Below are 51,974 nucleotides of genomic sequence, written 5' to 3' on the forward strand. Positions count from 1 at the left end.
TCAAAGAAGCTTCGCCTTTAATTGGAATTATGCATTCATTAAAAGAAGAATTGCATCAAATATTTGAAGAAAGTCAAAACCTGGGAGAGGGAACTTTAAAATTAATTGATTGGTTAGACAAGGCTCAAATTTACTATAAAAAAAGTGTATCAGCAATCAAACGATGGTTTGCCGAAGTCGTGGGTTATTTTGAAAGTAGAACAACAAATGGAGTGGTTGAAGGAGTTAACAATAAATTGAAACTATTAAAATGGTGTGGATTTGGCTTCATGAACTTTAATAATTTTACAATACGCGCTTTACTTCTGTGGCATTATCCTAACGGTTTAGCACACTAAGTACGGAAGAACCATTTTCCAGTGAATGACTTTTTTGCTCTGATCCGCTCCTACTATAACCAGCGCAGTATCAATCCAGAGTATCAACGTTTAACATGGATTCTTTTGGGAGTTGTCACCCCCTCAGATTTAATTACTGATTACTACAGAACCCCCTTTAATATTGGTCAGGCGATTCAACTGGAGGGCTTTAAAGAGCATGAAGCCCAACCTTTGCTGCAAGGATTGACTGACAAAGTGAGCAGTCCTCAAACCGTTCTCAAAGAGATTTTATCCTGGACAAGTGGTCAGCCTTTTTTGACACAGAAGCTCTGTAAACTGATCCGCAGTGCTTCAGTGGGTATCCCGACTAACAGAGAAGCTGAATGGATAGACAATTTAGTGCGATCGCGGGTTATCGAGAATTGGGAATCTCAGGACGAACCCGAACATTTGAGGACGATTCGCGATCGCCTCCTCAATAGTAAGCGATCGGTTCGGCTACTAGAACTCTATCGACAAATTTTGTGTCAAGCAGAAGTCGCCTCAGTGGATAGTCTAGAAGAAAGGGAGTTGCTTTTGTCGGGAATAGTTATTAAGGAACAGGGTTCTCTGAGAGTTCATAACCGTATTTATGAATTGATCTTTGACCAGAGTTGGATTGATCTGCACCTCAACCCAAACTCAAAGTGGGACTAGACGAATTTTGGGTAAGATCCCCGACTTCTTCAAGAAGTCGGGGAGCTCAAAGCAGGAACTAATCTGGGAAGGCGAATCCGGTTCTGGGATCGCGGATAAACAACCCTAGCACTAAAGAGTCCATCACCGTGTCCCATACAGGGTTCAAACGCTCTGCATCATCTACCCAGTAGTCAAATGTAATCAAACATTGAACGCCAGAACCTAACCCAATGCAGATGCGGGAATAGGCGTCGCGGTTTTCGTTAGGGTCAATAAATTTGAATTGAGTCCAAACGATGCGGGCGGTTTGGCGCTTTAGTTCAATAATTTCGCCCTTCTCCGTTATATTCCGCTCATCATCTCGAACCACTCGCTTTAATAAAGAAACCAGGGGAAATTCAGCCCAGTCGCCTGGGGGGAGTAGATTATAGGACGCTTCTAAGCGACAATCATCGTTGGGTGGCTTGTTGTCCAGAAACCGAAACGATTTGGTATCCGGTTCAAAATGCCAATCTTCGGGAACATCAAAGCGTAATGCTCCTCGCCCTGCTACGAAGATCCGATGTCCTGGCTTGGATGTCCAGTTGTGGTCTTCGTTTAGCTCTAGGGTTTCCTTGATCCATTGGAGATTGTGCTTTTTGCGCTTAGCCATAGCCGATCGCCTAGATGAAAACCACATTTAACTATTGATGGTAACACTATCTCTGGCTCCCAGAAAGGGTGGGCTAGGTTTCTACACCATTTCCGTCTATGGATGGAGGTGTGCAAAAACTGATACGGTTAAGCACTAGCCGAAAGACTCCGAAATCCTTATTCTGGATTAATGGCAGTGAGTGCGAATGATCAGTGCTGAGGACAAGTAACTAATGGGACGAATCTTTATTTCTGCCGGACACGGAGGAATTGAACAAGGGGGACGCGATCTAGGGGCGATCGCAGGCGGTACAACGGAAGCTCAACAGATGATTCTGCTACGGGATCAGATTGTCCCGGAGTTGCGATCGCGTGGCTTTGAGGTTCTCTCTGTCCCCGATGACTTGAGTTCAACTGAATCAATCCAATGGATTAATGCTCGTTCTCGCCCCGGCGATGTGGCGCTGGAAATTCATGCGGGTTCTTCCCCGAATCCCAGTGTCCGAGGAACGGCGGTTTACTACATCGCCAATAACACCGAACGCAAAAATCATGCGGAACTGATCCTCCTCGCACTGCTGCGACGCCTTCCCCAATTGCCAAACCGAGGCGCGAAGCAGGATACGGCGACAGGAATGGGGTTTCTGTCATTTACCCGCGATACGATTCTTCCGTCGCTGCTGATGGAGGTTGGCTATCTCACCAATCCAGAGGATCGCTTTATTATTCAAAATCGCCGCCGCGAAATGGCGTTAGGGATTGCGGATGGACTAGCGGCGTGGAGTCGAGCGGTTTCGGGAACGGAACCGGGAGGAAATGGAACGGATGTTACTTATCCTTCGATTAATATCAAGATTAATAATCAAACGTATGGAGAGCAAGGCATTATTGTCAATAACAATGCCTATATTCCGATTGACTTAGCCGATCGCTTGGGTGTGGATTTAACCACGATTCCCGGTATTCGTCGCCTCCAGTATCGGGGAGTGGTTTATGTCAAAGCCATTGAATTGCGAGATTATAATATTTCAGTGGGTTGGGATGCGGCGACACGGACGGTGATTTTGCGTTCAATTTTGCAAATTTGTCCGGGTCAAATTGACCGAATTATGGCACATGGGAATACATCAGAAGTGCAGTTAATGATGTTTCTCAAAGCTAATAATGAAGACGCCCTGGCTCAGTTTCCCGACTTACCCAAGCTTTACCGCGAAGAAGCCGCCATTGAGGGGGTGAATTATGATATTGCGTTTTCTCAAGCCATGGTGGAAACGAATTTCCTCCGTTTTGGCGGTGACTTAAAACCCAGTCAAAATAATTTTGGCGGCTTAGGATCAGTCGGGGGTGATCCGGAGGGGGCGACATTCCCCAGCGCCAGATTAGGAGTTCGCGCCCATATCCAACAATTAAAAGCCTACGCCAGTTTAGAACCTTTGGTACAAGAAGTAGTTAGTCCTCGGTTTCGCTTTGTCACTCGTGGGATTGCACCCCTCGTCCAGCAGTTGAGCGGACGGTGGTCGGCTGATTTGAATTATGGCGATCGGATTATGGCTGTTCTCCGCCGTCTCTATGAATCAGCCGGCTTTTTCTAAGGGTGAGTAGTCCTCAAACCTTTACGAATGACAAATGACGATCTCTACCGTTAACTTTTGTTGTGTCCACATACTTAGATTATGACCAGTCCAAAACTTTAGTTACCTCCTTAGTTAGCGTTATTGGGTCAAAGGGTTTAGCAATAACTCCAGCAATACCCAATTGATCAAATTGAGTGATGTCGTTGTTAAACACTTTTGCCGTGAGTAAAATCACGGGAATTTTTTTGGTGCTGGGAGACTTTCGTAACTCTTTCAATAGGGTTAACCCATCCATATCTGGCATCATCACATCCAAGAGAATCGCATCAGGTTGTTCAGTTTGGGCTAACTGTAGTCCTTTCTTGCCGGATTCAGCCGTGATTACTTGCCAGTTGCCAATCGTTTCCAGGCAAGCTTGGATCACTAAGCAAAGATTGGGTTCATCGTCAATGACTAGGATACATTTGGTAGACATAAAGGGAAATAGTTTTCAGGTTTGATTGTATAAAAGCAGGTTTAATGATTATCGTTATCCCAGTCCCAATACCCCATTGGTTTTATTGTTAATTTATCGGTGGGGAGGGCGGGTTTTGTTGTTCATTTATCGGTGACTATCTAATTGAAGCCCTAAACCCGCCCCTACAAATTTTTCCTAAACCCGCCCCTAGACCTACACAAGTATACAAGAATTATTGCTTATTACTGATTACTTGTTTCCTCCTGATTAATTTTCTCTATTTGACGGGCAAAATGGGTTTCTCGATACTGCAATGATCGCGCTAATTCTAGACCTTTTTGAAAAGCGTCTAAGGCTTGGGCATACTTGTTTTGGGTGAGATAAATCTGACCCATTTGATCGTAAGCCTGCATCAAGCCATAATAATTGTAGGACTGTTGTTCCACAATAATCAATGTTTCGTAAACCTGGAGTGCATAGTCGGGTTGGTCGTAAGATAAATAGAGTTGGGCTAATTTTTCGAGTGCATCACTGGCATAAGCAAACTGTTGCGATGACCAAGCGAGTGCATAAGCTTCTTGGTAGCTTTGAGAGGCTTGTTCGGGTTGATTCAGGGCTTCGTAGTCGGCACCAATCCCAATTTTTAGGGCGGGAATTTGAGTATAGTTTTCTTGGTTGAGATAACTTTCCACTAACCGTTCCTTGATCCGCAGGGCGTTTTCGGGTTCCTGGGATTGTTTATAAATGTTGAGCAATTCTTGTAGATAGTTAACCTCCGCCACGCGATCGCGCCTTGCTTGAGCTATTGCTAGTAATTCTTCATAAATGGCGGCGGCTTGGGGATAATCAAACCAAGCTAAGTGGAGTTGGGCGATTGTTTCTAAGGTTTCGGCTTGAGTTTCCAGATCACCTTGTTGACGAGCATCGGCTAAAATTTGCTCATAGATAGCTAGGGCGTTTCTGGGAACTCGTACCTGTTGATAAGCTTGACCTAATGCACCTAAAAGTTCGGGATCTAACTCTCCTTCTTCTTCAGCGTTTTGCTGAATCGTTTCTAAGCGTTTAGTAATTAACTGTACCTGGGATTTCGCATTCCGACTCCAAGCAATTTCACCCACGCGCCCTAGGGTTTTAACTTCTTCTAATCGTCCACCCAAGACTCGCCGTAACCGAATTTCTCGATACCAGATATCAAACGCCTCTTCTAGATTTCCCGCCCTCAATTCGGCGGCGGCTTGATTATTCAGTTGATTTAGATCTTCCCTCAGTCGGCGGCGTTCTAAGGGGCTTAAAGGGCGTTCTACGGGGGGATTGGGAAGCAGGGGATCACCAGTGGTATCCAGTTCTAGGGGATTGGGTGGATTTGTTTCAGCGGGTTGGGCTAATGTTCCACCACTTAACCCTAACCAGAGCGTCGCTATGCAAAAGATTAGTTTAACTTTTCTCATTAATTTAAGCTGTATAAGATGCAACACTGTTTTAAGGAGAGCCAGGAAATAAATTTCCGGCTGAAAGCTAAAGTAAGCTAAAGCTTACTACATTAAAGACTTTTAACCCGTTTGAACGGGACGTGAGCTTTTAGCCCATAGACGCAAAGTGGCTTCTCTTCGAGAACTTTAGTTCAGAGCTTAAGTCTGATTAATTATTATCTTATCTACCAACGTAATCACCATTGACGATTAAAATCAACTTAGAGTTTCTCAAGGAAACGCCTACCCTAAGACGTTTGACATTTTTTATGATTCAGCGATTAACACAAAAGCCATTAAAAGTCAATAGATTTCGCCCCCTATTATCTCGACTCTTCGTCGTGGCGATCGCGCTATTGACTCTGTTGACGACAAGCTGTAGTCCCTCTACCGCTAGAACCGCCGAACAGCGCACGTTTCTGGATTTATCTTTGGACTTTTTGGCGGAGTATCAACTGCCCAAACCGATGAGGTTTGAGGATACTCCCGTTGGCGGCTTATCCGCCCTCTCCTATGATCGGGATCGCGATCGCTTTTTGGCACTGTCCGATGATCGGTCAAATCTCGCACCCGCCCGATTTTACACCCTGGCGCTGACGATTAACCGCGACTCAGCCGGAGAAATTGGGATTGAATCCGTCACTGTGGAGGATGTAACCGTTCTCAAAGACGAAAACGGCAAACCCTATCCGGCGGGAACCATTGACCCCGAAGGCATCGCCCTATCCGGTAAAGGTGGCGTATTTATTTCCACTGAAGGGGTTCCTAGTCAGGGAATTGAACCCTTTATTCAAGAATTTGACCGCCAAACGGGGCAACCGTTGCAACGCTTGCGAATTCCTGACCGCTTTCTCCCGAATAATACTACAGAAGAGGAACAAGTTCCCCGTGGCGTACAAGAGAACCTAGGCTTTGAAGCATTAACCTTAGAACCAATTACGTTAGCGGCGGCGAGTGGCGATCCTTTTCGCCTATTTACAGCAACGGAATCCGCGTTAATTCAAGATAGTTTACCCCCAGATTCAGACGAGGTTCCCCGAATTCGGCTGCTGCATTATTTAATCAGCGATATTGCGCCACCCATGCTAGTAGCGGAACATTTGTATCCACTGGCTCCCGCCCCCAAAGGGACAATTGATTATGGCTTATCGGAATTAGTGGCATTAGATACAGAAGGTCACTTTCTGAGTTTAGAACGGAGTTATGGGTTGTTTGGACTCAGCGCCCAAATTTATCAACTAACCCTGGGTGGGGCAACCGATACATCTAATGTTGCCAGTCTCAAGGGGAATATTTCTCGCCTTGATCCGGTGAAGAAAAAATTGCTCCTTGATTTGAGTACTTTGGGAATTTATTTAGATAATCTGGAAGGGATGACCCTAGGTTCACGGTTGCCAGATGGGAGTCAGAGTTTGGTATTAGTCAGTGATGATAATTTTAATCAAACACAGATTACGCAGTTTCTTTTGTTTCGATTAAACCTGAATAAGTCGAATTGAGCTAAATTGTAGTGGCGTGACACAACTAATTAGCTCTCTTCCTCTCTCCCCTTCTCCTTGTCAACCTCAATTATAAAATTAAAGCCATAGCAGGTTGACAAGATGAAATAAATGTGCGTTATTTTCAGTTTCCCCCCCACTGCCGACAAACCCCTTAAAATGAAAAGACAGCTAATTGTTTAGATTTGTATAGCCAACTCAGGTATAGAACGATATATGGCTGCTGCCGTTTTAATCGAGAACCTAAAAAAATACTACGGGGATGTCGAAGCCGTGAAGGACATCTCCCTGAACGTCGAACCGGGCGAGATTTTTGGCTTACTCGGTCCAAATGGGGCGGGGAAAACCACAACGATTCGCTGTCTGTGTACCTTAAGTAAACCCGACGCGGGTAAGATTGAGGTATCGGGAATTTCTGCGATCGCAAATCCTAGAGCCGTCCGCCGTCGCATTGGTTATGTCGCCCAGGAAGTGGCATTAGACAAGGTGTTGACAGGGCGCGAGTTACTGCAACTACAAGCGGATTTATATCACCTACCTAGCAACATTGCCAAAGAGCGGGTCAATACCATGATAGAGGTGTTGGGCTTGCAGGAGTATGCCGATAAAAAGACAGGAACCTACTCCGGCGGAATCCGCAAGCGTCTGGATTTAGCCTCCGGCTTACTCCATAAACCCGATGTGTTAGTTCTCGATGAACCCACCGTGGGATTGGATATCGAGAGTCGGGTGGTGGTGTGGAATTTCCTGCGTCAATTGCAAAACGCTGGCACAACCATATTTATTACCAGCCACTATTTGGAAGAAGTAGATATTTTAGCCGATCGCGTGGCAATTATCGACAAAGGGGTAGTCATTGCTGAAGGTACGCCCTCTCAGTTAAAGGATAACGTAGGAGGCGATCGCATAACCCTCCGCATCCGGGAATTCTCGCCTATGGAAGAAGCCCAAAATGCCAAGGAAAAGCTGGAGGTGTTACCCTTTGTCCAAGAAGTGATTATTAATACGGCGCAAGGAAATTCCCTTAACTTAGTCGTCAAACCCCAAAGTGACGCATTGACAAACATTCAGCAATCCTTAAAAGATGCCGGATTACCCATCTTTGGCATTGCCCAATCCCGACCTAGTTTAGATGATGTCTACCTAGCCGCCACGGGTCAAACCTTAATGGATGCTGAACTCGCGGCGGCGGGAACGCGAGATGTGAAGGCAGAGAAAAAGCAACGGATGAAGGAATGATGAGATGAGAGGGAGATGGGGGAGATGGGGGAGATGGGGGAGATAGGGGAGATGGGGGAACACCTCGACTTCGCTCGGTGTGTCAGATGGGGGAAATTATGTAGGGGCGGGTTTCACTACTATCGTTTGAAATGGTGCGTTACGCTACGCTAACGCACCCTACACCCACCTGTTCCCTGTTCCCTGTTCCCTGTTCCCTGTTCCCTCTTCTTAGACCAATGACCAATAACCAATAACCAATAACATTATGAGTGGAACTGTAACACCATCAAAACCGGAAATTAATTGGCAACCCGACGTGGTAAGTCAAGTCCCCGTCAGCGACAAAGCAGGTGTCGGTGAATTTGTCCAAGAAACCTTGGCACTCACTAAACGCCTATTTATCCAATTACAACGACGCCCCTCTACCTTAATTGCTGGCGTGATTCAGCCGTTGATGTGGCTGATTCTGTTTGGGGCGTTATTTCAAAATGCGCCAAAAGGACTCTTTGGTGAAAGCTTATCATACGCCCAATTCCTGAGTGCGGGTGTCATTGTATTTACCGCCTTCGCGGGTGCGCTAAATGCTGGCTTACCCGTGATGTTTGACCGGGAATTTGGCTTCCTTAATCGCTTACTTGTTGCACCTCTGGCGTCTCGCTTCTCCATTGTCGCCGCATCCGCTATCTATATTGTCGCCCTCAGCTTTATCCAAGCCGTGGTGATTGTCGCCGCTAGTGCAGTTATGGGTGCGGGTGTTCCCAATATAGCCGGACTGGGTGCGATCGCGCTGATTGTTTTCTTGCTGGTAATCGGGATGACAGCATTAAGTTTAGGACTCGCCTTTGTGCTTCCGGGTCATATTGAACTCATTGCCGTCATTTTTGTCACCAACTTACCCCTGTTATTTGCCAGCACTGCTCTAGCGCCGCTATCCTTTATGCCAAAATGGTTACAGCTTGTCGCCAGTCTCAATCCCTTAAGTTATGCGATTGAACCGATTCGCTATCTCTACCTCCATGGGAATTGGTCGTTAGGCAGTGTGGTTATGGAAGCACCTTGGGCGTCAATTACATTTGGTGGGGCTATTTTAGTCCTGTTTGCCTTTGCCGCCGCCGCGTTAGTTCTGATTAGTCCATTGCTTCGGCGTCGATTTGCCTAATAGCATTAAAACTTGTAGGGTGGGCATTGCCCACCCACTTTAATAGGACTTACGCAAAGGCTCGATATGTAGGGTGCGTTAGCGAAGCGTAACGCACCGCAAGCCACCATCTGTGGTGTAGCTGCGTAAGTCCTGTTTAATTGAAATAGTCAACATACGTTTTCTAGAGGAATTAGCACCATCGTGGAACTTTGGACAGCGCTAGGCGTTTCTATCCTCAACGATTTACTTTTAAAGGATATTCTCCTGAAACTGGGGAAAGAAGCGTTAGAAGACTATGTAAAAGATTTTTTCAAAGACTGTATTAAAACTGGGGTACAATCTGCCCAACCCGATGTCCTGAAAAAAGCCCTCGGTGAGGCTTTACAGCAATTCCTCAAACTCATCGAATATGAATTACTTTTCTATGTAACTGAAGCCGAAGTTCGAGACAACTATCAAATAGTAATTGAACAGTTTATCAAAGACGATGACGTTAAACCCCTGTTAGGAAAAGCCTTTGAAAAAGATTGTCGCGCCATCGACGCCAATCAATTAAGTACAATTTGGGTGCAGCGCTATTCACCTGATATGCCAACTGGGTTTAACTGGGAGGAGATTACCAAACCCTATCTCAAAGAAGTTAAAAGCATTGTCCGCAATTCGCCAGAGTTAAAGGAACTGTTAAAATTAGAGATTCTGGAATCTATTGAACAACAAGGGCGAGAAAATGCCGGAATTCCTCCCGATTTTAATCCAACCAAATATCAAGAAGGCTTACGGGAACGCTACAGCAACTTAAACCTATCCAGTTTAGATACCACAGGCTGCGCCTATAACCAACTGAAACTCTGGCGACTCTTCATCCCGCAAAATGTGCGACAAGTTCATCAGGGATTACCCCAAGTCTATGAACTCCCCAAAGAACATCAACGGCGACTGCGAGAAAGTAATCAACTTGACGGGGATGTGTCTCTGGAAGAGTTAACCGAATATAAACAGGTTTATTCTCAACAGTCAATTCGTCCGATTGGGGAAATTATTAACGATAAAGATAACTATCCCTATCTGGTGATTCTCGGTGATCCGGGTTCTGGCAAGTCTACCTTGTTGCAATATTTGGCATTAGATTGGGCAAATTCTACACCCAATGACGCCAGTTTACAGCCGATTCCCCTGCTGATTGAATTACGCACCTATATGCGGAATCGCGATGCGGGACAATGTAAGAATTTCCTGGAATTTTTCCATGATAGCAGTGGGATTGTCTGTCATCTGAATCAGCATCAATTGGTGGAACAGTTAAAAGCTGGAAATGCTTTGGTGATGTTTGATGGCTTGGATGAAGTATTTGATCCGGGAAAACGGGAGGATGTAATTACCGATATTCATCGCTTTACCAATGATTATCCTGATGTGCGGGTAATTGTTACGTCTCGCGTGATTGGCTATAAACCGCAGCGGTTACGAGATGCCCAGTTTTATCATTTTATGTTACAAGATTTGGAGGCAGATCAGATTCAGGAATTTATTACCCGTTGGCATGATTTAACCTTTACTAATCAAGTAGATAAACAGAGGAAGCAGGAACGGCTGCAACGGGCAATTGATACCTCAAAAGCGATTCGCGAACTGGCTGGAAATCCGTTGCTATTGACAATGATGGCAATATTAAATCGCAATCAGGAATTGCCCAGAGATCGACCGGAATTATATAATCAAGCCTCGCGAGTATTGCTGCATCAATGGGATGTGGAACGGGCGTTAGTCGAACATCAGCAGTTAGAGATTCAAACCATTGATTATAAAGATAAGCAGGCGATGTTGCGTCAGGTAGCTTATCAGATGCAAGCAGCAGAGAAAGGGTTGGCGGGTAATCTGATTGCGGCGGATGAGTTAGAAGGAATTTTGACGGATTATCTGAAAACCCTCGATATCAATAATTCCAGGGCGGTGGCGAGGGTGATGATTAAGCAACTGCGGGAACGGAATTTTATCTTATGTTTCATGGGGGCGGATTATTATGCCTTTGTGCATCGGACATTTTTGGAGTATTTTTGTGCTTGGGAATATGTTTGGCAGTTTGAGAAGGAACGAACACTTTCTCTGGAGGAGTTGAAAACTGAGGTTTTTGGTAAGCATTGGCAGGATGAGTCTTGGCATGAAGTGTTACGGCTGATTGTGGGGATGCTTGAACCAAAGTTAGCTGGGGAGATTATAGATTATTTAAGGAATCAGTCGGGGGAAGCGGAAAAGTTTATTAATGTGTTTCTAGCGGCGGATTGTCTGTCTGAGGTGAGGAATCGTTTGGTTATCGTATCGACAGCGAATCAATTACTGAATCAGATTAAAGGGTTAATTCAGTATGACTTACCTTATTGTTACGAACATTATGGAGAGGATTTCAAATTAGTTCGGGAAATTCGCACCCAAGCGGTTGCTGCCATTGCGACAACCTGGCATGATTCTCCAGACACTTTAGCTTGGCTGAAACAAAAAGTCGAATCTGATGACGATGAAAATGTGCAACTTTCAGCCATGCAAGAATTAGCCAGAGGCTGGAAAGATGACCCCACTACCTTACACATTCTCAAGCAAAAAGCCCAATCTGATGAGAATTGGGTTGTGCGAGGTGCAGCAGTGCGACAACTAGCCAAAGGCTGGCATGATTCCCCAAAGACTTTACCTATCCTCAAACAAAAAGCCCAATCTGATGACGATTCGGCTGTTCGGCGTGCAGCGGTGCAAGAATTAGCCAAAGGCTGGAAAGATGACCCAGATACCTTACCTATCTTCAAGCAAAAAGCCCAATTTGATGACGATAGGTATGTGCGACGTGCCGCCGTGCAAGAATTAGCCAAAGGCTGGAAAGATGACCCAGATACCTTACCTTGGCTCAAAGAAAAAGCCCAATCTGATGACGATTGGTATGTGCGACGTGCAGCAGTGCAAGAATTAGCCAAAGGCTGGAAAGATGACCCAGACACCTTACCGATTCTCAAACAAAAAGCTCAATCTGATGACGATGGGGATGTGCGAGATGCCGCCGTGGAAGAAATAGCCAAAGGCTGGAAAGATGACCCAGATACCTTACCTTGGCTCAAACAAAAAGCCCAATCTAATGACGATAGGAATGTGCGATATGCCGCAGTGCAAGAAATAGCCCAAGGCTGGAAAGATGAGCCATGGCTATTTGAATTATTACGCGATCGCGCCCTTAATGATCCCTTTGTGCGTGAGAACGACTGGCAAGACAATCCTCGGCAATTAGCACTTGATATCATTATCAAACAATATCCTAACCATCCCCAGACTCTACCCTTGCTGCGCGACAGAGCCGAAAATGATCCTGATGATAAAGTTAGAGAGTTTGCCCAGAAAAAATTGGCACAATTAAAGTTAAGTCTGTAGGGGCGGGTTTCACGACTATCTTTTGGGTTACAAAGGTGCGTTACGCTACCCTACCCTTCGGGAACGCTACGCGAACGCTAACGCACCCTACACCCGCCCCGACTCAGGTGTCTAGACTTCCTGTTAAAAGAAAGGGCGATCCGATAAAATTAAATTGACACAGTTGTCAATTTGTGCAAGCGGGTCGCCCCTACCGGGAATTAAAAGAGCGATCGCTCTCGAAACGTGTTAAGAAAGAGATGGCTGATGATAGCGATCGGGAAAAATCCCAGATAAAAATAATTAGAGACGCTATAGTAGGGTCACGGCACTGCCCATTGGTATCAACTTAAGGTGCAAACTAATACTGACAAGGTTTTAAGCTGTGTCTGTCTACTCCTTGACATTTTCCCCCTCATCCCCTAACCCCTTCTCCACCCCCCTTCCCCCTACAAGAGGGGGGAGGACAGAGGATGCTTCGCTTTTGTTGCACGGGAGAAGGGGAACCGGATTCTCTTGCTCCCCTCTTGCTCCCCTCTCCCAAGCTTGGGAGAGGGGCTGGGGGTGAGGGGTTTAGCTTAAGTTGACACGGATGAGCACTGCCGTACCCTTATCGGTAGAACTACCGTATCCTGATGGAAATCTAATTATAATTTCTAAAAAAACAGGTTAATTGCCATGAAGATCAGCACCCTATTGACTCCGGCACTCACCTCAACCCTGTTCGCTTCCCTAGCGTTAGGTGTGGTTGTTAGCATATCAGCCATTATCCCGGAATCCGCGATCGCACAATCAACTGAGCGGGTGAATCCCCTAGAAGATATAAATAATCGCCAAAATGAGCGAGATTCACTCACGGGAACAACGGGTAACAGTGGCTTTAATGTCTTTGATTTTATCCATCGCTCCCGTTTAGGCGTTGATTCTGAGGCGTTTAACAGCGAACTGGATCAAAACTTAGACAATGCCACGCAAGAGTTCCGACAGCTACAACGAGAACGGTTAAGAAATCAACCCAATAACCCCTCGACTCCGGATGGGGGAGGCATTCGATAACTGGAAGTACAACCGTCCTGAAACCATTCCCAGGCAAAGCCTGGGAACAAGGTGGCTAGCTCATGCTAGCTAGGATATCCTTAGCATGAGAATCGGTTTTCACCTTCTCATCAACATAAGTGATCGTACCTTCACCGTTAATCACATAAGTGACGCGCTTGGAGTAACCACCGCCTTCAACATCAAAAGCTTTGGTCAGCGTGCCATCCGGATCAGCGAGCAATTGGAAAGGCAACCCATACTTCTCCTTAAATTGCTTATGGGATGTCTCATCATCCATGCTGACACCGAGAACAACCATATCTTTGCCTTGATATTCAGCGTAGTTGTCCCGGAAGCTTTGGGCTTCCTTGGTGCAACCTGGAGTATCGTCTTTGGGATAAAAATAGAGAACTACTGTTTTCCCCGCCAAGTCGGACAGGGAAACGGTATTCCCTGCATCATCTTTGGCGGTAAATGCCGGAGCTTTATCACCAACGCTTAAAGCCATAAGTCTTTTTCCCTGTGTTAACTACTTAACTATTCTTCATCCTACTACCTTCGGAACTTTGATTAAGTCTGGATGACGTGTAAGGGCAATCCGCATGGCATCCATTCACCACTCAAATCCACTCAAGTGACTCGATTTGCCCTCTCCGGTGAGGTTAAGATGAAAAGAAGCCTAAACCTAGGATTCACCAGCATTTCCACCAGCTAATCCAGTTGCGATGACATCCATTTCCTCTGAAAAAGCCCAGTCGGTTCACTATCCAGAGCGCACCATAAAACGCGCAGAACTTGCGTTGCGCTGTTTGCCCTTCCAGTTAACCTTGTACAAGGAGATGCGTTCAACCAGTGTTTCCCTGCTGGCGATCGCGACGCAAAAAGGGATAGAACAGGGCTATACTAAAAGTCCCTTATCCGAGTTAGCCGCCGAACGTGATTTACTGTGGTTGATTCAAGTCGGCGTTTTGCGGCGAGAAGTTGATGGTCAAGGTATTACCGACAGTTTTCGTCTCACACCCTTGGGTCGTCAACTGGTGGAAAAATGGGCAAGCCGAGGCGAGTCATTACCTCCGCCATCCCTATGGGATCGCATCGCTCACGCCTGGAACCGTTGGTTACGATTACCAATCTAAATTCATAGTCTGAGGGTTGCTTCTATTCGTTCTGATTACCCGATAACTCTTAACCCGCTTTATGAAATCGCTGATGGTGGTGGGAACAACCTCCCACGCAGGAAAATCCTTTATTACTACTGCCTTGTGCCGTATTCTTTCCCGGCGCGGTTGGCGTGTGGCTCCGTTTAAGGGACAAAATATGGCGCTCAACGCTTATGTCACCCCCAATGGAGGCGAAATTGGACATGCTCAAGCGGTTCAAGCTTGGGCGGCTGATGTGACGCCCTGTGTCGAAATGAACCCGATTTTACTTAAACCCCAGGGGGATATGACCTCTCAAGTCATTCTCATGGGTCAAGTGGCGGGTAAAGTCGGCGCTGCGGATTATTATGAACAGTACTTCGATCGGGGTTGGCAAGCGATTCAAGAGTCGCTGCGGCGTTTGAGTCATGAGTTTGATTTTGTGGTGTGTGAGGGTGCAGGGAGTCCAGCAGAAATTAATTTGAAGCACCGTGACTTAACCAATATGCGGGTAGCGAAGCATTTAAATGCACCAACGTTACTCGTAGTAGATATTGATCGGGGCGGCGCATTTGCTCATATTATTGGGACTCTAGAACTCTTAGAGCCGGATGAGCGAGCTTTAATTAAGGGTGTGGTGATTAATAAATTTAGAGGACAGCGATCGCTCTTAGAATCGGGAATTACTTGGCTCGAAGAACGCACCGGAATTCCTGTTATTGGCGTGATTCCCTGGATTAATGAGATCTTTCCCGCTGAAGACTCTTTGGCATTATTGGATCGCTACAATAAGAGAAAACGGGATAGTGAATTAACGGTGGCGGTAATTCGTTTTCCCCGCATCTCTAATTTTACTGACTTTGACGCCCTCGAAGCGGAATCAACGGTTAACGTTAAATATTTAGCACCGAATCAATCCCTGGGATACCCCGATGCCCTAATTTTGCCAGGGACAAAAACTACGATTAGCGACTTACTCGTACTCCACAAAACAGGTATGCTCGAAGAAATTAAAAACTATGCCGCTGCGGGGGGTACAGTGTTAGGGATTTGTGGCGGGTTTCAAATGCTAGGTCAAACCCTACTTGATCCCGATGGCATTGAAGATGAACCGGGACAATATCAAGGGTTAGGATTATTACCGATTAAAACAATTATTACCGCCAGAAAAGTAGCACGTCAGCGTCTCGTAACCTCTAACTATCCCCAAGTCGGTTTACCTGTTTCGGGTTACGAAATCCATCAAGGGCGTTCTCGGCTGATTGACTCAGAAAGCACGGATAATAAATCTGCCTATCAACCCCTGTTTGATGACCCTGGTTTGGGGTTAGTCGATATCACTCAGTCCATTTGGGGAACCTATCTCCATGGTTTATTTGATAATGGTCCCTGGCGACGGGCGTGGTTGAATCAACTGCGACATCAACGCGGACTTCCGTCTTTGCCAACGGGTATTCCGGACTATCGAGAGCAGCGCGAAGTAGTGTTGAATTCTTTAGCAGATAGCGTAGAGGCTCATTTGGATTTAAGCACTATTATACCGAACTTGACGTAAGTTAATAGCAAACCTGTTCATGAGTGTTACCATTCGATTCTTACCCGATGATGTCACGATTAATGCAGAAGTGGGAGAACCGCTACTGCAAGTGGCTCAACGTGCTGGTGTTTTCATTCCTACCGGATGTCTGATGGGTTCCTGTCATGCTTGCGAGGTTGAGATTAACGACACAGAAACGATTTGTGCCTGTATCTCGGCTGTACCACCGGGTCAGGAACAGCTTACGATTAATCTCTATAGTGATCCAACCTGGTAAGTTATTGGTCATTTGTCATTTGTCATTTGTCATTTGTCATTTGTTGGGTTAAAAACAAGCTGTCAGTGTTGTTGCCAAAGTTGATAGCAAAGTGACGGTTTCTTAGAAAATACCCAGCCTGAGAGAGTCATTTCACTCCTGTGAATCACCATCAGGAGGATGCCATCCCCCACGAACCCAAAGGCGACGAGCTTTCACAATGGAACCATCATTATGATAATCATCATTCAAATCCAACCGTTCACAGGTGGCTCGACCCACGGAGGTTTTGCCAATGATTTTCAAACCATCCGCTGACCAAATGAAATGATCTGCCCATACCTGTATTCGTGGATTAAACAATTGAATTTCTTCTTGAGTAATTGGATCAATCCCTGTGACGAAATTGTAGCGATATCCATTACAACGCTGACAAGCTAACGCTAGATTTTCTAAATCATCAGTCCCTCCCAATGAACGAGGCATAATATGGTCAATCGCAAAATTAGCAGCACTGGCTTCTTCTGATGAGTGGCAATATTCACACAAATAGTTTGCCTTTTCCCGTACCTGTCGCCTAACATTATCATTCAACGTCATGATTCAGCGATAATACGGGCATTCAACAGGGTAAAGATACGATCTAATTCCAAAAGCCCACTGAGTTCAGCTTGTTCATCTTGATTAAGACTTACCTCTTTTTGGCGTTCAGAAAGCTCATCCAAACGAACTTGAAGGGCATCTGTGAATTTGAACAGATATAAATTGCGTACTCGCTGAATCTTAATGCCAGTTTCAACCCAGGATGAGGGTTGCACCATTGTTTGAGCAATCATTATGATCAGTGAATCTCTGTTTTCTGTTGACTATGATACTAGCTTAACCTAAACTTTCCCCCTACAGATGGAGGTTTAATAGTAGAGCCAGCGTAAGTCCCAATACGGCTCGGATACAGCATCTTTTAAAACGGTGTATCACATCGAGTCTGAAAACGCTGTAACGCCGCTAAAATGATGGAATAGATTTTACAGTAATCAACACCTCTGATCATGATTCGTCTGCCCACCCAATCCAATCCTCCCGATTCTCCCCGGCAAACTTTGCCGACTATGTATGATTTACCCAGTGATAATCCGGAGGACCCAGGATTGCCCGATGAGTTTCACTTTTTTCAACCGCTGCTACTCCTTTTAACCTTTCAACCAACTAATTGGAATTGGGAGCAGGTGTTTTCTGCCTGCGATTTGAATCTTTATTACGATGTTAATCATACTCACTGGTACAAACGTCCCGATTGGTTTGGCGTTGTCGGAATTCCTCGCTTATATGAACAGCGAGAGTTGCGCTTAAGTTATGTGATTTGGCAAGAGCAAATTAGTCCTTTTGTGGTGGTGGAGTTATTATCTCCGGGGACGGAGGATGAGGATTTGGGACGCACAGTACCCCAAGCCGGAAGTCCACCCTCAAAATGGCAAGTTTATGAAAAGATTTTGCGGGTGCCGTACTATGTAATTTTTAGCCGCTATACTTATGAACTGCAAATCTTCCATTTAGTTGAGGGGAATTATCAACGGGTGAATTTAACCGATAATCGGTTGGTCATACCCGAATTAGGGTTAAGCTTGGGATTATGGTCAGGACGGTTTCGGGAAATTAACGGACGTTGGTTGCGATGGATGACACCTTCCGGCGAGTTGATTCCCACGGATAATGAGCAGGCTGTATTTGCTGAACAACGGGCAATCGCTGCCGAAGAACGCGCCCAGCAGGAAGCTGAACTCGCTCGATTAGCTGAAGAACGCGCCCAGCAGGAAGCCCAACGCGCACAATTAGCCCAACAACAGGCACTCGCGGCTGAAGAACGCGCCCAACAATTGGCGCAACGGTTGCGAGAATTAGGGATTGATCCAGATAATGTGTAGGGCAAGATAAGCTGTCATGCATTTAAATTGGGGCTTGCTGCACAAAGCCGAAACCCTTAGCTATCAACACTTGGAGCCGTAGAGAAAGTTATTCATCTTCAAGGAAATGTGAGGCTTTCTGGTGGGCAATGCCCACCCTACTAGGCTGGCAAGCTTAAAGTTGTGGGTAAAATTTTTCTGGATCGCTACTCTCATAAGGGTTCCTTGAAAATACTTGACCACCGTTTTAAGCTTGCCAAGCCACTACGGGATATCAATGGTGTCATTGCACTAAAAGGCTTCATGAAAATCCAGGTTCTTGGCGAACACTGGTAAGTTAGTTATTATCGTTCGCTTTCGTTACTGCACTATGTCATCGACTGTATCCTCTACTCCCAGCCCCGCGATTCCGGTTGAGAAAATCCGTTATAACGATCAGGGGCTTGTCCCCGCCATTGTCCAGGATTATCTGGATGGTACGGTATTGATGATGGCGTGGATGAATCGGGAATCATTGCAGAAAACCCTGGAAACTGGGGAAACCTGGTTCTGGAGTCGATCGCGTCAGGAATTATGGCACAAAGGCGCAACATCGGGTCATTTGCAGCATGTGCGATCGCTCCGTTATGACTGTGATAGTGATACGCTGCTGATTGGTGTGGAACAGGTGGGGGATATTGCCTGTCATACCGGGGAACGCAGTTGTTTTCATCAGGTGGATGGGATAAAGGCTGCACCGCCTGCTGATACATTGTCTCAGGTGTTTGAGGTGATTTGCGATCGCCGAGATAATCCTACCCCTGAATCCTATACCTGTAAGCTATTTAATGGTGGGGATAATAAGATTCTTAAAAAGATTGGCGAAGAAGCCGCCGAGGTGGTAATGGCGTGCAAGGATGATGAGAAAGATGCGATCGCGTCGGAAGCGGCTGATTTGTTTTATCATACCCTAGTCGCCTTAGCGCATCATCAGATTGATGTGCGGGATGTTTATCGCAAGTTACAGGAGAGAAGGCGATAGCATCTGCCCGGAGTTCAAACTCCGGGCTAAGAACTCAAGTCCATTAAAATGGACTAACATCTCTTGGGTTTCACGACTCCTTTAAAATAGCTATCCCCAAAAATTTGCATGGCATCGGAGACAACCAATACAATCATCAATAAATTACTTCGGTTAATCAGTATTAAACATCTGATAGTAAACAGCAGCTTCACCAAAATTGCCATTATTTTAGCCACGACTGCTGGTTTATTAATTGGCGTAGTCGTGGATACTCCTCAAGCCGACGCCTCCATGACACCAACTCCCCTAATTGTTGATGATGATGGGAGCCAAGATGGGATGACAGCCTTAGCCTATATGCTGGCAAATCCTAAATTTGATATTCAGGCAATTACCATCGCCCAAGGCATTGCTCATCCTGAGATATTTGTGGATAATCTAGAACGGATGCTGGGGCGGTTAGACGTAACAGGTATCCCGATTGGAGTAGGTAGACCTGATCCCCTAGCCGGGAATAATGCCTTTCCAGAATTTATTCGGGATGAATCGGATACATTTTGGTCACCCTTTGTTACTCTACCAGAAACCGCGCCATCTGTTGAAAAAAGACCCGCAGCAGAACTCATTGTTGAGACAATCAAACAGTCACCAGAACCTGTCGCCATCTTAGCAACGAGTCCACTCACCAATATTGCCGAAGCGCTGCGGCTTGACCCGACAATCATTGATAATATATCGGTCATAGAAATCATGGGCGGTGCTGTATTTGTACCAGGAAATTTGTCGGTTTTGCCGTTTCCTCCCTTTTCCACCAACACGACAGCCGAATTTAATATTTGGGTTGATCCAGTCGCCGCGCAAGAGGTGTTTGAAGCTGGAGAACAAGGTTTGAACATTCAGTTGACGCCCCTGGATGCGACGAATAAAATTGAGTTTGATCGGGATGATTATCAGGCGTGGTTGGCGACAGGTACACCTGAGAGTATAATTGCCGCAGAATTTTTAGACTTTGCGCTCACCGTGATTCAAAGCGAAAATGATCCTAACCCAGTTTGGGATTTAGTTGCGGCGATTAACCTGAGTGAGCCAAATTTCTCTACGGAAACACCTTTGCATATTGAAGTTGATACGATGTCAGCTCCCGGAGCGACTCAGGGACAAACGAAGGTTATTCCTGATTTACCACCGAATGTTTGGGTATCTCTCAATCCAAGTTTCGACAATCTCCCCTTCAATTCGAGTCAAGTTTTCTCCTATCTAGAGACAAAATCTGTACCGGAACCTACCTCAGTTTTGGGCTGGTTAGCTATCGGGGTATTAGGGGCTTCTGTACTCAAGAAAAAGTAATTGGACTTGAGCGTTTCTCAGCCGTCTAAAATTACAAGTAACCAAGCATAGCGCTACGGGGATACGTTAGGACATTCCCCTTTTGCCTTTTGCCTTTTCAGCCAATTTGATTGCGTCTCTATTCAAGGAAGGTAGAGCCTCCCAAGAATCATTAGTTTAGAGCGATTAAATAGTGCGACAGTAAGCGTCGGGGCGGGTTTAGTTCAATCTGGGTGCAACCGAAAAGATAGTAGTGAAACCCGCCCCTACACTATTTCCCACTCAAAACTTACTTCCCTCCGTTATGCCACATACCGTGAAAACTAAGGTACAAAGAAAGGAGAAGGGGATGCTTGAGATTTTGCCTGTTGTGCTTGCTCCCATTCCTGGCGAATCTCACTATCGATTTCATCTTGGCGATCAAAATAATACACCATTGCTGCATGAGCTTCTGATCGCTTTAGATAAGGATGTTGACGGCACATTTCCTCAACTGACCAACCGTAAGCGAGGTAATCCATGGCAATTTGAGTCACGCGCACACGGGGTATCCGTTGCAATCGTGCTGATTCACCGTCTACTTTCTCAATATGGGGATAAATTACTCCTGATGTCATGGCATTACTGATCAAGATTAAGGCTTAGAATAACAATGATAGACGAACTCGCCTAGTCGAAAACGGTGCAAGAATTAAGTTAAGCGATCGCCTAAACTGATGAATCTGGATGTAATTGTTATCGGTAGCGGAATTGGTGGATTGACGGCGGGTGCTTTACTCGCCCGTTATGGGAAGCGGGTGCTAGTCTGTGAAAGCCATGGGATTCCCGGCGGTGCGGCGCATAGTTTCCACAGACGGGGGTTTGAGTTTGATTCGGGTCCTTCGTTTTATTGTGGATTAAGTCAGCAACGCCCCAGTCTTAACCCATTACGGCAAGTTTTGGATGTGCTGGGCGAGTCGTTACAAACGGTTGGTTATGACCCCCTAGGACATTACCATTTTCCCGAAGCTACGTTACCTGTGTACAGTGACGCCCAACGGTATCGGGAAGCCGTGGCGGAGATTACACCTCAAGGCGCGAAAGAATTAGCACAATTTGAAAAACGCCTGCTGTCTCTCTATGAAGGGTTGCGAGAGATTCCCACAATTGCATTGCGATCGGATTGGCAAGTGATTCCAGTTTTAGTCGGACGGTATTTACCCTCCCTCTTAAAATTACTGCCTCATCTGGGACTTGTCCAGAATTCCGTGGGCAAAGTCATGGATCAAACCGTGCGTGATCCCTGGGTGCGGCGGCTGATTGATGTGGAATGCTTTCTGTTATCGGGATTAAAGGCACAGGGAACGATCGCGCCTGAGGTAGCCTTTATGTTAGGGGAACGTTCTCGTGCAGGTGTGGAGTACCCCGTAGGCGGAAGTCGGGCGATTGTGGAGGCGTTGATACGGGGGTTAGAACGCTGGGGGGGTGAGTTACGCCTAAATGCCCATGTTGACCAAATTTTAGTCCAAGGGGGGAAAGCCGTTGGGGTACGATTGCAACGGGGAGAGGTGGTAAACGCCCCGGTGGTGATTTCTAATGCCACAATTTGGGATACCTACAGTCAGTTATTGCGCCCAGAGGATTTACCCAAAGCGTACCGGAAACAGTCCCTAGACACCCCAGCCGTCGAGAGTTTCATGCACCTACATTTAGGGATTCGGGCAGAGGGGTTAGACGGGTTGACGGGACATCATGTTGTGGTTCACGATGCCAATCGGGATATTACTGAACCCGGTAATACTTGCATGATTTCTATTCCTTCGGTATGGGATGCTAATCTCGCCCCAACGGATCATCATGTAATTCATGCCTATACCTTAGAACCCTATAACGGTTGGCAGCGTGATGATCAATATAAGGAGAAGAAAAAAGCGCGATCGCAATCCTTATTCCGGGCGTTAGAACGGGTGATTCCGGATATTCGAGAACGGATTACCTTAGAACTAATTGGTACGCCGTTAACTCATTCCTATTATTTACGTCGCTATCAAGGTACTTATGGTCCTGCGATCGCGGCTGGTAAAGCCATGTTTCCCAGTTGTCACACGCCGATTCCGGGATTGTATCGGGTGGGGGATAGTACAATGCCTGGAATAGGTGTTCCAGCAGTGGCGGGTTCGGGTATTCTTTGCGCCAATACCTTGGTGACACCCTCGCAAACTGCCGAGTTATTGGCATGTCTGGGTAACCAGGGGTAATCGTGCGATCGCTCAATTGACTAACAGTATTCTAAGTAGGTCGGTGTCAATAAAGCTATCTATAGTAAGTTATGTAAGTAAACCTCAAACCCTTACGAATGACGAATGACGAATGACGATCACCACCGTTAACTTTAACTGTCCCTACCTACTTATAATAAATGACCTGATGAGATAAAAAACCCAAGCAGAAATCCTAAAATTGTCGAAAAAACAACAGAACTGCCTCCCAGTTCGTAAGCTTCCGGCATCATTGTACTAGCAACCATGGCTAAGATTGCGCCGCCCGAAATAGCCTGTGCGATCGCGACAACGACCTCAGATGTATTATTTTGTAAATAAAAACCCGCAATGGCACATAAACCACTGAGAATCACCACACCTATCCATAATCCTAAAATCTGACTCGTTTTCGTTCCCGCTTGTTTCATTCCCGTGGCGCTGGATAAGGCTTCGGGAAAATTAGAAATAAATACCGCCAATAAAAAAGACCAGCCCAAATCGCTATTGCCGGAATTCATGCCAATCACCGCCGCTTCTGGGATATTATCAATTAATGTACCCACCAGAATGGCAAATGGTGTAGACTGTTTCACCAAATTTTCTAGGGTCATTTGATCGTCCCGGAGTAACAGATCCAGGTCAACTTGATTCATAACTTGCTGTCGCCAGCGATCTAAACGATGTTCGACCACCATGCGTGACTCTGTTGCCACTTGCAGTCGTCGGGCTAAGGCGCGACTCAGGGACCAAGCCAGATGGGGTGACCAGGTGAGCATGGTGTTGAAATGTTCCCGGTGTAACTGATACAATTCCATTTGGGTGCGAGCAACCACGGTGGCAGATCGCGGTTCTCCAGTCAGGAGTGCCATCTCACCAAAAACTTCTCCAGATCCCATCGTACCGAGGACTTTTCTACCCTTGCGGACTTCGGCTTCACCGTCAACAATCATATAGAAATAGTCACCAGGGGTTCCGTCTTCACAGATTACGTCTCCAGGTTTGGCGTGAATTGGATTCAGAAACAGGGCAACTCTCTGCCGTTCCTTGGGAGGTAAGTTTTGCATCACCTCAATATGGGCGATGCGATTGAGGACATCCGTCACCTGATCAGCACCATGTTCAACCAGGTAGCGGCGACTGGATGCTGGTTTACGCAAGAATCCGCCATGTTGGTCAATATAGGATGTCAGTCCGGTAAATAACATCCCTCCTGCCATAAACCCAATTAACAGGGGGACAAAGCCACTGTGACGATAGACCGGAATCGTGATTTCAAACGCGATCGCAGACAGTAGTGTACCACTGCCAAATGCCATAATCGTCGCGGATAAGTGGCGACTCGGTTGCCAAAAGACTCCCACTGACGCGCCCAAGGCTAAACTAGACGCGCCCAGAATTCCTTGAAAAAAGGCTGCCGTTGGCATAGGTGGCTTACGTTTTTAGGTCAGTTTTCATCCTATCGGAGAAAGGGCATCAAAGGATGTGGGATTGTCTACAAACGTTAAACTGAGGACAGGGGTATAACCAATTGATTTCTCTTTCAGGCATCAGATAACAATGATTGAACTCCTAGCCGTACTTTCGGTAGCAGCAGCAGTAGGAATGAGGATTGCTTTGCCTTTATTGGTGATTGGCTTGTTGCAAAGCGATAACCTCTGGAATGAAATTCCCCTGCTGTCTCGCATTCACCCTTCGGTTTTAGTCGGTATTTTGACCACCTTCTCGTTATTTGAATTATTTGCCTCAAAGAAGCTGGTGGGACAGCGAGTCTTGCAAATTGTCCAACTCTTGTTCAGTCCTGGGGTTGGCGCGATTATGGGTATTGCTGTCGCCCAGTTTGTTAACGCCCCTGTGGAAATTATTTGGATTGCTGGGATAGTTAGTGGGTTATTGGCTTTTGTCCTGCAATTGGTACAAGTTGGCTGGTTTTTTCGCTTGCGAGGGTTACCGTTATGGCTGGTTTTTAGCCAAGATGTTTTATGTGTGGCGTTAGTTATCTTTGCCTTTGATGCGCCTCAACAAGGTGGATTAATTGCGCTGATTCTATTGTGGTTAGCGATTCGCAGTTCTCAACAATGGTATCGTTTATATGGCAGGAACAATCGTTCGCGGCGATATCGGCAAGTTTTGTAGTTTGATTGGGGATTATATTATATCCTTTGGCATTGGAAGTATTTTTTTAACGCAGAGGTACGCAGAGGTTAGCGCAGAGGGACGCAGAGGACGTTAGAGGATTTAGACAAAAATTTTATAGACCCAGATTTTTATGTAGGGTGGGCAAGTCTTATAAACATTGAAGCTTTTATTCTCGTTCGTTGTTCTTGCCCACCACAGGATAACTATCACGCTTTACTCTATCCAGAATTCTAAAGACTGTTTCAGCGTCAGGAGATTGCAGGCGCTGCAAAATGTCTAGGGCTTGCTGTAAGTAGTTAAGGGCGGTTTCAACTTCTCCTTTTTCATCCGCTAATAGTTGTCCTAGCATGACTAAGGATGTAGCTTTATTTTTAGCATCACCAATGCATTGGGTCAAGTCTAAAGATTGCTGCAAAAGGGTGATGGCTTCTTCGACTTCTTCCTTTTGGGTGTGGATATATGCCAGATTGTTTAATGTCGCGGCTTCACCTTGCACATCGCCTATGCACCGTGTAAGGTTTAAGGATTTTTGATAAAGGGTGATTGCTGTATCGATGTCCCCCTGATGGGCGTGGATATACGCCAGTTGGTGTAATATCGCTGCTTCTCCTTTGACATTGCCTATGCGCTGTTGGAGTTCTAACGATCGCTGAAAAAGAGCGATCGCACGATTCCGTAAGGCAATTCCTGACGTAGATTCTCCAGATTCTGGGTAATCGAGGCGGGATAATTGTTGGAGGCGATCGCCCGTTGGATAATTGTGGGCCACCGTTGCGTCAGTGTCTGGTGGGCAAATGAACCCTCCTCTGACATCATCAGAGGTGGTGGGATGGGGATACAGGGTTTAGTGGGGGACATGATTCTGCGATCGCGCGTCTTTGTCACGGATGAAGAAAACTAGATTGGGCAACTAATAATTTTCGAGTAAACCCAAAAGGAACCGATTCTCGATTATATAGCGGTTCTTATTTGAAAGCACTACACCCCACACCCCACACCCTGTCTCTACCAAGATGTATTGTACCCAATCGAGAAGTGCGATAAACCCTAGCAATGCACCCTCCACCATCTCAGCCGCCGCCTGTGACGCTTGCGTCACTCCTATCCCTGAATCCAGCTAAGGCTTTGGTATTCTCTGTGCTTGGAGTAGTTCTTTTCTTGTCCGGAAACCTTTACTATAGAATTCAATCCATTATCTCCCGTGGGATATATCTGTATGAGTCAAGCCAATTATCCCCCTGATAATACCCAGCCAGAACAGGTTGAATTACTCCAGCGTCTTTTAATGGAGTATCAACGAACGGGAGAATATGCCACGGGAGAAAATCTTGAACAGTACACAACGATTTTAGAACAGCTTGGTGTCGCGTATTTGCATCAGGGAAAACCGGAAGCCGCCAGGGAGTATTTAGAGCAAGCACTGAAATTGAAGCCGGATGATTTAGCCTTTCATGTCAAGGTGCTTAAGCATTTAGGTCAGACGTATCAGCAGCAACGCCAATTTGATGCGGTAATTCAGTGTTATGAGCAATCTTTAACCTTTTCCCAGACATTGGCGGATCGGCAGAGTGAAGCGACGGTATTATTTGATTTGGGTACGATTTACCTGAAATTGAGACAATTTCAACAGGCAGAAGCATTTTATCAGCAATGCTTAGAGATTGCTCAACAGATTGATGATCGCGACAATCAAGCATCCACCTATCACCAGTTAGGAAACATTGCTGTAAAGTTACGGGAGTATGAGCAGGCAAAGCGCTACTATCAGCAGGCTCTAGATATTTACCTGGAATTTAGCGATCGCTACTCTCAAGCTAGCATTTATCATATCTTAGGAAACATTGCTGTAAAGTTAGGGGAATATGAGCAGGCAAAGCGCTACTATCAGCAGGCTTTGGATATTTACAATGAATTTAGCGCTCACTACAATCAAGCATCTACCTATCACCAGTTAGGAAACATTGCTGTCAAGTTAGGGGAATATGAGCAGGCAAAGCGCTACTATCAGCAGGCTCTAGATATTTACCTGGAATTTAGCGATCGCGATAATCAAGCTAGCATTTATCACAACTTAGGAAACGTTACAGTAAAGTTACGGGAGTATGAGCAGGCAAAGCGCTATTATCAGCAGGCTTTGGATATTTACAATGAATTTAGCGATCGCGACAATCAAGCTAGCATTTATCACAACTTAGGAAACGTGGCTGTAAAGTTACGGGAGTATAACTGGGCAAAGCACTACTATCAGCAGGCTTTGGATATTTACCTGGAATTTAGCGATTGCTACTCTCAAGCTAGCACCTATCATAACTTAGGAGTGGTTGTTGAAGAGTTGGGGGAGTATAACTGGGCAAAGCGCTACTATCAGCAGGCTTTGGATATTTACAATGAATTTAGCGATCGCTACAATCAAGCATCCACCTATCATCAGTTAGGAAACGTGGCTGTAAAGTTAGGGGAGTATGACCGGGCAAAACGCTACTATCAGCAGGCTTTGGATATTCAGAATGAATTTAGTGATCGCTACTCTCAAGCTAGCACCTATCACAACTTAGGAGTGGTTGCTGAAGAGTTGCGGGAATATGAGCAGGCAAAGTCCTACTATCAGCAGGCTCTGGATATTCAGAATGAATTTAGCGATCGCTACTCTCAAGCTAGCACCTATCACCAGTTAGGAAACATGGCTGTCAAGTTACGGGAGTATGACTGGGCAAAGTCCTACTATCAGCAAGCTTTGGATATTAAGATTGAATTTAGCGATCGCTACTCTCAAGCTAGCACCTACGCTGTATTAGGATTACTGGCAAAAGCCCAGGAAAACTACACCGATGCTAAGGTTAATTTACAGACAGCATTAAAGATATTTATCGAATATCAGGATGAATATTTCGCTGATATGACGCGAGAATTATTAGAACGCCTTCCGGATTGAAAAGGGTACGATGATATCTACCCCCACCTAATCAATTATCCCTGGATTATCGTAGGGGCATGGCATTGCCATGCCCTGTTCATATCGTGCGCCCACAGCATAACGTGTCTGGCGAATGGAAAAGGATACGATTATATCCTGTCTTCCCGATTGAAAAGGGCACGATGGTATCGTGCCCCTACCCAATCAATTATTCCTGGATTATTGTAGGGACACGGCATTGCCGTGCCTTGTTCATATCGTGCCTTCACCGTATCTTGTTAGGATACAAACAATGAACAATTCGCGATCGCCCTCGATCCATGTCATACAACCATGCGATTAAATTCCTTGGGATATATCGCCTTTAATTACGATCCAGAAAACCCCCAGCATTATCCCAAAAATCAGAATATTCTAATTGATCTTCCCTTTTAAGGGACACGGCAATTTTAACAGGCACGGCATTGCCGTACCCCTACATTTAACCGCCCAATTTCTTGATATGATAAAAGGTTAATGGCACTGAAACTTTGCGGTTTTAGATCGCCGAAACCCTTGATATACCGTAGGGTGGGCATTGCCCACCAGCATGCCAGTCAGTACCATTCGTGCTAGGGTACGTCTCTACATTGTGGTGAACAGCGTAACGGTGAGTCGGCGCTAAAGCGCAACTACAAGCTTAAAGCGCAACGACAAACCTGATTTTGAGGTAAGGTTAGAAATCAGATGGCAACGGGAGAGCAATAGGCAAAGGACGTTCTGATGAAGCGCATAAATTCGGTGACTTTGGCATTCCTATCGTTAAGTACGGTCGTCTTTTCGACTATCCTATTGTCTGTTGGCGTTATCCAGCCTCAATCCATCGCCCAAGATGCGCTAGTATCTCAAGCGCTGTCTGATTCTGAGGAAGAAGAGTTGGAACAGTTGCGGGAGGAACAGCGTATCCAAGAACAGGTGCAGGCAGAAGCTAATCGCGCCTTTAGTCGCACCACCACCCTGTTTAATGTCCTCCTAGCGGTTTTGGCGCTGCTGTTAATTGCGGCGATTGTCGGCTTATTCCTGTTGCGACGGGCGGTAATTCGTGAGGTGGCGGATTTGGTGCGATCGCATCTGAATGAATTAACCGACTTGGAAGGGAAGATTAATCAGGCGAATCAACAAGTACAAGCGATTCTGGAACGTACCGAAGATTTAGCCAATGATTTGAATCGAGAAGCCGATGACTTCTATGAAGATATTGGCATGAAGCAGAAGGAGTCATCCCAGCTTCTGAGTGAACTCTCGGACTCTCAACAACAAGCACTGCGGGATTTAAATACCCATATTAAAGACGCCCAAAAAGCCCTTGCCCAAGTTGATAACGAGTTTTCTGATCATTTATCCCAACTGCGTTCTCAGGTGGAATCGGAACAAACAGATACTCTGGAGAACCTGAAACAATTAAGCGCCCAATTTACCCCGGAACTGGCGAAATTGCAACAGGATACCCACGCCGAAAAAGATCGGGTGGTGGAAAACCTGAAAAATTCAGAAACGGCGTTTAGTAATCAACTGGCGGAACTGTTTAACCAAGCCCAAAGCCAACGGGATGCAATTCTCCAAAGTTTAGAACAACTGAGTACCGAATTTGCCCCAGAACTCTCGAAACTGAAACAGGCGGCTGAAACGGAAAAAGCAGCAATTATCCAGCGCTTACAAAAAACAGAAACCGAGTTTGGTAAGCAATTAACCCAACTGCAAAACGAGGCACAAAAACAACGGGAGAGGATTCTCCAGAACTTAGAAAAACTCCAGACGGAGTTTACGCCCCAGCTTGACCAAGTGAAAGGGTCACTGAATGACCAAAAAGCGGCGATTTTACAGGATTTGCAACAGGCGGAAACCGAGTTTAAACAGCAATTAACCCAACTGCAAACCACCACGCAGCAAGAACGGGAAAGCATTCTAGAGAATCTGCAACGCCTCGCCTCAGAGTTCTCACCGCAATTGACGGAGATCAAAACCGAAGCCGAACAACAGGCGCAACAGCAGCAAGCGACAGCCTTTGAGGATGTGGAACGCTTACGTCAAGAAGTGACACGCCAACTGGAACAATCTCAATCGCAAATTCAAGGAGAGATTGATCAAACCTTGGGCAATTTGAAAAAGTTGGAACAGGAGGTAACCAGTCAGCTTTCAACGACTCAATCAGGGGTACAAGAAAACCGCGACCAAACCCTGCAACGCTTGAGTCAAATCCAAAGTGAGTTTACCAGCCAATTTTCCCAATTCCAGTCAGCGATTCAAGAACGCAAAGATCAGGCATTCCAAAGCCTGGAAAAACTGGAGTCTATGTTAACCGATGAGTTGACAGATATCCAATCTGATGCTAAACGACAAAAAGAGGAAATCCTGCAAAAGTTGGCAGAGATTACGCCAACAAAAATTGCCGAATCCGCCTTATCTGATGTCCTGCAACAAATCCAACCCCTGACGGAACAACTGGAACGATTGAATGAGAATCATCCAGAGTTTTTCTTGAATGTTAAGGATTATATTAATCAAGGGGATAATTTATTTGCCCAAGGTGACTATGAAGAGGCGATCGCACGATATGATCAAGCCTTAGAACTACAACCCGATAACGCGAATCTCTGGCATCAGCGCGGTGTCGCCTTGTGGGAATTACAACGCTACCAAGACGCGATCGCATCCTTGGATCGAGGATTGGAACTCGCCCCCGAAGCCCCGGATACCTGGTACTATCGCGGATTAGCTTTGCGAGAATTACAGCGCTATGAAGGGGCGTTAGTCGCGTTTAATAAAGTGATTCAAATCCAGCCAAAGGATTATAAAGCCTGGTTGAATCGGGGAATGATGCTAGGGAGATTGAAACGCCGGGAAGATGCGATCACCTCCTTTGAGCAGGCGTTGGAAATCAAACCCGATTACCATGAAGCTTGGGTGAATCGTGGCGTGGTACTCGGCGCACTACAACAACACGAAGAGGCGTATAATTCCTTTGACAAAGCCGTGCAAGTGCAACCCGATGATGGCATAGCCTGGTTTAATCGCGGGTTAGCCTTGGCGGTATTGGAACGGTATGAAGAGGCGGTAACCTCGTTTGAGAAGGCGATCGAACTGAAACCAGAGTCTCATAAAGCGTGGACTTATAAGGGTAATATGTTACTCAAGTTGAAACGAGAGCAGGAAGCCTTAGAGAGCTATGATCAGGCATTAGCCATTCAACCCGATTATGCTCCAGCTTTTTATCAGAAAGCCATCGGCTATGCTCACCAACGTCAGGCTCACTTCAGTATCGACAACTTAGAGAAAGCGATCGCCCTGAATCCGGCGTATCGTCAGGAAGCCAGAACGGATTTGGACTTTGACGCGATCGCAGAAGATGATCGATTCTGGAGATTGATTGAACAATAAACTATTGAGACATTAAATCAAATGATAATCCAAGCAGAAGAACAAAAAATTTACACCCCTAAAGAGTACCTGGAGTTTGAAATTAACTCAGAAGAACGACATGAATTCATTAATGGCGAAATTATATTGATGACTGGCGGAACTCCAAATCATAATCAAATTGCTCTAAATCTGAGTGGTGCGCTAAATTTCGCCCTGAAGCGTCAACCGTATCGAGTGTTCGTCACCGATCAACGGCTCTGGATTCCTCAAAAACGTATCTACACCTATCCTGATGTTATGGTCGTTCAGGGTGAATTGCACCTACAAGAAGGGCGACAAGACACGATCACGAACCCTTTAATCATTGCTGAAGTGTTGTCAAAATCTACCCGCAGTCATGACAAAGCTGCTAAATTTGACGCCTATCGCACGATTCCCAGTTTTCAGGAATATCTCTTAATTGACCAATACACGATGCACATTGAACACTATTTCAAAACCGAGCGAAAACGCTGGACATTCTATGAATATGATGATGCTAATGAAATCGTTAATCTCAACTCGTTTTCATTCCAAATAACTCTAGAAGAAATTTATGACAAAGTTGAGTTTGAATCAGCCACAGTATAGTTAAACTATCGATAGTGTGACGAATGACGTAGCTTGCTTCTCGCGATAGCGAGTATGACGAATGACGAATGACTAAGGACAAAAAAATGACACCCGAACAGATGGATACACCTATTCTGGACAAGCTAATTGAACAACTGAAAATTATGCCTCAAGACTTGCGGTGGCGAGTGCTGGAATTTGCACGCACTATTTCCGGTTCAACAATTCAAGGCGTCCCTGGGCGACAATTACTACGTTTTGCAGGTTCAATTCCACCTGATGATGTTCAGTTGATGCGCCAAGCAATAGAACAAGATTGTGAGCAGCTTGACCTTGATGAGTGGTAGATACTTAGGGGCTGCTGAATAAGTATTGTGGTGAGGGGAGGGAACAGGGAACAGGGAACAGGGAACAGTTTCAACCCCCTAATGGGGGAAGATTCTGCTTAAATTACCTGAAAACGATATTTAGATTGCCGCACTTACTCTCCAATATAACTTGACATTAGCAACACGCGATCGTCACTTTCAGGACATGGAAAATCTACTAACTGTTGCTTGGTAAGTCCTCAACCCCTTACAAAGGACGTAGCTTGCGCTCTTCGAGTATGACCAATAACCAATGACAAAACAATGACACCCGAACAAAAACAGGAAATCACCGAATTACGCGCCCGCAACTTAACACCGAAACAAATTGCTCGCAAATTAGGATTACGGGCGGCTGAAGTCACCGCCTATATCAAAGAACAGGCGGAAGAAAAAACACTTGCCCGTGTCGCATCGGGAGAACTAGATCCCGTTGTCGAATGCTTTGTCAACGCCAACTGTGCGGACTATTATCTCCACGAAAACCCTGATCCAATTGAAGAAACCGAGGCAAATATTGACCGAGGGTTAGCCTTAGTCTGTATTACCCGCAAAGCTAAGTATGACCGATTCACCGTTTGTACTTACCTGCTAGATGTATGGTGTCTCGGCGTCAAAGATACCATGGGTCCGCGTCAACTGAATTCAGTTGAATATAAACAGATGCTAGACTATGCCTATCAAGGCTTTCCCGAAGGTCCTCAAAAAATTACCCTTGAACAAGCCCAAGCCCTAGTGTATAGTGCCGTAGACTATGCCGAACAATTAGGATTTAAACCCCATCAAGATTTTCAGCAATCGCGATTTCATTTAGGCAAGTGGAGTGGTCAACCCAAAATTCAAATGGGTCGCAATGGTAAACCCTTTTATATTAGTGGTCCCTACGATAACCCAGAAACGATTATCAACATCTTGCGAAAAAATGTCGGTGAAGGAAACTTTAACTACATGACCCAGTTATTTGATGATTCGGATGAATCGGGTTCATTCACTGACTCGTTGTTAACTGAATCCTTGTTAAGGGAGATTTTATAAGCTAAAAATCAACCCAACACTCGACTGACAAATGACAAATGACAAATGACAAATGACACTCCCCGCCATTAACTTTTATTGTCCCCACCTGCATAAAACGTGAACCACTACTTTGCCACAGTCGCCCGTGGATTAGAACCCATTGCGGCGCAAGAACTTGAACGCCTAGGGGCGCAGGAGGTGCATCCCGATTTTACGGGCGTACATTTTCAGGGGGATACAGCGTTAATGTATCGAGTCAATCTCTGGGCGAGAACGATTTTCCGGGTACTCGTCGTTTTAGCCGAATTTCCTTGTGCAAATGCGAAACAGCTTTATCAGGGAGTACAAACTATCCCCTGGGCGCAATACCTGAAACCGCAGCACACCTTAGCCGTAAATGCAACCGGAAAGACTAAACAGCTTAACCATAGCCACTTTACCGCCCTGCAAGTAAAAAACGCGATCGTTGATCAACAACGGAACAAATTTGGTAAACGGTCGAATGTCAATATAGAAAAGCCTGACCTTTTAGTCAATGTCCACATTCATCAAAACCGTTGTATTCTCAGTTTAGATAGTTCAGGAACCAGTCTACATCGACGCGGATATCGCTCGGCAATGGGACTTGCTCCCCTGAAAGAAACCTTAGCCGCCGCACTCTTAGAATTGACAGAATGGCATCCGAATTTACCATTATTAGACCCAATGTGTGGTTCCGGAACATTACCCTTAGAAGCCAGCTTAATCAGTTTAAATATTGCTCCGGGATTGTTTCGAGAACAGTTTGGATTTGAGCGTTGGTTAGACTTTGATCTCACCCTTTGGCAACAACTCCTCAACCAGGCAAAAGCCTGTCAGAACCAGGAATTAGCCGCACCGATTACAGGGTGCGATCGCGACGCGGATATCCTCAATCAAGCCCGAAGTAATGCCCAGCATTGTGGCATTTTAGATCAGATCACCTTTATTCAACAAGACCTTTCCCAACTAGAACCACCAGCCGATCGCGGGATAATTATCTGCAATCCTCCTTACGGAGAACGATTGGGAAATGCTCAGGAACTGGGAGATTTATATAAATTACTCGGCGATATCTTTAAACAACGGTTTAAAGGCTGGACAGCATTTATTTTAACCGGGAATAAACAGTTAGCCAAGCGAGTCGGATTAAAAGCATCGCGGCGGATTCCGGTATATAACGGTTCTATTCCTTGCACCTTTTTAGAATATGAACTGTATTAAATTGGATTTTTAATCCTGCATACTAAAACGAATTGCATTAACTCCTAAAGCAATCGTTCGGAAATCTCTTGGCGGCTGAATAGCACCTTCTCGTACATGAAATCGGAGTTTATTTTCTCCTTCCTTTACCTGGATATTAATCTCATAAAATTGAGGTTTAGAGTCAATTTTAATAGTTTTAATAATTCGATTATTCAGATAAACATCAACGGTAGTCTTTGGCAAAATCGGCACAAATTTAATTTTTGAGGCTAATCCAACAGGTCTATCTTCTTCATTTTCGAGTTTTATTGTGGCATCTTGCTTCATCCAACGGAAACTTTTGGAATCCGACGCATTCCCCCACCACTCTTCTAAAAACCACCAGTTTTCTAACAGACGAATTCTAACATTTGTATTGTCTACTTTACCCGCTGGACGTATTAATGAATAAACCTTATTTGTCCAAAGGAGTTTATCGGTGTTCATGAAATCATCATGCCAATTCCGCGTCAGGACTAAACCTCCTTCTTCCACTGTTGAAAATACTTGCATGGGACTCATATCAGAGTAAAGATCTCCTTGCTGATAATATTCATTCGGGTACATAAAGACAGAACGAGTTTTTCCCAAGAAGTAACTCATCCACATCTGTTCCCAGTAAGCCGATTCTTCTATATATACTGTTCTAGAACCCGCTACTTTAGCGGCTTCAGATAACTCAACTAAATCCGAGTTTACACTTAAATGGCTAGCTGACATTGTATTAAAAAGAGGGACTATAGCTGTAGTACTGATCAACCCAATCAGGAGAATGACTATACTTTGACAAGTATATAGACTCAATTGATGAAAAATTTTAGTGATTTTTTTTAGGGATTCAGATAAGCCTATTGAAACAGCAATAATTAGAGCAAAACTAGTAAACCCTACAGCTTTGTAATATCCATAAGAATAGTCACGTCCCCACTTCAGCCATAGTAAAACCCCAAAGCTGAATGTTAGAACTGAAAGCCACAATTTTTTATTCTTTAAACGACTGACACCCAGAACCATTAAAATCAGGATAGGCAGGCTAGAAACTAACAATAAGTATTGGGGATAGACTTGATTGGCATGAATACTTAAAAAACCGACCATATCCACAGGGAATGCCCATCTTGCCATTGACCAACCCGATTGCAGTCCAGAGGCTAGAAAAGCGTATCGTAGACCATGCCATAAATTGAAAGGGTTGATCACAACAACGACAATTATTAATAAACAAAGGTTTCTTATGAAGACTAGCCGACGCGATCGTTTTACCAATTTAAACAGACTATAAAGGGACAAGAACCCAATCAAGAACAGGCTAATTTCCGGATAAAGTATAAACAAAGAAGATATAGTTAATCCCAGAGGAAGCAGATAATAACGATATAAAGCAGAATTTTGCTCTGCCAATTCAAATAAGATTAAAGCGACAATTAAACACCCATGACCAAAAGTTTGAGCAGCATATCCATGATAATTAAAAAACAAAAAATTTACATTAAGTACAGTGATTACCAGCGCCGTGATAGCGGCAAATTTATCTGGAGTAAGGATGAGAGTAAAAATAGCAATGAGTGGTGGAGTTAAGGCAAAAAATACGCCAATCGTTATGGTGAAAATTTGGTACGTTGGCAAATGGAGTAATGAAGCCACCAGCCCAAACACTAACCGACTTCCCAAGCGAAAACCCGGTGCAAGTCGCCAGCTTATAAAAAAACTGGATGGATCGTCGGGGTGAATTGGCGGAGGTTGGTTAACACTATGAGTTTTGAAGAAATCTCCTAAGACAACGTAAATATGAGGATCATTATTCCCCAATGATATTGTTGTTGGCACACCCTCTATTATCATTGGGTACAAAGCTAAAAAAAGTGCCACAAGTGACCCAATCGCTAAAACAGCATCAAACCGTTTTAAGGGAATAATCAGCGGTATTTTTCGGCACTTGCACAAGAGTAATAAGCCAACTCCTAAAATAGACGCAACATAAATAATTTGATTGGTGTTAAATCCTACTTGACTCAAAGATAAGCTTAATAAGCTGGTAATTATCAACCCCATCCAAGGAGATAACCAAAGTTGATAAGGACGAATAGTCGTGGGTAAAGTGAGGCGAGTTATGCCCCAACCCGTAACCAGAAAAAATAAATAAATGGCAATGGTTATGCTAATAATGAGTAACACAATTCGAGTAATACTAGTGAGGGATAAAAATTAAGACGTACTCATTTTACCTCTATGAGTGATTTATTGATAATTTCGTTCAAGCCAAACCATTCAACTCTAAATCCTGCGCCAATTGCTGCACAATAAATAACCCAGCTTGAGAATTCCCCGTCTCATCTAACGCCGGAGAATAACAAGCGATCGCACCCTGAGACGGTACAATAGACAACATCGCTCCACTCACCCCTGACTTGGTTGGCAATCCTACCTCTACCGCAAAGCGACTAGAGGCTTGATACAATCCACAAGTAATCAGAATGTCGTTAACTGGGCAACGGTGTTGAGGTGATATCATGCTATTACCCTGCACCAGCAGCATCCCCAGAGAAGCTAAATCCGTCACCGTTCCCGATAAACAACAGATGTGATTGTAGGTATCCAGGGCAATTTCTGGGTGACTGACATAGCCAGAGGTGGCTAATAGATTCGCGATCGCGCGATTCCGTTCATTGGGAAGAGAACGCACCGACTCTAACATCGCCTCATCTAAAACTAACTGAGACTGCGATCGCTGATTCAACCACTGGCGCAGGCTTTCACAACGAGACGCCCCATCCTTACCCGGTAAACGCCCAGCGAGTGCGATCGCGCCACTATTAATCATTGGGTTGCGCGGCTTTCCCCGATCTGCTTGCAGTTGGGCTAAGGAATTAAATGGCTGATCAGACGGTTCCATCCCCACCTGAGAAAATACCGCCTCTGTCCCCCATTGTTCCAGCAAAAATAGCAAAACAAACGGCTTAATCACACTCATCAACGGAAAAGAACAACGAATATCACCCGCCGCCACTTCCTCACCTTTAATCCTCTGTACCTGTATCGCCACCCAGCTTGGATTTGCCTGCGCTAGTAAAGGGATATAGGTTGGTAGTTGTCCTCCTTGACATTGTACGTTTGCCTGAGCGATTAAAGTATTGAGTTGATCTGGAGTCAGTGCGGATAGTCCCAGAGAAGATTGATGATGATTCGGCTTATCCCTGTCACTGATAGGGTGCGACGTCTCGATTTTTTCAGCCATGCTGCCCCCGATTCAAATAGATTAATTAACGTGTAGATTTAAACCCTGAGCAATAAAACCGAATCCTCCACTGATAACCCTTAACTATTCTTATTGATAGATGTTCAAACTCCTAACTTTAACCGATAATAATTGGATCAATCATCAAAGTATAAGAGGAGTTTAACAGAATATGGGTTGGTTACAACGACTATTTGGCATGGACAAGCCAAAAGAGGCAAAAGTAAACCCTCCAACACAGCAGCAGCCTTCATCCGCCGCCAGTCGCCCAAAAACAGATGAAGCCCCAGCCACGACGAAACTGTCCACCACTCCTCCAGAACGTCTTGGTTTACATGGAGAATATGACCAAAGTGGTTTAGCGAAGCGGGTGGCGTTAGCATTTGATGAAGACCCGGATTTAGATGACATCAATACGCTTTATGTCGCCCAAACGAGTACCACTGTGGTGTTGAAAGGTAAGGTTCCGAATCAGGCTATTTTGGACAAGATGGTGAAGGTTGCTAGAGGTGTCAATGGTGCAAAGGATGTTGATACGACTCAAGTTACCGTAGGGTAAGCTGATATCTTAACCTTCGATTATTGTAGGGGCGCAAGGCTTGCGCCCTTAAAAACTATCACGTTTTAATCTTTCTTGGCTAATACTGCGCTTCAATGATAGGTTATGATACCGTAACTTAATATTCATCAAAAAACACCGAAAAGATGATTTGCACGAAAAAACAATCATCAGTAACCGCATTGGGTGCATTATTCATTGCTTTAGCACCAGGAGAACCAACCTCTGCAACCTATAGCGCCGAGCCTCTATTCGATACCGTTAATACCTATCAAACAACAATTACAACCAATGGTGATCCCGCTGATATTTATTTCCCAATTCCCTCAAATTATAATACCAACACCAATCCATTTCCCATCGCCCTAATGTTGCAAGGAGCATTAGTGGATAAAGTAGATTACGCCAATTTCGCCAGTACCGTTGCCAGTTACGGATTTGTCGTGATTGTCCCTAATCATGAACGAACTGTAACCAATCCCAGAACAGGAGAACCCGTCACAGGGTTTATTGCCGAACAGCAGCAAGTCAATGATGTTCTTTCTTATATGAAACAAGAAAACGCAAATCCTGCTTCACCGATTGCGGGAATTATTAATACCAATAAACTAGGATTACTCGGACATTCCTTTGGCGGGTTTGTCGGATTAGCTGTTATTCAAGACATCTGCGTTCCTAGAGTATGCGCGGGTAACTTTACCCAGCCTCCTGAAGTAATGGCTGGTATTTTCTATGGTACAAACTTTAAAGATCCCCTCGAAACAGGTTCATTTCCTCCAATTAATAATCAAAGGATTCCCACCGCTTTAATTGCCGGAAGTCAAGACACAATTGCCGATTTAGTGGAAATTACAGCTACTTACAACCAAATTCAAGATCCACCCAAGGCTTTAGTCATTGTCAAAGGGGCTAACCATTATGGGATTACCAATGAAGATAACCCAGTTCGCGATCCTGTTAGACCTTTATTAGACCAGGATATAGCCACAGAAACTATCGCTCGTTGGAGTGCTTTGTTTTTGCGATCGCATCTACTTAATGATACTGCCGCTTTTGACTATCTGTACAACAGTGGGGATGATCAGGATGAAAATGTTATCGTGATTCACCCCATCAATCCCCGTTCTGAATCGGCATTGCCCTCTAATTGAATGAGCCGACAAAATTACTCTTCAATCTTCACCGAAAGAATCTTATCCCCTTTCTGAATCGCATTAACTACATCCATATTTTCTGTTTTACCAAAAACAGTATGGACGCCATCTAAATGGGGTTGAGGCGAGTGGCAAATAAAAAATTGACTTCCGCCAGTATTACGTCCCGCATGTGCCATTGATAATGACCCAGCTAAATGCTTATTGGGGTTAATTTCACAGTTAATCGTATAGCCAGGACCCCCCGTACCCGTTCCCAGAGGACAACCGCCTTGAATCATAAAATCGGGAATAACGCGATGAAATGTCAATCCATCATAGAAGCCTTTTTTACTGAGATCAACAAAATTTTTCACTGTATTCGGAGCATCTTTCTCGAATAAGTCCAGATGAATTGTACCTTTTTCCGTTTCCATAATGGCGCGAGTCATACTTTTTTCCTTGCGTGTGATATGTTGTTAGGGTTCAGTGAAACTGGGGAATGAGTCACATTATCCGGCACGATCCGTTTCAGCATTAAACGCCATTTGCCAAAACTCTGCTTCTAATTGAGCGACTTGCAAAAAGGCAGACTCGGCTTGCTGTTGAATGGATTCTGACGCCTCTGGTAATACCTGATTTGCTTGGTTTTCCAACAACGTGACATACTCAGTAAAGCCTGGGTTTCCCCAGCGTTGTGCAAATTCATTGTAAGACCCACTCATCTGACCTGGCAATTGCCAGCCTTGATTATATGCCAATTCAATCGCCCAAAACGCTGTGGCTTGAACCGGATAAGGCATATCCCAAAGCGTTTGCATGAAGTGACAGTATTGGTTACAGGCGGGTTGTTTCTGGGTATTTAGATTTAGCGATCGCTCTGTCGCTTTTTCCCGAAACCACGCCAGTTCATCTTTGATCGCACTTGCGCCACTTAGAAGAGTATCAAAATGGGCAGCAGGGGCGGCGGCTAAGACTCGTCCAATCAGGCGGGTAAATTCTAGCACAAATAAATAATCTTGCACTAGCCAAGTGTTAAATTGTTCAGGTTTAATTGTGCCTAATTTACACTGTTCTAGGAACGGATGAATGGTGGCTTTATGCCATACATGATTGTGCTTGTGCAGAAGCTGTTGACAAGTTAAACTCATAACCTTATTCTCCCACTTAGTCGGGGCGGGTTTAGTCCCATCTGGATTAACAATAAACGATAGTAGTAAAACCCGCCCCTACAATCGATAAATTCTTCCACTGGGATGGGGCGGGTTTAGTCGCATCTGGATTAACAATAAACGATAGTAGTAAAACCCGCCCCTACAATCGATAAATTCTTCCACTGGGATGGGGCGGGTTTAGTCGCATCTGGGTGAATAATAAACGATAGTAGTAAAACCCGCCCCTACAAACCATGCGCTCTTTCCGAAGTGAAGGGTCAAAATTTAAAACTCCCCATCTACAAAACAGACTGTTTCCAATATTGATAGACAGAATAAGCCAGCGTTACCACACCTGTAATAATCGCCGATTCATTCACTTCAAATTGGGGGTGGTGTAAGGGATAATTAGGTTTATCCTTAAACCCGACGCCAAGGCGGAACATCGTACCCGGAGCATGTTCTAGATACATGGAAAAATCTTCGGCTCCCATAGAGGATTCGGGTAAAATTTGCACTCGATCATTTCCCCAGGCTTCCTTGGCAGATGCTTCTAAGATTTGAGTTAAAGCTAAGTCATTTTGCACCGAAGGCACACCCCGGCGATAACTTACCTCATAGCGAGCGCCATACATCTGGCAGACATTTGCCACAATCGACTCAATCCATTTTGGCAGATTCGCGTGAGTTTCGGGGTGGAGCGATCGCACGGTTCCGGCTAAATGGACTTGATCCGCGATTACATTCGGGGCGCGTCCACCATTAATCTGTCCAATTGTCAAGACTATCGGACGTAAAGGATTCTGAGTGCGGCTAATCGCTTGCTGTAAGGTAGTAATCACCTGAGCCGCAATCCAAATCGCATCCACGGCTTCATGGGGACGGGCACCATGACCCGATTCCCCGGTAATAAAGATTTCCAAGTCATCCGCCGCCGCCGTCAGTGCGCCGTAACGCACACCAATAGAACCCCCTGGAATCGACGGGAACACATGAACCCCAAAAATGGCACTGACATCATTCATCGCCCCATCTTGCACCATCCAGTTGGCGCCTTGGGCGATTTCTTCAGCGGGTTGAAACAAGAAGCGCACATTTCCTGGTAATTGTTCCCCTAATCCAGACAACACCATCGCCGTACCTAAACCAACAGTGGTGTGAACATCATGACCACAGGCGTGCATTATCCCCATCTTACGGGAGGCAAATTCTAGAGGGGCGGCTTCAGTAATCGGTAACGCATCCATATCCGTGCGAATCGCCACTAAGCGTTCATCAGTCCCCCCAACTAACTCACCAATCACGCCCGTTTTGGCAATCCCTTCTTGGACAACAATGCCACAGGACGACAGAACACCCGCGACATAAGCCGCCGTTTGGTATTCCTGACCGCTCAATTCCGGATGACCATGGATATGGCGGCGAATTTCAATCAGACGCGGTGCGAGTTCTTGGGCGAGGTCTTTGATTCGGCTAAGCATAAACTCAATTAGAGAGGTCTTACTATACAAGCTGTTCTATTCCATCATCCAAACATCTGAAAAATAATGCAGCTATCGGTCGTTAGACATTACCTTAACTAAGACATTAATCCCAATCACAATGGGAGTGGTAGGGTGGGCAATGCCCACCTACAGATGGAGACGGGTAAATCCTGATTCCCTTAACTAAGGCGTTAATCCCGATAACAATGGGAGATGTGGAGAATGAGCAAAAAACCATGAAGACCTACGATTGGATTGTTGTTGGTGGGGGTATTACCGGAGCAGCACTCGCCTATGAACTTGCCCAGGTAGGGTTAAGGGTTCTGTTGGTCGATTCGGACACAGCAATTCAAGGCGCGACTCGGTACAGTTATGGCGGTTTAGCCTATTGGTCAGGGAAATCCGACCTGACGAAGGTGTTGTGCGCTGAGGGAATTGAACGCCACAGGCATTTATCAGCGGCATTAGACCATGATACCCAGTTCCGGGAATTGGATTTAGTCCTGACTATTTCCGCCAACCAAGACCCAGAAAAAATGGCAGCGGCTTATGCTGATTGTGCTATTCCACCCAAATTACTCTCAGTCAAGGAGGCTTGTGAGTTAGAACCCCTACTCAATCCTAATGCGATCGCGGGCGTTCTTACGGTTCGTCATGGTCATATTCATCCGGAACACCTTACCCAAGGCTATCGCCAAGCCTTTTGTCGCGCTGGGGGTGAACAGCAGATAGCTCAAGTGGTGGAACTCCTGCGCCAGGGGGATACAGTTCAGGGGGTGAAAACCTCCGATAATCAAACCTATCATGCTGCCAATACGGTTATTTGTGCTGGTGGATTCAGCCGCGCCTTGCTTAAAGCAGCAGGGATTCAGGTGCGCGTCTACTTCACCCACGCGGAAATGATTGAAACGCCAACGGTTGACCTGAAATTGCGAACATTAGTCATGCCCGCCTATACACAACGCTTTCCACTTGAAGCGCAAGCCAGCGCTGCGGAAGTAGAACCCTTTTGGGAGCAACCGGGTTATGAACCTGTACCGCCGATTTTAGACGCGGGGGCGATTCAGTTTCTAGATGGTAGTTTACGGATGGGTCAAATTAGTCGTGTTCTGACTCAACCCTTTGCCGCCATAAACTCAGCCGCCAGTGAGTCTGCGATTCGTACTCAGGTGGGGAATGTCCTACCTGCTTTAGCTAGCCTACCGGGAACTTGGCATCACTGTTTAGTGGCGTTTGGTGGTAATAATTTACCTGTGGTGGGGGCAATTGAGGGTGTAGAGGGTGTTTATATTTTCTCTGGATTTACCAATCCTCTGGTATATGTGCCACCGTTAGCCCAACGCTTTGCCCAATGGGTTATGGGGAAGCAGGATCAGATTATTGCTCAAATTTCGCAGAATTTGTAGGGAATGGGGAACGGGGAATAGGGGGATGTAGAGACGTAGCATGCTACGTCTCTACATTGTTAATGACTAGCGGCTGTAGCTTTTTCGTGAGGTTTGGCTGAGCCTTGAGTCCCTAATTGTATTAGCTCAATCTTATAACCCGTGGGATCTTGAACAAAAGCGATGACAGTAGAACCATGTTTCATTGGACCAGGTTCCCGCACGACTTTACCACCCCGTTCCTTGATTTGCTCACAGGTGCCGTAAATATCATCCACACCAATCGCAATGTGACCATAGGCATCACCCAAATCATATTGGTCAACACCCCAGTTGTAGGTTAGTTCTAACACGGTATGGTCAGACTCATCGCCATAGCCGACAAAGGCTAAGGTAAATTTCCCGCCGGGATAATCCTTTTTCCGCAGTAACTTCATTCCCAGCACGTCACAGTAGAATTTGAGTGACTCATCCAAGTCACCGACGCGCAGCATTGTATGTAGCATTCGCATAGCTGATTACAGACTCCTTACGTTTATTCATGTTTCTTTGCTTTTCATTCTATCGAGGCGGTGAGGTAGTGCAACAGGCAATAGTGCTTGGTTAGGACTTACGCAAAGGATCTATAGTGGCGTGACCCAGCTAAAATGATGCATTAGAAAATTAGCTCAAAGACTTGTCAGGTAGCGGACAGAATCTTCAATTCTTTAAATCATCGGGGTCAATATGTTCAAGTCCAATATAACGCTCAATAACAAAATAGATAACCGGAGCCGTATCAATAAAGATTCGTTTTACCCCCTCTAACGCCTCATCTAACCTCACTCAGGCTTCCTCCATACCCGTTCACGTTCCTCCCATTCACCCCGCATCTGACTAACCCATTTCTGAGCATCTTGACCTGCTAATAAATTGGGTGCAATTCCACGAAACTCTTGTAAAGAACGCTGACGTTTTTTGTTTTTGTTTTCAGCAATGTATTGCAGTAAATGCTCATAACCTGCATCAATCGCCTGACCTTCCTCAACCTTATCATCTTCCTGAACACGCCGTTCTAGATAATGTAAAACCTCAAGCCGTTCTTCCTTATTCAAATTATCAATTTGCGTGAAAACATCTTTGAGTTTTGGACTCATACTTCCTCCAAAATCCTTAAAATAATCCTTGTTAAAACTAAGGTCAGCAGGTAAACCCTTCGCCGCCCCAACTACCCCTAATTTTAAGGCTAAGTCATAAGCACTTTCTGCCATTATCTCTGCACCAACCCATCTAACATCTCAACCACCTCATCCATCTGTCGCCAAAACTCCCGCCCCGACTCCTGCCAATCCGACCATAGTTTCGGTAAACTACGCTTATCCGTCTCTGTCCCATTCTCCAATGCCCTCCGCACATAAAGCAGAATCGACAAACTATAATCTTGTTGACTCACCTGCTCAACCGTCACCACCTTAGCAAACCCCTCATCTTCGCCGTCGCTGCGATTGGCGACCCTCTTATCCGATGGAGCTAACGTTAAGTTGTGACTTAATGTTAAGAATCAGGCTAGATTGACCTAAAAGCATGATAGAAATCAGGCATGATTAGGGCAGCCCCGTTAAATGCTGGAGGAACCTATGTCATCGGCTCCGCTATTTAGCGATCGCGCTCATGCCGGTGAGGAACTCGCTCAAGCGCTGCTCACCCAGATTGCTGAACTGGAAATGACAACGGGTGAGACTGTATCACCAATTGTGTATGCACTTCCCCGTGGCGGTATTCCTGTCGCCGTACCGGTTGCTCGTCGGTTAAATTGTCCTCTGGATATCGTGGTGGCTAAAAAAATTACCACTCCCCAAAATCCTGAATTAGCCATTGGTGCTGTCACCTCAGACGGACAAGTGTTGTGGGCGCAACAACGGCTATGGAGGCGACTGAAGGCGAATCTGCGAGAAACCGCCCTGCGTCATGCTCAAGATAAAGCTCAAGCTCAACTTGCCGAATTTGCCCCAGGTTGTCCTCAGGCTAATCCCCAAGGAAAATTAGCCCTTTTGGTTGATGATGGGATTGCTACGGGGATGACCATAATCGCGGCGACTCAAACGTTGAAAGAGTATCATCCTCATCAGATCTGGATTTGTACACCCGTCGCCCCAGGCGGACTGATCAAGAGGCTCGGTCGTTTTTGCGATCGCTTAGTTATCCTGGAAACACCGGATGAGTTTCTCAGTGTCAGCCGTTTCTACGGGGAATTTCCACAGGTCAACACAGATGAGGCGCTGGCTTATTTACAAGACTACAATCATCTTCCCTACCAACAGTAGCTAAATTAGTTCCCCTGAATTATCTTAAACAATAGTTTTAGCTGATGAATTTTTTCATGAGACATTTGCAATTCTGTTGGCGCACCTTGGTGCTTTCCACGCAGCAAAATCCACCAGAGTCGATCGAACATTTGATGGTCTTGTTAACCCTGGCTTTGGGCTTAAATTGGGTCTTTCAACCGGACTGGCAATACCTTGTCCTCAGTTCTAGCTTTGCGATTGGTGCAGCCGCATCCATGTGGGTTAGGGAAGCATTTGTCCCGTCACCACGTCCCCGTGTAGTTATGGTTGTCGCGATTACTGTCTTGCTTCTCTATAGCATTTATGCCTTTGCCAATGTTGCTTATGACGTAGCAATCAGTTAACGCTGCGGCTGGTGTAAAATTAAACGATTGCCGTTGGGGTCGTAAGCGTAGATTTCCCGCCCATGGGACGCGACGATGATTTCGCCCGGTGGCGGATATCCCATGTTACTCAACTGTGCGATCGCGGCGTCTAAGTCATCCACGTCTAAACACAAACTCAACCCACTTTGCTCAGACTGCTCAAATTCCTGTCGATGATTATCCCTGGGCTTAAATAATCCGAGTCGCAATCCAGGTAGCTGAAACTCAGCATAGGTATTGGGACTATGGCAATGGGGAGATTTAGCGAGTAATTGACTATAAAATTCAACCAGTGGCTCGATATTCGTAGCCGCCATGGTAACCCAAGCCGTATGCAAGTGAAATTTCATCCCTATCGCTAAGTCCCTAAATATAAATTCTGTCGGGCGGAGTTAAGAATTGTAAAAACCCTCAATCCCTTGTCCCGTTCCCTGTTCCCTGTTAAGAGTTCCCCATTCCAGAGAAATTAATCCCCATCATTCCCGAAACCCCTACAATAAGATGAGTAATTCCTTTGAAGACACCAAGCCTGAGTATGCCCAAAACCGTTGCCGAAGTCATGAGCCGTGACCCGATCGCGGTTTCCCCCCAAACGCCCATCAAAGAGGCGATGAAAATTCTTGCCGAACGACGTATCAGTGGTTTGCTGGTGGTCAATGATGCCGGCAAATTGGTGGGCATTATTTCAGAAACAGATTTGTTGTGGCAACAGACAGGAGTCGAACCCCCAGTTTACATCGTATTTCTAGACAGTGTGATTTATCTAGAAAACCCAGCCCGGTACGAAGAAGAACTACACAAGGCTCTAGGGCAAACCGTTGGAGAAGTTATGACCCACGAACCTGTGGTTGTCAAGCCCGATCAACCCTTACGCAAAGCCGCAAAACTGATGCAGGACAAATCTCTGCGCCGTCTAGCGGTGACTGACAACCAAGGAAAAGTGATTGGTGTCCTCACGGCGGGAGATATTGTGCGGGCAATGATTGCTGAACTGGACGAGTCATAATCTAATCAACCCACCGTCACTTTTAATTTTGTCCGATTACTTATTACTTAATACGTTACAAATGACTGTTTCTCGTGAGTCTGTTCAACAGTTGCTGAGTTCCGAGGACTTTGGCAACCGCCTGAGTGGGGTAAATCTACTACGCCAGCTAGAACCATCGGTAGCTTATGAATTAATCCAGCCGATTGTGACTGACGCCAATGCTCGAGTTCGGTACGCCGCCGTTAGCCAGCTTGATACCCTTGGGGATCAGGATTTATCTCTCACCTTAACCCTGTTGCGCGATCGCCTCTTGAACGACTCAGAACCCGATGTCCAAGCCGCCGCCGCTGACGCTTTGGGTGCCCTGAAGATGACCGAGGCGTTTGAGGAGATGAAACAGTTATATCACCAATCATCGGAATGGTTATTACAGTTTAGTATTGTTGCGGCATTAGGGGAACTCTCAGATCCGCGTGCGTTTCCTCTTTTAGAAGAAGCACTCTCCTCCGAAACCAGCTTGATTCAAACCGCCGCGATTAGTTCATTAGGAGAACTGGGTGATCCCCGTGCTGTGCCATTATTAGTTCCCTTTGCCACCGACTCTGACTGGCAAGTGCGTTACCGAGTCGCCCAAGCGCTCAAACCCTTCGATACTTCAGAGGCTCGAGCCGCCCTAGAAGCCTTAGCCAATGACTCGGTTGAGCAAGTGGCTCAGGAAGCCAAACGAAATTTGTGATAGGTGGACACAATTAAAGTTAAAGGTGGAGATCGTCATTTGTCATTTGTCATTTGTCATTTGTCATTTGTCATTCTTAAGAGAACACCAAAACCCTTGATATATCGTCCCTTGATATACCGTAGTAGGCTGGCAAGCTTAAAGTTGTGGGTAAAATTTTTCTGGATCACTACTCTCATAAGGGTTTGAGAAAATACTTGACCACCGTTTTAACCTTGCCAAGCTAGTAGGGTGGGCATTGCCCACCAGAATACGAGGAGTGTGCCATTCATCTTAGGTTCGGTGTAGGGAGTTCAATCGACAACTTTCACAAGTCCACGATGCACCCCATAAATCAGCCGCATTAAGATAGCTTCATCATTACTTGTGAAAGAATTGTCCCAAGGCGCTGTCATCAATTCACGCCAGTCAGACAAACTGATCTGACCCTTACACATGATGTCAGCAAATAGTGGTGCCAAACAGCATCGGCTCAAGGTTTGTTCGTCTAGAGGAGCTTGTTCAGTCGCATTCATGGCTGGTTGGGTTGACTTTCAATGATCACATCAATTGTACTCACTCACGATGAGTCGTCCGGCGATCGCGTCACCAACCCCCCAAATTGGGCTAGCTGGAAAACTCGCAAAACCCTGAACAATAAAGGTTTCCAGAAAAATTAAAGGTTTATAAAATACCCAAAATAAGCCTTGATACGATAAAAATGAATGCCGTTTTTGAAGTTATGAAAACTGTTCCCTGTTCCCTGTTAACAATTCCCTAACCTCACCATAAGAGTTATTCAGCAACTCTTAATTCTTTGTTAATGGAGCTAAGCGGACTCGAACCGCTGACCCCCTCAATGCCATTGAGGTGCTCTACCAGCTGAGCTATAGCCCCGTGCAGCATCTTCCATCATGCCTTGATTCTGCCCTTTCGTCAAGTCTCATTAAATTATTGCCTCGTGAGAGATGATTGAGTTATGAAACCTAAGCCTCACTAAAACGAACCCGAAACCGCCGCAATCCGACTCAAGTAGCCCAAATAGCTGTCCATCAAGAAATATACGACTAACATGGCAGCCGCTGACATCGCCACTAAAGTGCCAGCCAGCATAAAGGAAAACTCTCGTGTGTCAAACGCCTGTTGCATTAAGTGCAGTGACCAAGCAACTAGAGCAATATCGAATATTAAAATAGCAATCAACATAATTTAAGAAATGTAACATCGAATCTATTCTAGCAGTGGTCTATGTAGCTGCAAACGATCCAATTGTGTGATATTGGTCACAAAAGTTTACGGCAGATCGGCAAGGATTTGAGAACCCTCATGACATCCGGACGGGAACCTGATGATCCTGCAAATAGTGCTTAATTTCCGATACGCTAAGTTGCCCGTAGTGCAGTAAAGAAGCTAAGAGGGCGGCTTCGGCTTTCCCCTCACTCAGGGCTTGATAAATGTGATCACAGGTTCCCGCACCCCCTGAGGCAATCACCGGAATTTCCACCTGGTCGGCAATGGTGCGGGTTAGCTCTAAGTCATACCCAGCTTGAGTTCCATCCGCATCCATACTGGTCACCAGTAATTCTCCCGCACCGCGTCGTTCCACCTCTTTTGCCCAGGCGATCGCATCAAGTCCGGTATTTTCGCGTCCGCCGCGCACGAAAACATCCCAACCCGGATGACTGGGATCAACACGGCGACGGGCATCTATCGCCACCACAATACATTGATTACCAAAGCGATCGCTAGCTTGATTGATAAAATCTGGATTACGGACAGCCGCCGAATTAATACTGACTTTATCGGCACCAGCCCTTAACAATAACTTAACAGTCTCTAAGGATTGGATACCGCCGCCAACGGTTAAGGGAATAAACACCTGTTCTGCGGTACGGTAGACAACATCAATAATAATATCCCGGTCTTCATGAGTGGCAGTGATATCCAAAAACACCAGTTCATCGGCACCGGCTTGGTTATAAGCTTGTGCCAATTCCACTGGATCACCCGCATCTTGCAAATTTACAAAGTTGACGCCCTTGACCACCCGCCCCGCCTTTACGTCCAGGCACGGTAAGATTCGTTTAGCTAGCATGTCAGATGTCTTACGCTGTGTGATGGGATAATACTCACTCTGTTAACTAATCTAAACCTTTTGTGCCTAAGTGTCTTGGTCGCAGATGAAACAATAGGCTGAAATCATGGCTATAACCTCCTTTAGACAATCTCAAGAACCCGACCCACAACCCCAATCCCGGCAGAAAAAAAAGGGTCGCCGTAAGAAACGTCAGCAAGACTTGGAAACAGATTTGTTACTGGCGACGGCGACAGCCGATGAAACAGAGAACCAAGAGGAAGGGATTCGTCCCCATCGGTTAGCCGACTATATTGGGCAAAAAGAACTCAAAGATGTCTTAGAAATTGCGATCGCGGCGGCGAAGGCGCGAAATGAAGCTTTAGATCATTTGCTCTTGTATGGACCGCCGGGATTGGGGAAAACCACGATGTCGCTAATTTTGGCGACAGAGATGGGGACGAATTGTAAAATTACAGCGGCGCCAGCATTGGAACGTCCCCGGGATATTGTGGGGATTTTAGTGAATCTTAAACCGGGGGATATTTTGTTTATCGATGAGATTCATCGCCTCACACGCATGAGTGAGGAACTGTTGTATCCGGCGATGGAGGATTATCGGTTAGATATTACGATTGGCAAAGGGCAATCGGCGCGAACCCGGAGTATTCCCTTACCCCAGTTTACCTTGGTTGGCGCGACGACACGGGTGGGATCACTCACCTCCCCGTTACGCGATCGCTTCGGGTTGATCCAGCGCTTACGATTCTACGAACCCGAGGAATTGAGTCTAATTGTCCAACGCACCGCCCAATTATTACAAACGCCGATGAGCGAAGAGGGAGCGATAGAAATTGCCCGTCGTTCGCGGGGAACTCCCCGCATCGCCAATCGTTTACTGAGGCGAGTGCGGGATTATGCTCAGGTGAAAAAGATGGGTGTCATTAACCCAGACGTCGCCGCCGAAGCCTTGGAAGTCTTCAATGTTGATCCGGCGGGTTTGGATTGGACGGATCGGCTGGTGTTAAGTGTGATGATTGAACAATTCCAAGGGGGACCTGTGGGTTTAGAAGCCGTAGCCGCCGCCACCGGAGAAGACGCTCAAACCATTGAGGAAGTGTATGAACCGTATTTGTTACAGATTGGTTACTTACATCGAACCCCTCGCGGGCGGGTTGCTACAGACGCGGCTCGTAAGCATCTAGGGTTAACTAACAGTCGGTAAATATCTAGACAATTAGTGACATAACTGGACATTTTCTATGATATAATCAGACAATGTCTAGTTTAACCCCCCAAGAAGCAGCTACTCTACTAGGTGTCACGGTCAAAACTTTGCACCGATGGGAACTCAATGGCAAAATTCGATCAAGTCGGACGGCTGGTGGTCATCGTCGATACGATATTGCTGACTTAATTGGCAATAAATCGGGTAATGAATTAACCGTTGGTTATGCCAGAGTATCTAGTCACGACCAAAAAGACGATTTAAATAGACAAGTTTTAGTTTTAGAAAGCTACTGTGCCAAACAGGGATGGGAATTTGAGATTATTCAAGATCTCGGTAGTGGCATGAACTACAAAAAGAAAGGATTGATTAGATTAATCAAATTAATTACCAGTTATCAAGTAGAAAGGCTGGTATTAACGCATAAGGATAGACTACTGAGATTTGGTTCGGATTTGATTTTCACATTATGTGAGAGTTTTGGCACCGAGGTAATAATTATCAACCGTTCTGATGATAGTACATTCGAAGAAGACTTAGCGGCAGATGTATTAGAAATTATCACAGTATTTTCCGCTCGTCTATATGGGAGTCGAAGTCATAAGAACAAAAAAATAGTGGATGAACTGAGGGAGGTAGCCAAAAAGCTATGACGACGATAACTTATTGCAAAGGCTTGCCAACTCCTGCCGATGAACTTAACCCCATCGGTTTCACCGACTTGGAGATGTTTTTAACTTCATTGTCCGATATATTCTATCAAGCAACAGTTGAAACAGTTAACCATTTATTAAATAAAGAA

General features: G+C 45.6%; 55 protein-coding genes, 1 tRNA gene and 1 pseudogene. 33 read left to right on the forward strand and 24 right to left on the reverse strand.

The genetic code is table 11. The annotated features are described in order from the left end of the window. Together RIC07_RS19890 and RIC07_RS19895 are read left to right on the forward strand one after the other, a co-directional pair. The coding region (locus tag RIC07_RS19890; protein ID WP_446396037.1) for an ISL3 family transposase at positions 1–338 on the forward strand (338 nt) is incomplete at its 5' end. Positions 339–350: 12 nt separating this feature from the next. Then, a pseudogene (locus RIC07_RS19895) lies at positions 351–1,016 on the forward strand (AAA-like domain-containing protein); the annotation flags it as partial. A gap of 58 nt (positions 1,017–1,074) precedes the next feature. Here RIC07_RS19895 and RIC07_RS19900 read toward each other — a convergent pair. Further along, positions 1,075–1,650: a hypothetical protein gene (locus RIC07_RS19900; RefSeq protein WP_446396079.1), complete on the reverse strand. Its 576-nt coding sequence runs from the start codon at positions 1,648–1,650 to the stop codon at positions 1,075–1,077. A 214-nt stretch (positions 1,651–1,864) separates the two neighbouring features. On the opposite strand from RIC07_RS19900, the gene tftA reads away from it, so the two are divergent. Continuing rightward, positions 1,865–3,223, forward strand: a complete 1,359-nt coding sequence (gene tftA, locus RIC07_RS19905; protein WP_446381001.1) for a hormogonium tapered terminus morphoprotein TftA — start codon at positions 1,865–1,867, stop codon at positions 3,221–3,223. 79 nt (positions 3,224–3,302) lie between these two features. Here tftA and RIC07_RS19910 read toward each other — a convergent pair whose 3' ends face one another. Next, on the reverse strand, positions 3,303–3,680 hold the full coding sequence (locus RIC07_RS19910; RefSeq protein WP_446381002.1) for a response regulator: 378 nt from the start codon (positions 3,678–3,680) through the stop codon (positions 3,303–3,305). 224 nt (positions 3,681–3,904) lie between these two features. Then, positions 3,905–5,110 carry a tetratricopeptide repeat protein gene (locus tag RIC07_RS19915; RefSeq protein ID WP_446396038.1) on the reverse strand — a complete coding sequence of 402 codons (1,206 nt, stop codon included), beginning with the start codon at positions 5,108–5,110 and terminating at the stop codon, positions 3,905–3,907. 290 nt (positions 5,111–5,400) lie between these two features. Between RIC07_RS19915 and RIC07_RS19920 the strand changes: the two genes are divergently transcribed. The 5 genes from RIC07_RS19920 (at position 5,401) to RIC07_RS19940 (ending at position 13,435) form a co-directional block, all read left to right on the forward strand. Beyond that, positions 5,401–6,630, forward strand: coding sequence for an esterase-like activity of phytase family protein (locus RIC07_RS19920; protein WP_446396080.1), 1,230 nt, complete (start codon positions 5,401–5,403; stop codon positions 6,628–6,630). 216 nt (positions 6,631–6,846) lie between these two features. Next, positions 6,847–7,869, forward strand: a complete 1,023-nt coding sequence (locus RIC07_RS19925; protein ID WP_446396039.1) for an ATP-binding cassette domain-containing protein — start codon at positions 6,847–6,849, stop codon at positions 7,867–7,869. Between the two features lie 247 nt (positions 7,870–8,116). After that, positions 8,117–9,010 (forward strand): ABC transporter permease, encoded by an 894-nt coding sequence (locus tag RIC07_RS19930; RefSeq protein WP_446396040.1) that lies wholly within the window; start codon positions 8,117–8,119, stop codon positions 9,008–9,010. A 183-nt stretch (positions 9,011–9,193) separates the two neighbouring features. Then, complete coding sequence (locus RIC07_RS19935) at positions 9,194–12,400, forward strand: NACHT domain-containing protein (protein WP_446396041.1); 3,207 nt, start codon at positions 9,194–9,196, stop codon at positions 12,398–12,400. Between the two features lie 657 nt (positions 12,401–13,057). Continuing rightward, positions 13,058–13,435: a hypothetical protein gene (locus tag RIC07_RS19940; protein WP_446396042.1), complete on the forward strand. Its 378-nt coding sequence runs from the start codon at positions 13,058–13,060 to the stop codon at positions 13,433–13,435. 55 nt (positions 13,436–13,490) lie between these two features. Here the strand turns inward: RIC07_RS19940 and RIC07_RS19945 are convergent, their stop codons facing one another. Further along, the gene (locus RIC07_RS19945; protein WP_446396043.1) at positions 13,491–13,925 is read right to left on the reverse strand and encodes a peroxiredoxin; all 435 of its coding nucleotides are present in this window, start codon (positions 13,923–13,925) and stop codon (positions 13,491–13,493) included. A gap of 217 nt (positions 13,926–14,142) precedes the next feature. On the opposite strand from RIC07_RS19945, the gene RIC07_RS19950 reads away from it, so the two are divergent. From RIC07_RS19950 to RIC07_RS19960, 3 genes are all read left to right on the forward strand, one after another. Further along, positions 14,143–14,553: an Npun_F0494 family protein gene (locus tag RIC07_RS19950; protein WP_446396044.1), complete on the forward strand. Its 411-nt coding sequence runs from the start codon at positions 14,143–14,145 to the stop codon at positions 14,551–14,553. Positions 14,554–14,614: 61 nt separating this feature from the next. Further along, complete coding sequence (cobQ, locus tag RIC07_RS19955) at positions 14,615–16,111, forward strand: cobyric acid synthase CobQ (protein WP_446396045.1); 1,497 nt, start codon at positions 14,615–14,617, stop codon at positions 16,109–16,111. Between the two features lie 19 nt (positions 16,112–16,130). Beyond that, positions 16,131–16,370: a 2Fe-2S iron-sulfur cluster-binding protein gene (locus RIC07_RS19960; RefSeq protein WP_446381012.1), complete on the forward strand. Its 240-nt coding sequence runs from the start codon at positions 16,131–16,133 to the stop codon at positions 16,368–16,370. A 132-nt stretch (positions 16,371–16,502) separates the two neighbouring features. Here RIC07_RS19960 and RIC07_RS19965 read toward each other — a convergent pair whose 3' ends face one another. Then, positions 16,503–16,949 (reverse strand): HNH endonuclease, encoded by a 447-nt coding sequence (locus RIC07_RS19965; RefSeq protein ID WP_446396046.1) that lies wholly within the window; start codon positions 16,947–16,949, stop codon positions 16,503–16,505. Then, on the reverse strand, positions 16,946–17,185 hold the full coding sequence (locus tag RIC07_RS19970; RefSeq protein WP_446370238.1) for a hypothetical protein: 240 nt from the start codon (positions 17,183–17,185) through the stop codon (positions 16,946–16,948). The genes RIC07_RS19965 and RIC07_RS19970 overlap by 4 nt, the downstream gene beginning before the upstream one ends. Before the next feature lie 213 nt (positions 17,186–17,398). Between RIC07_RS19970 and RIC07_RS19975 the strand changes: the two genes are divergently transcribed. The 3 genes from RIC07_RS19975 (at position 17,399) to RIC07_RS19985 (ending at position 20,600) form a co-directional block, all read left to right on the forward strand. Next, on the forward strand, positions 17,399–18,271 hold the full coding sequence (locus RIC07_RS19975) for a Uma2 family endonuclease (protein WP_446396047.1): 873 nt from the start codon (positions 17,399–17,401) through the stop codon (positions 18,269–18,271). A gap of 349 nt (positions 18,272–18,620) precedes the next feature. Next, entirely contained in the window at positions 18,621–19,271 is a 651-nt protein-coding gene (gene hisIE / locus RIC07_RS19980) for a bifunctional phosphoribosyl-AMP cyclohydrolase/phosphoribosyl-ATP diphosphatase HisIE (RefSeq protein ID WP_446381015.1), read from the forward strand. Positions 19,272–19,379: 108 nt separating this feature from the next. Next, positions 19,380–20,600, forward strand: coding sequence for a nucleoside hydrolase (locus tag RIC07_RS19985; protein ID WP_446396048.1), 1,221 nt, complete (start codon positions 19,380–19,382; stop codon positions 20,598–20,600). A 302-nt stretch (positions 20,601–20,902) separates the two neighbouring features. Here RIC07_RS19985 and RIC07_RS19990 read toward each other — a convergent pair whose 3' ends face one another. Next, on the reverse strand, positions 20,903–21,196 hold the full coding sequence (locus RIC07_RS19990; protein WP_446396049.1) for a DUF433 domain-containing protein: 294 nt from the start codon (positions 21,194–21,196) through the stop codon (positions 20,903–20,905). Between the two features lie 99 nt (positions 21,197–21,295). On the opposite strand from RIC07_RS19990, the gene RIC07_RS19995 reads away from it, so the two are divergent. After that, on the forward strand, positions 21,296–22,816 hold the full coding sequence (locus RIC07_RS19995; RefSeq protein WP_446396050.1) for a phytoene desaturase family protein: 1,521 nt from the start codon (positions 21,296–21,298) through the stop codon (positions 22,814–22,816). A 152-nt stretch (positions 22,817–22,968) separates the two neighbouring features. Here RIC07_RS19995 and RIC07_RS20000 read toward each other — a convergent pair whose 3' ends face one another. After that, positions 22,969–24,243 carry a cyclic nucleotide-binding domain-containing protein gene (locus RIC07_RS20000; protein ID WP_446396051.1) on the reverse strand — a complete coding sequence of 425 codons (1,275 nt, stop codon included), beginning with the start codon at positions 24,241–24,243 and terminating at the stop codon, positions 22,969–22,971. 133 nt (positions 24,244–24,376) lie between these two features. On the opposite strand from RIC07_RS20000, the gene RIC07_RS20005 reads away from it, so the two are divergent. Beyond that, complete coding sequence (locus RIC07_RS20005; RefSeq protein ID WP_446396052.1) at positions 24,377–24,952, forward strand: DUF4126 domain-containing protein; 576 nt, start codon at positions 24,377–24,379, stop codon at positions 24,950–24,952. Between the two features lie 169 nt (positions 24,953–25,121). Here RIC07_RS20005 and RIC07_RS20010 read toward each other — a convergent pair whose 3' ends face one another. Next, on the reverse strand, positions 25,122–25,724 hold the full coding sequence (locus RIC07_RS20010; protein ID WP_446396053.1) for a tetratricopeptide repeat protein: 603 nt from the start codon (positions 25,722–25,724) through the stop codon (positions 25,122–25,124). Between RIC07_RS20010 and RIC07_RS20015 the strand changes: the two genes are divergently transcribed. Further along, positions 25,716–25,856, forward strand: a complete 141-nt coding sequence (locus RIC07_RS20015; RefSeq protein ID WP_446396054.1) for a hypothetical protein — start codon at positions 25,716–25,718, stop codon at positions 25,854–25,856. The genes RIC07_RS20010 and RIC07_RS20015 overlap by 9 nt on opposite strands. A gap of 9 nt (positions 25,857–25,865) precedes the next feature. Here the strand turns inward: RIC07_RS20015 and RIC07_RS20020 are convergent, their stop codons facing one another. Further along, positions 25,866–26,054 (reverse strand): hypothetical protein, encoded by a 189-nt coding sequence (locus RIC07_RS20020; protein WP_446396055.1) that lies wholly within the window; start codon positions 26,052–26,054, stop codon positions 25,866–25,868. 117 nt (positions 26,055–26,171) lie between these two features. Between RIC07_RS20020 and RIC07_RS20025 the strand changes: the two genes are divergently transcribed. The 6 genes from RIC07_RS20025 to RIC07_RS20050 all read left to right on the forward strand — a co-directional run bounded on the left by RIC07_RS20025 (position 26,172) and on the right by RIC07_RS20050 (position 34,507). Next, positions 26,172–27,887 carry a tetratricopeptide repeat protein gene (locus RIC07_RS20025; protein WP_446396056.1) on the forward strand — a complete coding sequence of 572 codons (1,716 nt, stop codon included), beginning with the start codon at positions 26,172–26,174 and terminating at the stop codon, positions 27,885–27,887. Between the two features lie 744 nt (positions 27,888–28,631). Continuing rightward, positions 28,632–31,286, forward strand: a complete 2,655-nt coding sequence (locus tag RIC07_RS20030) for a tetratricopeptide repeat protein (RefSeq protein ID WP_446396057.1) — start codon at positions 28,632–28,634, stop codon at positions 31,284–31,286. 21 nt (positions 31,287–31,307) lie between these two features. After that, the gene (locus tag RIC07_RS20035) at positions 31,308–31,898 is read left to right on the forward strand and encodes a Uma2 family endonuclease (RefSeq protein ID WP_446396058.1); all 591 of its coding nucleotides are present in this window, start codon (positions 31,308–31,310) and stop codon (positions 31,896–31,898) included. 101 nt (positions 31,899–31,999) lie between these two features. Next, positions 32,000–32,227, forward strand: coding sequence for a hypothetical protein (locus RIC07_RS20040; RefSeq protein ID WP_446396081.1), 228 nt, complete (start codon positions 32,000–32,002; stop codon positions 32,225–32,227). 285 nt (positions 32,228–32,512) lie between these two features. Continuing rightward, entirely contained in the window at positions 32,513–33,283 is a 771-nt protein-coding gene (locus RIC07_RS20045; protein ID WP_446396059.1) for a DNA-binding response regulator, read from the forward strand. 99 nt (positions 33,284–33,382) lie between these two features. Further along, a complete protein-coding gene (locus RIC07_RS20050; protein WP_446396060.1) occupies positions 33,383–34,507 on the forward strand; it encodes a THUMP domain-containing class I SAM-dependent RNA methyltransferase in 1,125 nt (374 codons plus the stop codon). Positions 34,508–34,516: 9 nt separating this feature from the next. Here RIC07_RS20050 and RIC07_RS20055 read toward each other — a convergent pair whose 3' ends face one another. Together RIC07_RS20055 and glsA are read right to left on the reverse strand one after the other, a co-directional pair. Next, positions 34,517–36,703, reverse strand: a complete 2,187-nt coding sequence (locus RIC07_RS20055) for a hypothetical protein (RefSeq protein ID WP_446396061.1) — start codon at positions 36,701–36,703, stop codon at positions 34,517–34,519. 79 nt (positions 36,704–36,782) lie between these two features. Then, a complete protein-coding gene (gene glsA / locus RIC07_RS20060) occupies positions 36,783–37,763 on the reverse strand; it encodes a glutaminase A (protein ID WP_446396062.1) in 981 nt (326 codons plus the stop codon). A 172-nt stretch (positions 37,764–37,935) separates the two neighbouring features. On the opposite strand from glsA, the gene RIC07_RS20065 reads away from it, so the two are divergent. Together RIC07_RS20065 and RIC07_RS20070 are read left to right on the forward strand one after the other, a co-directional pair. Beyond that, positions 37,936–38,322, forward strand: coding sequence for a BON domain-containing protein (locus tag RIC07_RS20065; protein WP_446370212.1), 387 nt, complete (start codon positions 37,936–37,938; stop codon positions 38,320–38,322). 146 nt (positions 38,323–38,468) lie between these two features. Continuing rightward, positions 38,469–39,473 carry an alpha/beta hydrolase family protein gene (locus tag RIC07_RS20070; protein WP_446396063.1) on the forward strand — a complete coding sequence of 335 codons (1,005 nt, stop codon included), beginning with the start codon at positions 38,469–38,471 and terminating at the stop codon, positions 39,471–39,473. 14 nt (positions 39,474–39,487) lie between these two features. On the opposite strand, the gene RIC07_RS20075 is transcribed toward RIC07_RS20070, so the two are convergent. From RIC07_RS20075 to RIC07_RS20085, 3 genes are all read right to left on the reverse strand, one after another. Then, positions 39,488–39,907, reverse strand: a complete 420-nt coding sequence (locus RIC07_RS20075) for a peptidylprolyl isomerase (protein ID WP_446396064.1) — start codon at positions 39,905–39,907, stop codon at positions 39,488–39,490. Positions 39,908–39,967: 60 nt separating this feature from the next. Then, positions 39,968–40,606: a TenA family transcriptional regulator gene (locus tag RIC07_RS20080; protein ID WP_446380311.1), complete on the reverse strand. Its 639-nt coding sequence runs from the start codon at positions 40,604–40,606 to the stop codon at positions 39,968–39,970. Positions 40,607–40,908: 302 nt separating this feature from the next. Next, on the reverse strand, positions 40,909–42,090 hold the full coding sequence (locus tag RIC07_RS20085; RefSeq protein ID WP_446396065.1) for a M20 family metallopeptidase: 1,182 nt from the start codon (positions 42,088–42,090) through the stop codon (positions 40,909–40,911). Between the two features lie 239 nt (positions 42,091–42,329). Between RIC07_RS20085 and RIC07_RS20090 the strand changes: the two genes are divergently transcribed. Continuing rightward, on the forward strand, positions 42,330–43,499 hold the full coding sequence (locus RIC07_RS20090; protein ID WP_446396066.1) for an NAD(P)/FAD-dependent oxidoreductase: 1,170 nt from the start codon (positions 42,330–42,332) through the stop codon (positions 43,497–43,499). A 59-nt stretch (positions 43,500–43,558) separates the two neighbouring features. On the opposite strand, the gene gloA is transcribed toward RIC07_RS20090, so the two are convergent. From gloA to RIC07_RS20110, 4 genes are all read right to left on the reverse strand, one after another. Continuing rightward, positions 43,559–43,990 (reverse strand): lactoylglutathione lyase, encoded by a 432-nt coding sequence (gene gloA, locus RIC07_RS20095; RefSeq protein WP_446396067.1) that lies wholly within the window; start codon positions 43,988–43,990, stop codon positions 43,559–43,561. Between the two features lie 187 nt (positions 43,991–44,177). Continuing rightward, positions 44,178–44,303: a hypothetical protein gene (locus RIC07_RS20100; RefSeq protein ID WP_446396068.1), complete on the reverse strand. Its 126-nt coding sequence runs from the start codon at positions 44,301–44,303 to the stop codon at positions 44,178–44,180. Continuing rightward, positions 44,300–44,728 (reverse strand): hypothetical protein, encoded by a 429-nt coding sequence (locus RIC07_RS20105; protein WP_446396069.1) that lies wholly within the window; start codon positions 44,726–44,728, stop codon positions 44,300–44,302. Before RIC07_RS20105 ends, RIC07_RS20100 begins: the two co-directional genes overlap by 4 nt. Beyond that, on the reverse strand, positions 44,728–44,928 hold the full coding sequence (locus RIC07_RS20110; RefSeq protein ID WP_446396070.1) for a hypothetical protein: 201 nt from the start codon (positions 44,926–44,928) through the stop codon (positions 44,728–44,730). The genes RIC07_RS20105 and RIC07_RS20110 overlap by 1 nt, the downstream gene beginning before the upstream one ends. Before the next feature lie 166 nt (positions 44,929–45,094). On the opposite strand from RIC07_RS20110, the gene RIC07_RS20115 reads away from it, so the two are divergent. Both RIC07_RS20115 and RIC07_RS20120 read left to right on the forward strand, forming a co-directional pair. Further along, positions 45,095–45,781, forward strand: a complete 687-nt coding sequence (locus RIC07_RS20115) for a phosphoribosyltransferase (RefSeq protein WP_446396071.1) — start codon at positions 45,095–45,097, stop codon at positions 45,779–45,781. Positions 45,782–45,837: 56 nt separating this feature from the next. Further along, entirely contained in the window at positions 45,838–46,146 is a 309-nt protein-coding gene (locus RIC07_RS20120; protein ID WP_446396072.1) for a hypothetical protein, read from the forward strand. Here RIC07_RS20120 and RIC07_RS20125 read toward each other — a convergent pair. Further along, positions 46,143–46,517: a VOC family protein gene (locus RIC07_RS20125; protein ID WP_446396073.1), complete on the reverse strand. Its 375-nt coding sequence runs from the start codon at positions 46,515–46,517 to the stop codon at positions 46,143–46,145. The two genes, RIC07_RS20120 and RIC07_RS20125, sit on opposite strands and share 4 nt — an antisense overlap. Before the next feature lie 185 nt (positions 46,518–46,702). Between RIC07_RS20125 and RIC07_RS20130 the strand changes: the two genes are divergently transcribed. Together RIC07_RS20130 and nblB are read left to right on the forward strand one after the other, a co-directional pair. Continuing rightward, positions 46,703–47,173, forward strand: coding sequence for a CBS domain-containing protein (locus RIC07_RS20130; RefSeq protein WP_446383825.1), 471 nt, complete (start codon positions 46,703–46,705; stop codon positions 47,171–47,173). Positions 47,174–47,234: 61 nt separating this feature from the next. After that, the gene (gene nblB, locus RIC07_RS20135) at positions 47,235–47,891 is read left to right on the forward strand and encodes a phycobilisome degradation protein NblB (RefSeq protein WP_446396074.1); all 657 of its coding nucleotides are present in this window, start codon (positions 47,235–47,237) and stop codon (positions 47,889–47,891) included. A gap of 293 nt (positions 47,892–48,184) precedes the next feature. Here the strand turns inward: nblB and RIC07_RS20140 are convergent, their stop codons facing one another. Next, entirely contained in the window at positions 48,185–48,406 is a 222-nt protein-coding gene (locus RIC07_RS20140; protein WP_006098710.1) for a hypothetical protein, read from the reverse strand. A gap of 21 nt (positions 48,407–48,427) precedes the next feature. Here RIC07_RS20140 and RIC07_RS20145 point away from each other — a divergent pair, with 21 nt between their 5' ends. Further along, positions 48,428–48,550, forward strand: coding sequence for a hypothetical protein (locus RIC07_RS20145; RefSeq protein ID WP_446396075.1), 123 nt, complete (start codon positions 48,428–48,430; stop codon positions 48,548–48,550). A 144-nt stretch (positions 48,551–48,694) separates the two neighbouring features. On the opposite strand, the gene RIC07_RS20150 is transcribed toward RIC07_RS20145, so the two are convergent. The 3 genes from RIC07_RS20150 to hisF all read right to left on the reverse strand — a co-directional run bounded on the left by RIC07_RS20150 (position 48,695) and on the right by hisF (position 49,965). Next, positions 48,695–48,767 (reverse strand) — tRNA-Ala (locus tag RIC07_RS20150). A gap of 99 nt (positions 48,768–48,866) precedes the next feature. Beyond that, positions 48,867–49,076: a hypothetical protein gene (locus RIC07_RS20155; protein ID WP_006098571.1), complete on the reverse strand. Its 210-nt coding sequence runs from the start codon at positions 49,074–49,076 to the stop codon at positions 48,867–48,869. A gap of 118 nt (positions 49,077–49,194) precedes the next feature. After that, complete coding sequence (gene hisF, locus RIC07_RS20160; RefSeq protein WP_446396076.1) at positions 49,195–49,965, reverse strand: imidazole glycerol phosphate synthase subunit HisF; 771 nt, start codon at positions 49,963–49,965, stop codon at positions 49,195–49,197. 106 nt (positions 49,966–50,071) lie between these two features. On the opposite strand from hisF, the gene ruvB reads away from it, so the two are divergent. Both ruvB and RIC07_RS20170 read left to right on the forward strand, forming a co-directional pair. Continuing rightward, positions 50,072–51,169, forward strand: a complete 1,098-nt coding sequence (gene ruvB / locus RIC07_RS20165) for a Holliday junction branch migration DNA helicase RuvB (protein ID WP_446396077.1) — start codon at positions 50,072–50,074, stop codon at positions 51,167–51,169. 53 nt (positions 51,170–51,222) lie between these two features. Then, complete coding sequence (locus tag RIC07_RS20170) at positions 51,223–51,825, forward strand: IS607 family transposase (protein ID WP_446396078.1); 603 nt, start codon at positions 51,223–51,225, stop codon at positions 51,823–51,825. The last annotated feature ends 149 nt before the right edge of the window (positions 51,826–51,974 follow it).

The organism is Coleofasciculus sp. E1-EBD-02 (genome assembly GCF_040218245.1).
GTDB lineage: Bacteria > Cyanobacteriota > Cyanobacteriia > Cyanobacteriales > Coleofasciculaceae > Coleofasciculus.

What these genes read in the sequence shown, in the direction of transcription:
- RIC07_RS19900 (WP_446396079.1), bottom strand. Translation starts at nt 1,650, where the DNA reads ATGGCTAAGCGCAAAAAGCACAATCTCCAATGGATCAAGGAAACCCTA.
- tftA (WP_446381001.1), top strand. Translation starts at nt 1,865, where the DNA reads ATGGGACGAATCTTTATTTCTGCCGGACACGGAGGAATTGAACAAGGG.
- RIC07_RS19910 (WP_446381002.1), bottom strand. Translation starts at nt 3,680, where the DNA reads ATGTCTACCAAATGTATCCTAGTCATTGACGATGAACCCAATCTTTGC.
- RIC07_RS19915 (WP_446396038.1), bottom strand. Translation starts at nt 5,110, where the DNA reads ATGAGAAAAGTTAAACTAATCTTTTGCATAGCGACGCTCTGGTTAGGG.
- RIC07_RS19920 (WP_446396080.1), top strand. Translation starts at nt 5,401, where the DNA reads ATGATTCAGCGATTAACACAAAAGCCATTAAAAGTCAATAGATTTCGC.
- RIC07_RS19925 (WP_446396039.1), top strand. Translation starts at nt 6,847, where the DNA reads ATGGCTGCTGCCGTTTTAATCGAGAACCTAAAAAAATACTACGGGGAT.
- RIC07_RS19930 (WP_446396040.1), top strand. Translation starts at nt 8,117, where the DNA reads ATGAGTGGAACTGTAACACCATCAAAACCGGAAATTAATTGGCAACCC.
- RIC07_RS19940 (WP_446396042.1), top strand. Translation starts at nt 13,058, where the DNA reads ATGAAGATCAGCACCCTATTGACTCCGGCACTCACCTCAACCCTGTTC.
- RIC07_RS19945 (WP_446396043.1), bottom strand. Translation starts at nt 13,925, where the DNA reads ATGGCTTTAAGCGTTGGTGATAAAGCTCCGGCATTTACCGCCAAAGAT.
- RIC07_RS19950 (WP_446396044.1), top strand. Translation starts at nt 14,143, where the DNA reads ATGACATCCATTTCCTCTGAAAAAGCCCAGTCGGTTCACTATCCAGAG.
- cobQ (WP_446396045.1), top strand. Translation starts at nt 14,615, where the DNA reads ATGAAATCGCTGATGGTGGTGGGAACAACCTCCCACGCAGGAAAATCC.
- RIC07_RS19960 (WP_446381012.1), top strand. Translation starts at nt 16,131, where the DNA reads ATGAGTGTTACCATTCGATTCTTACCCGATGATGTCACGATTAATGCA.
- RIC07_RS19965 (WP_446396046.1), bottom strand. Translation starts at nt 16,949, where the DNA reads ATGACGTTGAATGATAATGTTAGGCGACAGGTACGGGAAAAGGCAAAC.
- RIC07_RS19970 (WP_446370238.1), bottom strand. Translation starts at nt 17,185, where the DNA reads ATGATTGCTCAAACAATGGTGCAACCCTCATCCTGGGTTGAAACTGGC.
- RIC07_RS19975 (WP_446396047.1), top strand. Translation starts at nt 17,399, where the DNA reads ATGATTCGTCTGCCCACCCAATCCAATCCTCCCGATTCTCCCCGGCAA.
- hisIE (WP_446381015.1), top strand. Translation starts at nt 18,621, where the DNA reads ATGTCATCGACTGTATCCTCTACTCCCAGCCCCGCGATTCCGGTTGAG.
- RIC07_RS19985 (WP_446396048.1), top strand. Translation starts at nt 19,380, where the DNA reads ATGGCATCGGAGACAACCAATACAATCATCAATAAATTACTTCGGTTA.
- RIC07_RS19990 (WP_446396049.1), bottom strand. Translation starts at nt 21,196, where the DNA reads ATGACATCAGGAGTAATTTATCCCCATATTGAGAAAGTAGACGGTGAA.
- RIC07_RS19995 (WP_446396050.1), top strand. Translation starts at nt 21,296, where the DNA reads ATGAATCTGGATGTAATTGTTATCGGTAGCGGAATTGGTGGATTGACG.
- RIC07_RS20000 (WP_446396051.1), bottom strand. Translation starts at nt 24,243, where the DNA reads ATGCCAACGGCAGCCTTTTTTCAAGGAATTCTGGGCGCGTCTAGTTTA.
- RIC07_RS20005 (WP_446396052.1), top strand. Translation starts at nt 24,377, where the DNA reads ATGATTGAACTCCTAGCCGTACTTTCGGTAGCAGCAGCAGTAGGAATG.
- RIC07_RS20025 (WP_446396056.1), top strand. Translation starts at nt 26,172, where the DNA reads ATGAGTCAAGCCAATTATCCCCCTGATAATACCCAGCCAGAACAGGTT.
- RIC07_RS20030 (WP_446396057.1), top strand. Translation starts at nt 28,632, where the DNA reads ATGAAGCGCATAAATTCGGTGACTTTGGCATTCCTATCGTTAAGTACG.
- RIC07_RS20035 (WP_446396058.1), top strand. Translation starts at nt 31,308, where the DNA reads ATGATAATCCAAGCAGAAGAACAAAAAATTTACACCCCTAAAGAGTAC.
- RIC07_RS20040 (WP_446396081.1), top strand. Translation starts at nt 32,000, where the DNA reads ATGGATACACCTATTCTGGACAAGCTAATTGAACAACTGAAAATTATG.
- RIC07_RS20045 (WP_446396059.1), top strand. Translation starts at nt 32,513, where the DNA reads ATGACACCCGAACAAAAACAGGAAATCACCGAATTACGCGCCCGCAAC.
- glsA (WP_446396062.1), bottom strand. Translation starts at nt 37,763, where the DNA reads ATGGCTGAAAAAATCGAGACGTCGCACCCTATCAGTGACAGGGATAAG.
- RIC07_RS20065 (WP_446370212.1), top strand. Translation starts at nt 37,936, where the DNA reads ATGGGTTGGTTACAACGACTATTTGGCATGGACAAGCCAAAAGAGGCA.
- RIC07_RS20070 (WP_446396063.1), top strand. Translation starts at nt 38,469, where the DNA reads ATGATTTGCACGAAAAAACAATCATCAGTAACCGCATTGGGTGCATTA.
- RIC07_RS20075 (WP_446396064.1), bottom strand. Translation starts at nt 39,907, where the DNA reads ATGACTCGCGCCATTATGGAAACGGAAAAAGGTACAATTCATCTGGAC.
- RIC07_RS20080 (WP_446380311.1), bottom strand. Translation starts at nt 40,606, where the DNA reads ATGAGTTTAACTTGTCAACAGCTTCTGCACAAGCACAATCATGTATGG.
- RIC07_RS20085 (WP_446396065.1), bottom strand. Translation starts at nt 42,090, where the DNA reads ATGCTTAGCCGAATCAAAGACCTCGCCCAAGAACTCGCACCGCGTCTG.
- RIC07_RS20090 (WP_446396066.1), top strand. Translation starts at nt 42,330, where the DNA reads ATGAAGACCTACGATTGGATTGTTGTTGGTGGGGGTATTACCGGAGCA.
- gloA (WP_446396067.1), bottom strand. Translation starts at nt 43,990, where the DNA reads ATGCGAATGCTACATACAATGCTGCGCGTCGGTGACTTGGATGAGTCA.
- RIC07_RS20105 (WP_446396069.1), bottom strand. Translation starts at nt 44,728, where the DNA reads ATGGCAGAAAGTGCTTATGACTTAGCCTTAAAATTAGGGGTAGTTGGG.
- RIC07_RS20115 (WP_446396071.1), top strand. Translation starts at nt 45,095, where the DNA reads ATGTCATCGGCTCCGCTATTTAGCGATCGCGCTCATGCCGGTGAGGAA.
- RIC07_RS20120 (WP_446396072.1), top strand. Translation starts at nt 45,838, where the DNA reads ATGAGACATTTGCAATTCTGTTGGCGCACCTTGGTGCTTTCCACGCAG.
- RIC07_RS20125 (WP_446396073.1), bottom strand. Translation starts at nt 46,517, where the DNA reads ATGAAATTTCACTTGCATACGGCTTGGGTTACCATGGCGGCTACGAAT.
- RIC07_RS20130 (WP_446383825.1), top strand. Translation starts at nt 46,703, where the DNA reads ATGCCCAAAACCGTTGCCGAAGTCATGAGCCGTGACCCGATCGCGGTT.
- nblB (WP_446396074.1), top strand. Translation starts at nt 47,235, where the DNA reads ATGACTGTTTCTCGTGAGTCTGTTCAACAGTTGCTGAGTTCCGAGGAC.
- RIC07_RS20140 (WP_006098710.1), bottom strand. Translation starts at nt 48,406, where the DNA reads ATGAATGCGACTGAACAAGCTCCTCTAGACGAACAAACCTTGAGCCGA.
- RIC07_RS20145 (WP_446396075.1), top strand. Translation starts at nt 48,428, where the DNA reads ATGATCACATCAATTGTACTCACTCACGATGAGTCGTCCGGCGATCGC.
- RIC07_RS20155 (WP_006098571.1), bottom strand. Translation starts at nt 49,076, where the DNA reads ATGTTGATTGCTATTTTAATATTCGATATTGCTCTAGTTGCTTGGTCA.
- hisF (WP_446396076.1), bottom strand. Translation starts at nt 49,965, where the DNA reads ATGCTAGCTAAACGAATCTTACCGTGCCTGGACGTAAAGGCGGGGCGG.
- ruvB (WP_446396077.1), top strand. Translation starts at nt 50,072, where the DNA reads ATGGCTATAACCTCCTTTAGACAATCTCAAGAACCCGACCCACAACCC.
- RIC07_RS20170 (WP_446396078.1), top strand. Translation starts at nt 51,223, where the DNA reads ATGTCTAGTTTAACCCCCCAAGAAGCAGCTACTCTACTAGGTGTCACG.